General features: G+C 57.8%; 33 protein-coding genes (1 of these 33 only partly in view). 16 read left to right on the top strand and 17 right to left on the bottom strand.

Annotated elements, in window-relative coordinates:
* The 7 genes from G5533_RS04975 to G5533_RS04945 all read right to left on the bottom strand — a co-directional run.
* A partial coding sequence (locus G5533_RS04975) for a retention module-containing protein (RefSeq protein ID WP_421255798.1) occupies positions 1-931 on the bottom strand: 931 nt, incomplete at its 3' end.
* Between the two features lie 269 nt (positions 932-1,200).
* Positions 1,201-3,126: an EAL domain-containing protein gene (locus G5533_RS04970; RefSeq protein WP_216953336.1), complete on the bottom strand. Its 1,926-nt coding sequence runs from the start codon at positions 3,124-3,126 to the stop codon at positions 1,201-1,203.
* Positions 3,127-3,129: 3 nt separating this feature from the next.
* Complete coding sequence (locus tag G5533_RS04965) at positions 3,130-3,882, bottom strand: transglutaminase-like cysteine peptidase (RefSeq protein WP_227343029.1); 753 nt, start codon at positions 3,880-3,882, stop codon at positions 3,130-3,132.
* A 138-nt stretch (positions 3,883-4,020) separates the two neighbouring features.
* Positions 4,021-5,346, bottom strand: coding sequence for a TolC family outer membrane protein (locus G5533_RS04960; protein ID WP_216953335.1), 1,326 nt, complete (start codon positions 5,344-5,346; stop codon positions 4,021-4,023).
* A 37-nt stretch (positions 5,347-5,383) separates the two neighbouring features.
* Positions 5,384-6,817, bottom strand: a complete 1,434-nt coding sequence (locus G5533_RS04955) for an HlyD family type I secretion periplasmic adaptor subunit (RefSeq protein ID WP_266135587.1) — start codon at positions 6,815-6,817, stop codon at positions 5,384-5,386.
* Positions 6,810-8,954, bottom strand: coding sequence for a type I secretion system permease/ATPase (locus G5533_RS04950; RefSeq protein ID WP_421206390.1), 2,145 nt, complete (start codon positions 8,952-8,954; stop codon positions 6,810-6,812). The genes G5533_RS04955 and G5533_RS04950 overlap by 8 nt, the downstream gene beginning before the upstream one ends.
* 351 nt (positions 8,955-9,305) lie before the next feature.
* A complete protein-coding gene (locus G5533_RS04945; protein WP_407959429.1) occupies positions 9,306-10,235 on the bottom strand; it encodes a TIGR01212 family radical SAM protein in 930 nt (309 codons plus the stop codon).
* Between the two features lie 611 nt (positions 10,236-10,846).
* Here G5533_RS04945 and gltB point away from each other — a divergent pair.
* The 4 genes from gltB to G5533_RS04925 all read left to right on the top strand — a co-directional run bounded on the left by gltB (position 10,847) and on the right by G5533_RS04925 (position 19,119).
* Positions 10,847-15,304, top strand: a complete 4,458-nt coding sequence (gltB, locus tag G5533_RS04940; protein ID WP_421236201.1) for a glutamate synthase large subunit — start codon at positions 10,847-10,849, stop codon at positions 15,302-15,304.
* Between the two features lie 12 nt (positions 15,305-15,316).
* On the top strand, positions 15,317-16,732 hold the full coding sequence (locus G5533_RS04935; RefSeq protein ID WP_021229438.1) for an FAD-dependent oxidoreductase: 1,416 nt from the start codon (positions 15,317-15,319) through the stop codon (positions 16,730-16,732).
* 342 nt (positions 16,733-17,074) lie between these two features.
* Positions 17,075-18,370: a DEAD/DEAH box helicase gene (locus tag G5533_RS04930; protein ID WP_441254572.1), complete on the top strand. Its 1,296-nt coding sequence runs from the start codon at positions 17,075-17,077 to the stop codon at positions 18,368-18,370.
* A gap of 98 nt (positions 18,371-18,468) precedes the next feature.
* Positions 18,469-19,119, top strand: a complete 651-nt coding sequence (locus tag G5533_RS04925; RefSeq protein ID WP_202005516.1) for a DUF2913 family protein — start codon at positions 18,469-18,471, stop codon at positions 19,117-19,119.
* Between the two features lie 99 nt (positions 19,120-19,218).
* On the opposite strand, the gene G5533_RS04920 is transcribed toward G5533_RS04925, so the two are convergent.
* From G5533_RS04920 to G5533_RS04910, 3 genes are all read right to left on the bottom strand, one after another.
* Positions 19,219-19,458: a FeoC-like transcriptional regulator gene (locus G5533_RS04920; protein ID WP_005350974.1), complete on the bottom strand. Its 240-nt coding sequence runs from the start codon at positions 19,456-19,458 to the stop codon at positions 19,219-19,221.
* The gene (gene feoB, locus G5533_RS04915; RefSeq protein ID WP_266135580.1) at positions 19,455-21,728 is read right to left on the bottom strand and encodes a Fe(2+) transporter permease subunit FeoB; all 2,274 of its coding nucleotides are present in this window, start codon (positions 21,726-21,728) and stop codon (positions 19,455-19,457) included. The genes G5533_RS04920 and feoB overlap by 4 nt, the downstream gene beginning before the upstream one ends.
* Before the next feature lie 128 nt (positions 21,729-21,856).
* Complete coding sequence (locus G5533_RS04910) at positions 21,857-22,084, bottom strand: FeoA family protein (protein ID WP_005337384.1); 228 nt, start codon at positions 22,082-22,084, stop codon at positions 21,857-21,859.
* Between the two features lie 119 nt (positions 22,085-22,203).
* Between G5533_RS04910 and G5533_RS04905 the strand changes: the two genes are divergently transcribed.
* The 8 genes from G5533_RS04905 (at position 22,204) to G5533_RS04870 (ending at position 28,544) form a co-directional block, all read left to right on the top strand.
* On the top strand, positions 22,204-22,533 hold the full coding sequence (locus G5533_RS04905) for a translation initiation factor (protein WP_005337385.1): 330 nt from the start codon (positions 22,204-22,206) through the stop codon (positions 22,531-22,533).
* A gap of 259 nt (positions 22,534-22,792) precedes the next feature.
* Positions 22,793-23,350, top strand: coding sequence for a TMEM165/GDT1 family protein (locus G5533_RS04900; RefSeq protein WP_005337386.1), 558 nt, complete (start codon positions 22,793-22,795; stop codon positions 23,348-23,350).
* Positions 23,351-23,514: 164 nt separating this feature from the next.
* Complete coding sequence (locus G5533_RS04895) at positions 23,515-24,453, top strand: DUF2157 domain-containing protein (protein WP_421255794.1); 939 nt, start codon at positions 23,515-23,517, stop codon at positions 24,451-24,453.
* Positions 24,446-25,450: a DUF4401 domain-containing protein gene (locus tag G5533_RS04890; protein WP_421252353.1), complete on the top strand. Its 1,005-nt coding sequence runs from the start codon at positions 24,446-24,448 to the stop codon at positions 25,448-25,450. The genes G5533_RS04895 and G5533_RS04890 overlap by 8 nt, the downstream gene beginning before the upstream one ends.
* Positions 25,447-25,965 carry a GDYXXLXY domain-containing protein gene (locus G5533_RS04885; protein WP_441254571.1) on the top strand — a complete coding sequence of 173 codons (519 nt, stop codon included), beginning with the start codon at positions 25,447-25,449 and terminating at the stop codon, positions 25,963-25,965. The genes G5533_RS04890 and G5533_RS04885 overlap by 4 nt, the downstream gene beginning before the upstream one ends.
* A 71-nt stretch (positions 25,966-26,036) precedes the next feature.
* Entirely contained in the window at positions 26,037-26,783 is a 747-nt protein-coding gene (locus G5533_RS04880) for a substrate-binding periplasmic protein (protein WP_139400970.1), read from the top strand.
* Positions 26,784-26,905: 122 nt separating this feature from the next.
* Positions 26,906-27,661 carry a substrate-binding periplasmic protein gene (locus tag G5533_RS04875; RefSeq protein ID WP_421252354.1) on the top strand — a complete coding sequence of 252 codons (756 nt, stop codon included), beginning with the start codon at positions 26,906-26,908 and terminating at the stop codon, positions 27,659-27,661.
* Positions 27,662-27,788: 127 nt separating this feature from the next.
* Positions 27,789-28,544, top strand: coding sequence for a substrate-binding periplasmic protein (locus tag G5533_RS04870; RefSeq protein WP_216953321.1), 756 nt, complete (start codon positions 27,789-27,791; stop codon positions 28,542-28,544).
* Positions 28,545-28,935: 391 nt separating this feature from the next.
* Here G5533_RS04870 and G5533_RS04865 read toward each other — a convergent pair whose 3' ends face one another.
* Genes G5533_RS04865 through G5533_RS04855 form a run of 3 tightly spaced genes read right to left on the bottom strand, consistent with a single transcriptional unit; the run spans position 28,936 to position 34,047 of the window.
* Positions 28,936-30,921 carry an MtrB/PioB family decaheme-associated outer membrane protein gene (locus G5533_RS04865; RefSeq protein ID WP_421262827.1) on the bottom strand — a complete coding sequence of 662 codons (1,986 nt, stop codon included), beginning with the start codon at positions 30,919-30,921 and terminating at the stop codon, positions 28,936-28,938.
* A gap of 11 nt (positions 30,922-30,932) precedes the next feature.
* Positions 30,933-31,907, bottom strand: coding sequence for a DmsE family decaheme c-type cytochrome (locus tag G5533_RS04860; RefSeq protein WP_421251570.1), 975 nt, complete (start codon positions 31,905-31,907; stop codon positions 30,933-30,935).
* A gap of 55 nt (positions 31,908-31,962) precedes the next feature.
* A complete protein-coding gene (locus tag G5533_RS04855) occupies positions 31,963-34,047 on the bottom strand; it encodes an OmcA/MtrC family decaheme c-type cytochrome (protein WP_441254570.1) in 2,085 nt (694 codons plus the stop codon).
* Between the two features lie 246 nt (positions 34,048-34,293).
* On the opposite strand from G5533_RS04855, the gene pdsA reads away from it, so the two are divergent.
* The 4 genes from pdsA to nrfD all read left to right on the top strand — a co-directional run bounded on the left by pdsA (position 34,294) and on the right by nrfD (position 37,367).
* Positions 34,294-34,905, top strand: coding sequence for a periplasmic diheme shuttle PdsA (pdsA, locus tag G5533_RS04850; RefSeq protein WP_216953317.1), 612 nt, complete (start codon positions 34,294-34,296; stop codon positions 34,903-34,905).
* A gap of 153 nt (positions 34,906-35,058) precedes the next feature.
* A complete protein-coding gene (gene nrfB, locus G5533_RS04845) occupies positions 35,059-35,679 on the top strand; it encodes a cytochrome c nitrite reductase pentaheme subunit (RefSeq protein WP_005346804.1) in 621 nt (206 codons plus the stop codon).
* Positions 35,676-36,344: an Nrf-like electron transfer protein NetC gene (gene netC, locus G5533_RS04840; protein ID WP_216953315.1), complete on the top strand. Its 669-nt coding sequence runs from the start codon at positions 35,676-35,678 to the stop codon at positions 36,342-36,344. Before nrfB ends, netC begins: the two co-directional genes overlap by 4 nt.
* A gap of 69 nt (positions 36,345-36,413) precedes the next feature.
* The gene (gene nrfD, locus G5533_RS04835) at positions 36,414-37,367 is read left to right on the top strand and encodes a cytochrome c nitrite reductase subunit NrfD (protein ID WP_441254569.1); all 954 of its coding nucleotides are present in this window, start codon (positions 36,414-36,416) and stop codon (positions 37,365-37,367) included.
* A gap of 177 nt (positions 37,368-37,544) precedes the next feature.
* Here nrfD and G5533_RS04830 read toward each other — a convergent pair whose 3' ends face one another.
* The 4 genes from G5533_RS04830 to G5533_RS04815 form a co-directional block, all read right to left on the bottom strand.
* Positions 37,545-40,979, bottom strand: a complete 3,435-nt coding sequence (locus G5533_RS04830) for an ImpA family metalloprotease (RefSeq protein ID WP_441254568.1) — start codon at positions 40,977-40,979, stop codon at positions 37,545-37,547.
* 278 nt (positions 40,980-41,257) lie between these two features.
* Positions 41,258-42,013: a UDP-2,3-diacylglucosamine diphosphatase gene (gene lpxH / locus G5533_RS04825; protein WP_441254567.1), complete on the bottom strand. Its 756-nt coding sequence runs from the start codon at positions 42,011-42,013 to the stop codon at positions 41,258-41,260.
* Positions 42,010-42,807, bottom strand: a complete 798-nt coding sequence (locus G5533_RS04820; protein WP_441254566.1) for a DUF4269 domain-containing protein — start codon at positions 42,805-42,807, stop codon at positions 42,010-42,012. The genes lpxH and G5533_RS04820 overlap by 4 nt, the downstream gene beginning before the upstream one ends.
* Positions 42,797-42,886 carry the 3' end of a peptidylprolyl isomerase gene (locus G5533_RS04815; RefSeq protein ID WP_005337417.1) on the bottom strand. It continues 408 nt past the right edge of the window, so only the last 90 of its 498 coding nucleotides appear in the window; its start codon lies beyond the right edge, outside the window — the gene reads right to left on this strand; it ends in the stop codon at positions 42,797-42,799. Before G5533_RS04815 ends, G5533_RS04820 begins: the two co-directional genes overlap by 11 nt.

Here is a 42,886-nt window from a genome sequence, read left to right as displayed (position 1 = left end):
TGGTCAGCAGCACCTGTACCGTGCCATCCGTTTCGGTCGCACCCGCATTCAGCGCCTCGACGTTGAAGTCGATGTCACCTTGTGGCGTCACTATCAGCGTCAAGGTCGAAGTAACAACATCAGAACTATCGGTGACCAGATAACTTACTGTAGGAACTGCACCAGAATAGTCAGGAGCGGGGGTAAAGGTGAAAGAGCCATCACTGTTGATGATCAGCGTACCAATGCCAGTAAGGGTCGATGTAACACCTGCGGGAACATCAATATTACTACCCCAGCTATAGCTGATGATGGATTGAGCCAAGGGACCATCCGGGTTGGAGCTATTGGCCAAAAGATCACCACTGACAGGGTTATCTTCATCCATCGAAAATACTTCACTCTCATCCAACAAGAGATTAGTTAGTGGCTCCGGTTCTAACAGTGGTTCAGCCGCTTGCTCAGTGTTGATAATGGGTTCAGCCTGATAATTGGTATCAAAACCGGCCTCGGCAATGGTCGCATCACCGGTTCTATCAATGGTGACAAAGCCACCATTGCCGCTTGCTCCTGCTACCCCGCCAATACCACCGCCACCACCGGCAGCAGGTGCACCACCTGCTGCTGAAGCCTCAAAGTTTTGCGTCGGGTCAACGCCTTGCAAAATTGACTCTTGCAATGCAGCAATGTCAGAAGGAGTGCCCTCCGTGCTGGCACCACCTTGCGGTTGTCCCGGTTCTGCTAATTCGGAACCGGTGGGTACATTCTGCGCTGGTGTATCGTCATAGGGGGAAAGAACAAGCTTGGCATCATCCGCTATGGTCAATTTGGCACCGGGCTGGAGTATTTCCCCCTTTTGCAGGGGGCGACTGCTGCCATCAGCCAGCACAATCTCCACATTCCCTTCGATAGCTGAGACAACCACGGACTTGTCGATGATTTGGGTACGCATATCCATTGCTCCAACGTGACAGATCTTGATGTCTACACCGTAGAGGGAGATAACGTGCTTTTCCGTTGCAATAATCTATAGGTTTGACTGCCCTCAAACCGATATAGAGAATAAAATCGAAAGGTTATTTTTTCTTCATTAAAATCATAACGATATAAATGGAACCAAATAACACCCATATTAATTTGATAATAAAAAAATCAAAAAATATATTGTATTGATATAAAAAATGACCCCATTCGGGGCCATTTCTACACTGCACATATCAATCAAGACAAGGGGAAAGCAGGATGCACAAATCCCTGATAACCATCGATATGCAACTTGGAAAGCAGTTCCACTTGATGTTGATCTTCGACGCGGGTTGCAATGGTGGTCACACCGGCATTGTGTGCAGCTCGGCACACTGCAGCCAAGAATGAGGTGTCAGCACCCGGCTCCATGACCTGACTGGTATAACCGTGATCCACCTTGACATAGGCAGGCGCTAACTCCTCCAGATAGCCCAGTGACTGGAAGTGACGGCCGTAGTGGTCAACCCCCCACTGGAAACCATGGACCTGCAATGCGCCTACCAAAGCGGCCACATGATCTTTGTGCTTCATAATGGCTGCCTCGGGTATCTCGAATAACAGCCGTTCTTTCAATTCGCCATGTTCGACCAGATAGTGCGTCAGCCAGGTCAAAAACTCATCCGAACAAAGCGAACCTGCCGTTATATTAATTGCCAGCACTAGATCCGCTTGTTTGTGCAGTAAGGGAACACATGCATCAAGTATTGCCTGATCAAAATCGCCCCCCAATTTGAACTGTTCGATGGCAGGCAAAAACTGACCGGCAAAATAGTCCGTGCCATCGCGAGAGATAGATGCAAACAACTCGGCATGCAACCTGGCCCCGTTATCAAATCGGCAAGCTGGCTGAGCCTTGAATCGCCAGAGGTGATGCGAAATAGCATCCTGAACCAAATCACGCCATGCCAAGCGCCCCATCAACCCCTGCTCGGCTCCCCCTTCCATGACAACAGCACCACGGCGTTCATTACGCGCCTTGCCGAGTGCATTATCCGCTTTAGTCAACAGGACTGAGAGATCATCATTACCATCACGGCCTGCAATACCAATGACGGAGAGAGGATTACCCTCCGCCATTGGGTTCACGACCAGATCAGCAATACGAGAATTGATAATTTCTGCCAACTCCTTAAGCTGACCCAAATCATCTGTCGGGCAGAGCAGAGCATATTCGGTCGCTGATATCCGCGCCACAGCTGCACCATCCCATCCCTTAAGCTGTTCGCGTAAGATTTGTGCTATAGATTTGACCATATTATCACGGGCAGCAAAACCTTCATCACGGTAGATATCATCGAGCATATCTACCGCAACCAACATGATGCCCCCTTGGCCAGATTCTGCAATCCAGGCATTAACCTGACCAACAAAATAGGCTCGATTACCCAAGCCAGAAACGGCATCCACATAAACTCGTTCACGCAGTTTCTCCGCCTCGTCGGCCTGCTCTTTGAATTGCACCGCCAACTTTCCGGATAAGATGTTGATCGCTTGTACAACCTGCTTCAATTCATAGGTCTTGGGCTCTGGAATGGTATGCCCAAAATGATGCAATTCAATCTCGACGGCCTGCTCACAAATCTGCTTGAGCGGTTTTAACAGGAAATTAAGTGCACGCATAAGCAAGATCGTGGTTACCAAAAATCCAATCACAAACCAGGTCGCCAGTTCGCTCATCCCTGCCCACAGTTCGTGATAGGCTTGTCCTGGGTGGCCCACCACCTTGAGCTTGCCAAGTTGCAGCCAGCCAGACGTCAGAATTGACTCATTGGATACTTCCGGAAACAAGCCAAGTTCAATAAACCAGTCAGGTACACCTTGAATACGGCTGCTGTTTTCTTCTTCAATCACATCTTTCGACGCAAGCAGGTCAAGACGAACCATACGGTAATAACCACCATCAAATATGGCCTTAATCACCGACTCAGCTCCCACCTTGTCGCCATTTTCAAGATAAGGAGTTAATGCCAGTCCCAGTGACGTAGCGGTGTTTATTACCGTTGTCTCCTGCTGTTGTGCCAGATAAGTTCGTGTCGAATTGAATTGCACCCAATACGTAGCTGCAAACAACAGTCCAAACAACAGCAACATGGTGGCCAATAACTGTCTATAAAGCGTCATAGGTTAATCATCCAAATTCACCACAGGCCTAGCCAATCGCCCCGATGTCATGCGATTGCGTAAATCATTCCATAATCCCAAGCGAGATGATTGGCCAGCCAGCTCCCCTTGGCCTCGCGCCTTCATCAACCACAAGTGACTACCGTTAAAACTATAGATAGGTACCAAATCTCGCCGTTGGGTAGCAGGTCGAATAGAGCCTATCAAATTATCCAAAATAACCGGAACAGAAGAGGGGGTCTCATAATATGCCACCACCATGTGGAACTGGTTGTAATCAAGGGCCTTGACATAAACCATCCGCATTTTTTCATCCGGGATCCCCAATTCCAGTAGTGTGGAATATTTGGCAATACTGAAATCTTCGCAATCTCCTCCGGCAGCCCCCAGAAACTCGAGCGGGGTTGCCCAGTAATCTTTCTTGCGCCACAACTTGATGTCATCAACAAAGCGCATTTGATTAAAAAAGTTGTTCACTCTTTCGAGCTTTTTCGCCTCGCTCAGTGCCTTTCCCTTCGTTTCCATCACCAGCATGCGCCAACTGGTTACACGCTTGCCGGCTCTGGCACCATAGGTCTGCTCCGCCCGCTTGATCAAGTTGAGATCTTCCTGTGGCAGAGGCTGGCTGGCACAGAGCAAAAGTGAGAAGGGTAACAGCAGGATCCATAAGGAGTGGCGCAGAGTACGTAGAGATCGGTATCTCCATTTATTGAGGAGATCATACCATCTGCTTCCGGTACCACGCAGAAGTGTCACGTCATATGCCTGCTGCATGATTGCTACTGCACTCCTCAAAAACCGTGCAACCACCTGCTTTAGCCAAACATGGTGACTGCCAGCAGCAGTCACCATGTTGGCGTTCATCATCATCCCGGCGGGATCATTGGCAAACGGTTATTGCCTGGGCTGCCATTCAGCGGGTTGCTTGACGCTAAATGCATTGAGCAGACTTCCTGTCGCATTGAGGATGCGATAGTCCGCCAGCAATGCATCATACTCAGCAGTGATATAACTGCGACGCGCTTCGAACAATTCGTTTTCGGTGTTCAATACGTCCAGCAAGGTTCGCTGACCCAAGCCAAACTGCTTCTTGTATGCCTGAACGGTATCGTAGCTTGCATCCACATGCTCTTTAAGGAAGGTTTTCTGTTTGGCCAGCGACTCTTTCGCATTCCATGCCAAACGGGTTCCCTCTTCTACCTGACGAAATGCATTCAGATGAATGTCTTTCGCCTGAGAGTACAGTGCCGAAGTTGCATTGCTCTCGGCTACGTCAGAACCACCTCGGAACAGGTTGTAACGCATCCGCACCATAGCTGTCAGATCGTCATTGCGACCTTTAACGGCATCAATATCCTCATTCCAGTTTTGGTCCACTTCAAAAGTGACGTTAGGGTAGAAACCGGATTTGGCACCTTCATGCTGATACTTGGCCGCTTCAATATCTTGCAGGGATGAGAGCAGGGTCGGGTGAACTTCTGTCGCCGTTTTCAGGGCAGTATCGAGACTAGCCGGGACCAACTCGGCATTAGGTACCGGTTGAACGAGATCTTTTGGTACCTCGTTAACCACCCGAATAAACTCGCTTTCCGCATCACGGTAGTTGTTTTCAGCGGCGGCTTGGTTGGCGTAGGCCCTGGCAACACGACCATCAATCTGGGTCTGATCAGCAGTAGAACCAAGCCCTGAATCAGTCCGTTTCTGAATGTCGCTACGGATCTGTTCGTGGGTTTCCAGGTTCTGTTTGGAGAGTTCCAGGATCTCCTGCTGGCGCAGCATATTGAGGTAGACCTCAGCCACTCGCAGCGCGGTATTCTCTGCTTCGGAGATCATCGCCAGACGCTGGGCGTTGGCTTCAGCTTCAGTTCGGGAGACGTTGTTGCTGACATCAAAGCCATCAAACAACATCTGCCGCAAACTGAGCCCAGCCTCTTTGCGAGTCATGGAGTCATCAATATTGCTGTTTGAACCAGCAGCCCGGGTAGAAGGGCTGTCAGTCTTTTCATAGCCTACGCCGCCACGCAGATCGATCGTTGGATAATAGCCACCCTTGGCGCCATCATGCTGATAGAGGCGTGCCTGGTAGAGATCAAACGCTTCCTTGATCTTGGGATGCGTAGCGAGTGTCTGTGCCACCGACTCTTCCAGAGTCTGGGCCTGACCCAAACTAGGGATCAGGGTGATGCCACTGACCAGCATGGCAACAATCGTTTTTTTCATGTTATCTCCAGTCATGTTTTGTTTTTAGATTGTTGGCTTATCGTTCTCTCAGTGCCGACTGCTTAGCCCGTAAAATCGGCTTAAGTAAATAGTCTAGGACACTTTTTTTACCAGTAATGATATCAGCACTGGCTAACATACCGGGGATGATGGGAAGTGCGTTAAGCTCATCGCCCAAGTAACTCTTCTCGGTACGCACCCGAACCAGATAAAAGGAGTTCCCCTCCTCATCCTGGATCGAGTCCGCACTTATCTGTTCAACCTTGCCATGCAATCCTCCATAGATTGTAAAGTCGTAGGCAGTGATCTTGACGATGGCATCCAGCCCCGGTCGCAGGAAGGCGATATCTTTCGGCGACACCTTGGCTTCAACCAACAAGGTGTCCTCCAGCGGCACTATCTCCATCAAATCCATGCCGGGCTGCACCACGCCGCCCAGAGTGTTGATCTTGAGTTTCTTGATGGTGCCCTTGAGCGGAGCAATCACGCTGGTCCGGTCTACCCTGTCTCGCAAGCCAACCTGCCCTTCTGACAACTGGCCAAGTCGCCCCTGCTTCTCATTCAGTTCCGTCTGGGAGTCAGCACGGAATTTCAGCGCTATGTCATTGCGCTTGGAAATAGTCTCACGCAACACCGAATTGAGTTTTGGGATCAGCAGACGGTTGCTCTCCAGCTCCCCCTGCATCTCGTTGACCTGCCGCTCCAGCTTGATTAGCTCCACTTGAGGCACTATACCCTCTTTTGCCAGTGGACGGCTAATATTGAGCTCTTGTCTGGCCAGATCCACACTGCGATTCACGGTGCGAATTTTGGCATTCAGTTCAATCAGTTCCTGCTCTTTCTGCTCGATCTGTTGACCAAGAATATAGAGCTGGTTCTTCAGGTTATTAAGGCGATCCCGTTGTACCGAGCGTTCACGGTTGGCATATTCGGGAAAGACGGTTTCATAGCCATCCGGAAACTGAATTGGCGCTTCTCCCACCACTACCTGTTCACGCCACCCCAGTGCAGGGTCATTTTTAACCTCAACACTGGCCATTTCGGCCCGTAACCGGGCAATATCTCCTTTCAGAGTGACCAGCTCCTGCTCACGCTCTCGAAAATCGGAGCGGAAACGGGTGTCATCGATACGCAGCAGCGGCTGTCCCTTCTCGACGATATCTCCCTCTTTGACGAAGATCTCTTTGACTATCCCCCCTTCCAGATTCTGGATCACCTGTAGTTGGCGGGATGGGATCACCTTGCCCTGACCCACGGTGACTTCATCCAGCTCGGCCCAGGCAGCCCAGACGATGGCACTCATGAAAAAGAGGAAACAGCACCATAACAGGATGCGGGCACCGGTTGGGGTAGTAAGCAACACAGCTGCCGCGCCGTCATCGACAAACTCCAGATGCTCGGGTGCCGGCAATACATCACCGGAAGGCGCATTTTTGCTGCGTTTTAACCAGTTCATGAGCCCCTTAACCATGGGACACCTCCTGCACGCGCACCTTGCCTTCCTTCAACTGCTGCAACACCACCTCTTTGGGACCATCTGCCACAATCTGTCCCTGCTCGATGACGATAACTCGCGAGGCCACATCCAGCATTGAGGTCTTGTGGGTGATGAGGATCAAGGTGGTTTCCGGGCCCAGTCTGGCGAGCTCCTGTTTGACCTGCATCTCGGACTGGTTGTCCATGTTGGAGGTAGGCTCATCCATCACCAGAATGGGGGGATCATTGAGCAGGGCGCGTGCCAGCAGGATCGACTGACGCTGGCCACCGGAAAGCTGACGGCCACCCTCACCTATCTGCCGATCCAATCCGTTGGGATCACGGTTGGTAAAATTGGTGACGCCCGCCCGCTTGGCAGCACGCAAGACTCTCACGTCATCCACCAGCGGATTACCCAGCATGATGTTGTCTCGCACCGAACCAAAAAAGAGAATGACATCTTGGGGAACACAACCGATATTGCGACGAATCACCGAGGGAGGCAACTGGTCTATTTCGAAACCATCGATCCGGACCGAACCGTCAGTCGGCCGATACAGCCCCATCAACAACTTCTCGAGGGTCGTTTTACCCGCCCCAATCCGGCCGATAATTGCCACCTTTTCACCCGGCTGAATACGCAAATTGATATGGTGCAGGGTGCTGGTTTCCATTCCTGGATATTTGAACGAAACATTTTCGAATTCAATTCGACCGGCAATCACCGGATGATGGATATATTGCTTGCCTTCCTCCTGCTCACCCGGGGTTTGCATGATTTTTTCCAGAATATCCAGTGCAGACTTGGCCTGGTTATAACGGGTCGACAACACTGAGAGTTGCACCATGGGCGCAATGGCACGGCTGGAGAGCATCACGGCAGCAATCATCCCCCCCATGGTGACTAAGCCTTCGGAGATCTGGTAAACACCGACAATCACCAGACCGACCGTCACCACCTGCTGGATATAACTGGCCAGTGACGACATGGAGTTGGTAATTCGCCGTGTTTGTACACCCCAGGTGGAAATATGGGAAACAGCCTGCTCCCAACGGTGCTGGAACAGACTCTCGGCGCCAAAAATTTTGACCGTTTCCAGCCCGGAAATACTTTCGATCAGGTTGGCATTTTTCTGAGAGGCCAGCCGGGAACCCTCTTCGATGGACTTTTTGAGCGGCTCTTGAATATAGAAGCTGTAGGCGATCAGGATCAGCATGGCGACGATGGGGACCACCACCATCACACCGGCAAACATCCAGATAATAAAAAGGAAGAAGACGGCAAAAGGCAGATCGATAAGAGTAGAAACCGTCGCGGAAGTGAAAAACTCCCGCACCGATTCAAATTCCTGCAGATGTTTGGCGAAAGCGCCGGTGGAAGCGGGACGAGACTCCATCCGCATGCCCATCACCTTGGCGAAAATCTTGGCGGACAGCAGCACATCAGACTTTTTGCCAGCGATATCGATAAAGTAACTGCGCAACTGCCGCATCACAAAATCGAAGGTAAAGACCACCATGGCCCCGACCGCCAGCACCCAGAGCGAATCAAATGCCAGATTGGGCACAATCTTGTCATAGACGTTCATGGTAAAGAGGGGGCTGGCGATGGCAAACAGGTTGATCAGAATGGAGGCGATCAGCACATCGCGATAGATTCCGCGAGATTCAAACAAAGTGCTCCAGAACCAGTGGCCATCACGGGTCTCCAGCACCTTGGGAGAGCGCTCGTCAAATTTGAACTGCTTCTTAACGTAAAAGAGACGCCCCAAATACTCATCACCCAGCTGGGCAGCAGTCAGCCATTGGGCGGCATCACCTGCCTGCGGGAAAATCACTTTCCCCTGGCTGCGCTCTTCGTTCCACTCCAGCAAAATACAGGCGCCACCGTTACGCATCTGCAATACGCAGGGCAGCAGCAAGGGAGAGATCTGATCAAGCGGCTGGATCACTTCACGGGCAGATAGCCCGCCCCGCTCGGCAGCACGACAAAAGAGTGCTGTAGTCAGTCGTCCGGAGACCAGTGGCAACCCGGTCGTCAGGGCATCCTGGCTGTTGGGCACACCATAAAAGCGGGTCAAGAAGACCAGACACTCCAATAACTCATCGATACGACTTGTTTCTGCTTGCATAGCATCCCGTCACTGCATTAATAAGGTCGATACGAGAGGGGTATCACTCATATTTTCCTGCTATAGCGACTCTAAAAACGAGCCCCCTCCCACAGATGAGCCTGATCAGGGAATAAACCTATCCGGATACATCGTGACACTCACCACCAATTTTCCTTGCATGATGATTGGTAAAACCAGCCTGTGAGCATCATGCCGACGCCTCCCTCAGGTAAATGGAGGTGTTAATTGATAATGGCATTTATTGTGGCGCATCACTATATCAACCTGCAGGTACCAAAACTATAGTTTATGGTATGAACTTTTTATATAACCCTATGTTTTACGTGAAAATAATAATTACGAACTCAATTATAGGTCAGGAAGTATGAAGGGTCTTCCCAGTGCATGACCCTGAGGGCCACTCAAGGAGAGTGCTCGTGCAATGTCCGCCATCGCAGTCCAGCGATTCTCGCACCAGGCGGGAGCAAGCAGGGTTGGGCGGCGCGCCGATGCCGAAATCCGGTGATACACCACCTCGGGTGGTGTGTGCTGGATCATGGCGACAGCGGCTTCCACATACTGCTCCAGCGTCAATACCTCAAGGCGCCCCGCCTGCCACGCTTTGCCAAGAGTACTGCCCTCTACCACATGAAGCGGATGCAGCTTGATCCCCTCAACACCGGTCTCAACGATACGATGCAGGGTATCGAGGCTGTCTATTGGCACTTCGCCCGGCAGGCCGACGATCAGATGAGCACATACCTTGATGCCGCGCTGATGGGCACGTCTTACCGCATCCTCATAGGCGGCATAACCGTGGCCGCGGTTGATCCGTTGCAGGGTCTTGTCATTGGCGCTTTGCAGCCCGAGCTCCAGCCACACCTCGTAACCCCGGGCCTGATAGCCCGCCAACAGATCGAGCACCGCATCCGGCACGCAATCGGGGCGAGTGCCCACACAGAGCCCCACCATATCGCTCACCGACAGCGCCTCTTCATACATCCGCTGCAGATATTCGACCTCGGCATAGGTACTGGTATAGGCCTGAAAGTAGGCAAGATAGCGCTTGGCACGGGTGACTTCGTCCCGGCGAGCCAGCAGTTGTTGCACCACGGAGAGTTGCTGAGCCGACTCGTCGGCAAAAGAGGATACGTTGCAGAAGGTGCAGCCACCGCGGCCCAGGGTGCCGTCACGGTTCGGGCAGGTGAAGGCCCCATGGATGGAGAGTTTGTGGATCTTCTGACCATGACGCTGCTTGAGATCCTGACCGAATGTATTGACGAGTTCGTGTAACTGCATGACACCTCCGCTAAAGGAGCGCCATTGTACGAGCTTGCGCAAAACAGGGACTGAGCTGGATCAAGCTAGCGGAGAGGGTAAAACATATAAATACCCGACCAATTTTGAATAAATATAGAGAAAAAGCGCAAAAAAAGGATTTTTACAGTTCTTTGACGATTCAAACAGTAAACATCCATATGAAAATGAGACCTGATAACCCACTGTTGAACAATGAAAAATTCAAAGAGACCCGACAGCACACAATTGCAAGCATGGGATATTGAAAATGTGATCCCTTCCGCTGTCGGCCACATCGGGTTGGTAAAATTACTACATTCGCCCACCGTCGCCGAGCGCACCATTGAGCCCGCCAATGACGATATATTTAACCAACAAAATAAAAATACACAGAATAAACACTCCATAACTGCGAGCGAATCCCCCTAACCCGACATTTTGTTATGCGAATGTAATCATGAAGACAAACCTGACCTGCGATTGACCTCGCCAGAAAATCCCATTAGTTTGGAGATTCGCCACGTCAGGCAGACGGAACCACAAGAGCCAATCGCAATTTATGCAGTCAGGTGATGACTGTGCGATACAAGGCCGAGCAAGGGAGAAATGCAATGTCACTATATGATCCAAAGCTGGAGAGGGATAACTGTGGCTTCGGCCTGTTGGCCCACATGGAAGGGGAAGCCAGCCACAAGCTTGTCCGTCTCGCGATGTCAGCATTGGCTCGCATGCAGCACCGCGGCGGGATCTCCGCCGATGGCAAGACCGGCGATGGTTGCGGTCTGCTGCTGCAAAAACCGGACAGCTTCTTCAGAGCTGTCGCCGAGGAGAAGGGATGGCACCTTGGCCGCAACTATGCGGTCGGCATGCTGTTTCTCAACCCTGACCCCGTATTGGCCCAGCAGACCCGCGACATCATAGACGAAGAGCTGGAAAAAGAGACCCTGAGTCTGGTCGGCTGGCGCAAGGTGCCCGTCGATACCAACGTACTGGGTACCATCGCCAAAGCCTCCCTGCCCAGCATTGAACAGGTCTTTGTCAACGCCCCGCCCGGCTGGGTCGACAAGGATCTCGAGCGCCGTCTCTATATCGTGCGTCGCCGCATCGAAAAGCGCGTCAACGACGACTACTTCTATGTGGTCAGCCTCTCCAACCTGGTCACCGTCTATAAAGGGCTGTGCATGCCGGTGGACTTGCCGCGCTTCTATCTGGATCTCGCCGACATACGTATGCAGGCGGCCATCTGCGTCTTCCACCAGCGTTTCTCCACCAACACCAGCCCGCGCTGGCCGCTGGCGCAGCCGTTTCGCTATCTGGCCCACAACGGCGAGATCAACACCATCGCCGGCAACCGCCAGTGGGCCAAGGCACGCAGCTACAAGTTTGCCACGCCGCTCATTCCCGATTTGCAGGAAGCGGCCCCCTTCGTCAACACCACCGGCTCTGACTCCTCCAGCCTCGACAACATGCTGGATCTCTTCCTCGCCGGTGGCATGGACCTGTTCCGCGCCATGCGCCTGTTGATCCCGCCTGCATGGCAAAAACACCCGAACATGGATGATGACCTGCGCGCCTTCTACGACTTCAACTCCATGCACATGGAGCCATGGGATGGCCCCGCCGGTATCGTCATGACCGATGGTCGCTACGCCACCTGCGCACTTGATCGCAACGGTCTGCGTCCGGCCCGCTACGTCATCACCAAGGACAAGTTCATCACCCTCGCCTCAGAAGTCGGTACCTGGGACTACACCCCGGACGAAGTGCTGGAGAAGGGCCGGGTCGGCCCGGGCGAGCTGTTCGTGGTGGATACCAGCAACGGCAAGGTGTGGACCAGCTTCGAGATCGATGACGACCTCAAGAACCGTCACACCTACAAGCAGTGGATGGATAAACATTGCCGCCGACTGGTCCCCTTCGAGCAGATGGACGACAGCCAGACCGGTAGCCGCGAGTTCTCTGATGACCAGCTGAAAACCTATCAGAAGTTGTTTGGCTACTCCTTCGAGGAGCTGGATCAGATCATCCGGGTGCTCGGTGAAAATGGTCAGGAGGCGGTGGGCTCCATGGGGGATGATACCCCGATGGCGGTGCTCTCCTCCGGCCCGCGCACCCTCTATGACTACTTCCGCCAGATGTTTGCCCAGGTGACCAACCCGCCCATCGACCCGCTGCGGGAAAACCACGTGATGTCGCTGGCCACCTGTATCGGTCGCGAGCAGAACGTCTTCAACGAGACCTTCGGCCACGCCCACCGGGTGCTGTTCCAGTCGCCGATCCTGCTCTACTCCGACTTCCACCAGCTGCTGGCACTGGAAGGTGAGTACTACCGTCATCAGGTGATCAGCCTCAACTTCAAGCCAGAAGAGGGGCTGGAAGCGGCCATCGTGCGCATCTGCGATGAGGCCAAAACCGCCGCCAGGAGTGGCACCGTACTGCTGGTGCTGTCGGATCGCGATATCAGCGCCGATACCCTGCCGATCCCGGCCGCCATGGCGGTGGGCGCGGTACAGCGCACCCTGGTGGACAACAACCTGCGCTGTGACGCCAACATTCTGGTGGAAACTGCAAGCTGCCGTGACCCGCACCACTTCTCGGTGCTGCTGGGCTTTGGCGCGACCGCCATCTACCCCTATCTCGCTTACGAAACCCTGGCCAAACAGGTTGAAGAGGGCGTGCTCACCATGTCCCTGCGCCAGGCGATGGTCAACTACCGCAACGGCATCAACAAGGGGCTCTACAAGGTGATGTCCAAGATGGGCATCAGCACGGTCGCCAGCTACCGCTGCTCCCAGCTGTTTGAAGCTGTGGGCTTGGCCAGAGCCGTGGTCGATACCTGCTTCCGTGGCGTATCGAGCCGTATTCAGGGTGCCGATTTTGCCGACATCCAGCAGGATCAGCACAATCTAGCCCGTCAGGCCTGGCTGGTGCGCAAGCCCCTCCCCCACGGCGGCCTGCTCAAGTTCGTCCACGGCGGCGAGTACCACACCTACAACCCGGATGTGGTGCAGACCCTGCAAACCGCGGTGCGCTCCGGCAACTATGCCGATTACAAGGAGTACGCCCGTCTGGTGAACGAGCGCCCGGTTGCCACTCTGCGCGATCTGCTTGCCCTGAAGAAGGTCGACAATCCGGTCGCGCTGGATCAGGTTGAGCCGGCCGACAAGCTGTTCCCCCGCTTCGACTCCGCCGCCATGTCCATCGGTGCCCTCGGCCCAGAGGCTCACGAGGCGCTGGCTGTCGCCATGAACCGCCTCGGCGGTCAGAGCAACTCCGGCGAAGGTGGCGAAGATCCCAAGCGTTTCGGTACCGAGAAGAACTCCCGCATCAAGCAGGTCGCTTCCGGCCGCTTTGGCGTCACCCCCCACTACCTGATGAACGCCGATGTGGTGCAGATCAAGGTGGCGCAGGGCGCCAAGCCCGGCGAAGGGGGCCAGCTGCCCGGTGACAAGGTGACTGCCCAGATCGCCCAGCTGCGTTATTCCGTGCCCGGCGTGACCCTGATTTCACCGCCGCCGCACCACGATATCTACTCCATCGAGGATCTGGCCCAGCTCATCTTCGACATCAAGCAGATCAACCCGAGCTGTCTGGTGTCGGTGAAACTGGTCTCCGAGCCCGGCGTGGGCACCATCGCCTGCGGCGTGGCCAAGGCCTATGCCGACTTCATCACCATCTCCGGTTATGACGGCGGCACTGGCGCGAGCCCCCTCACCTCGGTCAAATATGCCGGCTCCCCGTGGGAGCTGGGTCTGGCTGAAACCCAGCAGGCGCTGGTCGCCAACGGCCTGCGCCACAAGGTGCGGCTGCAGGTGGATGGCGGCCTCAAGACCGGTCTCGACATCATCAAGGCGGCCATCCTCGGCGCCGAGAGCTTCGGTTTTGGCACCGGCCCCATGGTGGCGCTCGGTTGCAAATACCTGCGTATTTGCCACCTGAACAACTGCGCCACCGGCGTTGCCACTCAGGATGAGAAGCTGCGTCGCGAGCACTTCACCGGCCTGCCGGAGATGGTGATGAACTACTTCAAGTTCATCGCCGAAGAGACCCGCGAGCTGATGGCCCAGCTCGGCGTCACCCAGTTGACCGACCTGATTGGCCGCACCGATCTGCTGGAGGCCCTGCCCGGCCTCACCGCCCGGCAGGCCAAGCTGGATCTCTCCGGCATTCTGGCCCTTCCGGTGGCACCGGCAGGTTCCAGCCTGTTCAGCCAGCAGCACAACCCCACCTTCGACAAGGGGCCGCTCAACCTGAAAATGGTGGAGGATCTGCTGGAGGCGGTGGAAACCTCAAGCGGCGGCGAGTTCCGCTACGACATTCGCAACACCGACCGCTCGGTGGGTGCGCGCCTCTCGGGCGAGATCGTCAAACGTCACGGCAACCAGGGGATGGCGGCCGATCCGGTCAAAGTGCACTTCAACGGCACCGCAGGCCAGAGCTTCGGCGTCTGGAACGCAGGTGGCCTTGAGATGATCCTCACCGGTGATGCCAACGACTACGTGGGCAAGGGGATGACCGGCGGCAAGCTGGTGATCAAGCCCCATGTCGGCGTGGCGTTCAAATCCCATGAAGCAGCCATCATCGGCAACACCTGCCTCTACGGCGCCACCGGCGGCAAACTCTACGCCGCAGGCACTGCTGGCGAGCGTTTCGCGGTGCGCAACTCAGGTGCCCTGGCGGTAGTCGAGGGGATTGGCGACAACGGTTGTGAATATATGACCGGCGGCATCGTCACCGTGCTCGGTCAGACTGGCGTCAACTTCGCGGCAGGCATGACCGGCGGCTTTGCCTACGTGCTCGACGAGTGCGGCAACTTTGCCAAGCGCACCAACCCCGAGCTGGTGGAACTGCTGGATGTGGCGGATCTCGCCATCCATCAGGAGCACCTGCGCGGCATCATCACGGCGCACCTCAATGAGACCGGCAGCTCGCGCGCCGAGGAGATCCTGGCCAACTTCGACTCCTATGTGCCCAAGTTCAGGCTGATCAAACCCAAGTCCAGCGACGTGAAATCGCTACTGGGTCACACCAGCCGTTCCAGTGCAGAACTCAGAATCCAGGCGCAATAAGGAGGGAACCCTATGAGCCAGAACGTATTTCAGTTTATCGATGTCCAGCGGGTCGACCCGCCCAAGAAGCCGCTCAAGATCCGCAAAATCCAGTTTGTGGAGATCTACGAGTCCTTCAATCAGCCGCAGGTACAGATGCAGGCGGATCGCTGCCTCGAGTGCGGCAACCCCTACTGCGAGTGGAAGTGCCCGGTCCACAACTACATCCCCAACTGGCTGAAACTGGCCAAAGAGGGGCGCATTCTGGAGGCGGTGGAGCTCTCCCACCAGACAAACAGCCTGCCGGAAGTGTGCGGTCGGGTCTGCCCGCAGGATCGCCTCTGCGAGGGCTCCTGCACCCTCAACGATCGCTTCGGCGCGGTGACCATCGGCAATATCGAAAAGTACATCACCGACAAGGCGTTCGAGATGGGCTGGAAGCCCGATCTCTCGAACGTGGTCAAAACCGGCAAGCGGGTCGCCGTCATCGGTGCCGGCCCTGCGGGTCTCGCCTGTGCCGACGTGCTGGCACGCAACGGCGTCACCCCTGTGGTGTTTGACAAGTATCCGGAGATCGGCGGCCTGCTCACCTTCGGCATCCCCTCCTTCAAGCTGGAAAAAGAGGTGATGCAGCGTCGCCGCGAGATCTTCCAGGGGATGGGTGTAGAGTTTCGTCTCGAGACCGAAGTGGGCAAGGACATCACCTTCGCCGACCTGCTCGGCGAGTTCGATGCGGTCTTCCTCGGGGTCGGCACCTACAAGTACATGAAGGGCGGCTTTGCCAACGAAGAGGCGCCGGGCGTCTATGACGCCCTGCCCTACCTCATCGCCAACGCCAACCGGCTGCTGGGCTTCGAGAAGGCGCAAGCCGACTACATCGACTTCGCCGGCAAGCAGGTGGTGGTGCTGGGCGGTGGCGATACCGCCATGGACTGCGTGCGTACCGCCATCCGTCAGGGGGCCGCCAAGGTGATCTGCGCCTATCGCCGCGACGAGGAGAACATGCCGGGCTCCAAGCGGGAGGTGAAAAACGCCCGCGAGGAGGGGGTTGAATTCATGTTCAACCTGCAACCGGTGGCGGTCGAGCTGGATGCCAACGGTCGCACCGTCGGCATCAAGGTGGTGAGCACCGAGCTGGGTGAACCCGATGCCAATGGCCGCCGCAATCCGGTGGTTATCGAGGGCTCAGAGCAGGTGTTGGCCGCCGATGCGGTGGTGATGGCGTTTGGCTTCCAGCCCAACCCCCAGCCCTGGATGGCGGAGTTCGGCATCGAGCTCGACAACCGGGATCGCATCAAGGCCCGCGAGCAGGCGGAATACGCCTTCCAGACCAGCAATCCCAAGGTGTTTGCCGGTGGCGACGCGGTGCGTGGCTCCGATCTGGTGGTGACCGCCATCTACGAAGGGCGCAAAGCGGCCGAAGGGATCATGGACTATCTGGCGGTCTGATCTGACCGGCCACAGCCGTGATGTTCCCTAACAGTCAGCCCCGCCAATGCGGGGCTGATTTTCTATGCGCGCTCACCAACCGCTCATACGCTCCTGGCAGCCGTGAAGATAACTAGATGCAGTGCCTTGCGATGGCTCCTACACTGGGCAACTGCCACGGGAAAAACTCCAACCATTTGAGGCAGAATTTGTGACGTCTATCTGTTACACTTCGCGCCCGCCATTTTCCGGCTCACTCTCTGACTTGATGTCAGGCGCAGCCGTCGGTGGTTACAACCTCCGTCTCGCTCATGCCGAGCTAACCAAGCCAAACACAGCCCAGCTGGAACACAGGAACCCATTATGAGATTTGAATCGTTCGATTTTGCCCCCGAGATTTTGCGTGCTGTCTCAGATTGCGGTTATCAGGAGATGACCCCTGTGCAGCAACAGGCGATCCCGGCCATTCGCCGTGGCCGCGATGTGCTGGCCAGCGCCCAGACCGGTACCGGCAAGACCGCCGCCTTCGCCCTGCCCATCTTGCAGCGTCTGGTAGACAATCCGGCTCCGGTCCAGCCTTCCAACGCCCGTGTGCTGATCCTGACCCCGACCCGCGAGCTGGCGGCTCAGGTGGCGAGCAACATCAATGACTTCGCCAAGTATCTCGATATCACCACCATCACCCTCGTCGGCGGTGGCAAGCAGGACGTGCAGGCCAAGAAGCTCAAAGCGGGCGCTCACATCATTGTGGCCACCCCGGGCCGTCTACTGGAGCACCTCACCGCCTGCAACCTCAGCCTCTCCGGCGTCGAGTGTCTGGTGATGGATGAAGCAGATCGCATCCTCGACATGGGCTTCAGTGCCGATGTGCAGAAGATCCTGCAAGCGGTCAACAAGGCCCGTCAAAACCTGCTCTTCTCCGCCACCTTCTCCGACGCGGTGAAGAAGCTGGCCAACCTGATGCTGGACAGACCGCAGATCGTCAGCGTCAACAAGCAGAACTCCACCGCCGACACCGTCAGCCACACCGTCTATCCGGTCGAGCAGAAGCGCAAGCGCGAGCTGCTCTCAGAGCTGATTGGCAAGCAGAACTGGCAGCAGGTGCTGGTGTTCGCCAGTACCCGCGAGAGCTGTGATGTGCTGGTCGAGGAGCTGAACCTCGACGGCATCAAGTCCGCCGTGGTTCATGGCGAGAAGGCCCAGGGCAACCGTCGCCGCGCCCTGCGCGAATTCATGGAAGGCAAGGTACGGGTACTGGTCGCCACCGAAGTGGCCGCCCGTGGTCTGGACATTCCGGATCTGGAATACGTGGTCAACTATGATCTGCCGTTCCTGGCGGAAGATTACGTGCACCGCATCGGCCGTACCGGTCGTGCCGGCAAGCGCGGCATGGCCATCTCCTTCGTCAGCCGTGAAGAGGAGCGTACCCTGCTGGAGATCGAGGCCCTGATCGGCCAGAAGATCCGCCGCATCATGGTGCCGGGCTACGAGGTGAGCAGCCGTGACGAGCTGATCAAACAGCTGCAGGAGCGTCGCCGCTTCGGCAAGCGCCCGCAGCGTGAAGATAACGCCGTGGCCCAGGTGATAGCCGAAGCCAAGCTGCAGGGTCAGCGCCTCAAGCGTCTGGCTGCAGCCAAGAAGCCCCGTCAGCCGAAATAAGGCGGGCAGTTGCTCTATTGAACCGCAAAGGCGCCACTGGCGCCTTTGCCATCTCTGTCATCGGTGTTGACCCCTGGTGGTCAACTGAAGGATTGCTTATGACCTCTCCGACCTACAATCAGGCCCTGCTCGAGATGGCCACCCAGAGCCTGGCCGAACTGGCCCGCACCGCCGAACAAAAGGCGGGCAAGCGCACTCCAGCCCAAGAGAGCCACTTTCTCTGCACCTGGATGGCCGACTCCCTCAAGGAGAAGCGCTTCTCCCGTCTGGTGATGGAAGATTTGAAAGCTTGGGTGCAGCTTGGCCGCACCCTGGGCGCGGGTGCCGATCTCAAGGGATTGCTTGCGCGCATCGCCTTCCAATACCAGTGCGCCATGACCAACCCGCAACAACTGGGGGCCAAGCTGGCTGCCCTGCTGGAGGAGCTCTCAGCGGCAGGCTGGCTGGTGCTGACCGAGAGCGAGGTGGACGCCAAGCTGCGCCTGCAATCGGGCGGTCAGGCGAGTCTGGTGGTAAGCCATAGCGAATATGAAGGCCATATCGAGGACGGTGAGCTTGTCAAACCCCTCACCCTCTATGTGCGCGGTGACGAGAAGGTGCTGGCCGAGGCGGCCTTCAAGCACGGCCTGCTGCTGAGCCAGGGCAACAAGAAAGCCACCCTGGTCAAACACCACAAGGCCTACCGGCTGATGCCGGACAACGCCCAACCGGCGCTGGCACTGCTGAGCGAGGCTCGCCAGAGCGCCTGATCCCGCCAGTGTGCAGCAATAAAAACGGCAGACCCTCATTTAAAGCAGGGCCTGCCGTTTTTTATTGTTCGATGTTTGGTGATGAGGTTGGGTAGTCGTTTAGCGGATCTTGATGCCAATCTGGCCCGCGTCACACCACTCGAACATCACCTCCTCGCTCTTGCCGCAGCAACTGCCACCACAGACCCGACTCTCGCGCTTGATGACCCGCCCCTTGCGCATCCAGACGCCGAGCATGGCCTCCACCGCATCTTCCGAGGTGTGGAAGTGGCGAGCCAGATCACGCCGGCTCACCTTCTGCTGCGCGGCGAGGTAATCCCCCAGCTCGCGCAGGATCATAAAGTCACCACCTTGCGGGCGACGATGTCACCGTGACGGCGACCGGCCCACCAGAGCAGTACCAGAGAGAGGCCATAGCTGACGATCCAGAACAGGCTCTGCTCCGGATGAGCGGCGAAGGTGGCCACCTGATAGAAGAGGGTCGCGCACATAAAGGCCATATAGTTGCACCAGGCCGCGGTAAAGAGGGCCCACTGGCGACCGGTTTCCCGCACCAGGGCACCCATGGCGGCGGCGCAAGGCATGTAGAGCAGCACGAACAAGAGGTAGGCAAAGGCACCAGCCGCCCCATCGAAGTGGGTCTGCATGTTGCCGTAGGTGGAGACATCCACTTCCTGCGCCTCGGCGGCAGCTTTCTGGTCGTCGAGGTTGCCAACATCAAGCCCCATAGGGTCGCTCGGGTTGATCTCCGCCAGATTGGCTGCCACGGCATCGATCGCCTCATGGAAGCTGGCCACCAGCGAGAACTCGCTCGCCTCCTCTTCATCTGCGCCACCACCGGCGTAGAGGCTGTTGAGGGTACCGACCACCGCCTCTTTGGCGAAGATACCGGTGACGATACCGACCGTAGCCTGCCAGTTGTCATCGCGCACACCGATGGGGTGCAGCACCGGGGTCACCGCCTGGCTGATCTTGCTCAGGACCGAGCTCTCCTGCTCCTGATGGCCAAAGCTGCCATCGGTACCCAGGGAGTTAAGCACGCTCAGCACGGCAACCACCAGCACGATGGTTTTACCGGCGCCAAAGACGAAGGATTTGAGCTTCTGCCAGGTCTTGATGGCAACGTTGACAGGACGCGGCCACTCGTAATCCGGCATCTCCATCACCATGGAGTCGCTCTTGCCCGGCAGCAGGGTATTGCGCAGCAGCAGGCCAGTGAGCACCGCCACCAGAATACCGATGAGGTAGAGACCGAACACCAGGTTCTGGCCTGATTCAGGGAAGAAGGCCACCGCAAACAGGGCGTAAACCGGCAGACGGGCACCGCACGACATGAAGGGGGCCATGGCGGAGGTCATCAGCCGCTCCCGCTCGGAGTTGAGGGTACGGGTCGCCATCACCGAGGGGACGGTACAGCCAAAGCCCATCAGCATCGGCACGAACGCCTTGCCCGGCAGGCCGAGGCGGCGCATCAGGGCATCCACCACGAAGGCGGCGCGGGCCAGATAGCCGGAGCTCTCCAGTACCGCGAGGAACAGATAGAGGCAACCAATCACCGGAATAAAGGTGGCCACGGTCTGCAAACCAACCCCGAAGCCGTCAGCCAGAATGGCGCCCAACCATTCGGGGGCATTGATCAGCCCCAGCAGGTGGTGCACCCCATCGACAAACAGGGCGCCGCCCATGATGTCGAAGAAGTCGATAAAGGCGCTGCCCACCTTGATGGCGAACATGAACATCAGGTACATGACAAACAGGAAGAAGGGGATGCCAATCCAGCGATTGAGCAGCACCCGATCCAGCCACTCACTCTGGGCCTCGGTGAGCTTGCCCTTCTGCTGGCGAGCCTGTTGTACCCACTGGTGGATATGGCCGTAGCGGATATCTGCCAGTTGCAGGTCGATATCCTGCCCTTGATGAGCGCGAGCTACCACATTGGCGGCGGCCGCCTGCTGACCGGGCAGCAGGGTCTCCTGCATCACCGCATCCTCTTCCAGCAGGCGCAGGGCGCGGCCACGGGTAGTGAGGTGATGCGGGGCGAGCAGGGTCTCCAGCTCCGCCAGATCGGTTTCAAGCTCTTGGCCGTAATCGAGTTGCAAGGCTGCTTGCGGCTGACCGATAAACTGCCGGATCTGCTGCTTGAAGGCGGCAACCTGCTTGCTGTTGTGGGCAGAGAGGGCCACTACAGGGCAACCGAGGGATTTGCCGAGCTTGCTATCGTCGATGACGATGCGGCGCTTTTGCAGGATATCCAGCTTGTTGAGCACCACCACCATGGGCAGGCCCAGTTCGCGCAGTTGCAGCGTGAGGTAGAGGGAGCGCTCCAGATTGGCGGCGTCGATGACGTTGAGCAGCAGGTCGGGTTGTTGGCCCTGGGCAAAGCGGCTGGCGATCTGCTCGTCCAGACTGCCATCCTGACCCGCCAGGCTATAGATGCCGGGCAGATCCATCAGCTTGAAGTGATGCTCACCCGCGCTGAACTCACCCATCTTCTTGTCTACGGTGACGCCACTCCAGTTGCCTACCTGCTGGCGGGCGCCGGTCAGGGCGTTGAACAGGGAGGTCTTACCGCTATTGGGGTTACCTACCGTTACCAGGGAATAATTCATACCAGCTCTACCTCTATTTTCTTCTGAACCCACCGCGTGCGAGTGGCAAGCTGCTTTGCAGGTTCGACTTCTTGTCTCTGAACCGCTCCCGGTGACTTTCTTGACCGAAGCGGTAGCCGAACAGGGGGTTATACCGGCTCGACTTCTATTTGCTGGGCCAGACTCTTTTGCATGGAGAGACAGATCCCCTGGCACTGGATCTGGAGCGGGTCCCCCAGGGGGGCGGAGCGCAGATAAATGACTTCAGTCTGGGGCAACAGGCCCATCACCATCAGTTTGCGGCGCAGCGGCCGGGCGAGCTGATTCATATTCTTGATGCGAGCACTCTGTCCCGGTGATAACTGCGTGAGTACCATGACTGACTCCTGAAGTTAAACAATAATAATTCTCTTTTACTTGGGGCATTATAAGCTGTGTCTTCAACTTTTATTTGAGTAAAATCAAACTCCGCTTAGCTAACCCATAAAGTAATGCCATGAGTCACGACAACAACAGCCGCCTCGTTTACAGCACAGATGGCGGCATGATCAAGGAGCAGAGCGCTCCCCAATCCGCCTCCCCCTTCCCCACTGACGGCACCGTGCGCATTCGCCGCGAGACCAAAGGGCGCAAGGGCGCCGGGGTGATCACCATTCATGGCGTACCCGCCGATCAGCAAAAATCCCTGGCCACCCTGCTCAAGAAAAAGTGCGGCACCGGAGGCGGTATCAAGGAGGGAGTGATCGAGATCCAGGGGGATAAACGGGACCTGATCAAAACCGAGCTGGAGAAAGCCGGTTTCAGCGTCAAGCTGGTGGGTGGCTGATCCCCTTGTCACTCATGCGGTTTTTCCCTAGAATGCCCGCTCCCATCGAGGGGGAGTAGTCTCGCACGCCGGTGCCATCCATTGCATGAATACCGGTTTGCGACCCTGATCAACATACTTGGTGCCAAATCACCATGGTCAGGGTGATCCATGCCAGCCATGGATTTGACAAGACCTTTGACGGGCCAGTGCCAATACCGGGGACGGATGGCGCAGGCTTGTCTTTGGTTTATAACAATTCCGTCCCCCGGTCATTTTTATGGAAGCCTTGTTAACCTCAACCCTCAGCGTCGCTATTGCCGAGATCGGCGATAAAACCCAGCTGTTGGCGTTGCTGCTCATCTGCCGTTTTCGCAAGCCCTGGCCCATCATCGCCGGCATGCTGGCGGCTACCTTGCTCAACCATGCGGGCGCTGCCTGGATTGGTGAGTTCATCAGCCGCTGGCTCGATCCCAAGATAATGACCTGGCTGGTCGCCATCGCCTTTATCGCCATGGCTATCTGGATTTTGGTGCCGGACAAGATGGATGACGAGGAGAGCTCGCTGGATAAATACGGCCCCTTTATGGCCACCTTCGTGCTCTTCTTCATCGCCGAGATTGGCGACAAGACCCAGATCGCCACCGTGCTGCTGGCCGCCAAATATGATTCGCTGGTACAGGTCATTACCGGCACCACCCTCGGCATGATGCTGGCCAACGTGCCGGTGGTGCTGATCGGCAAGCTGGGGGCAGACAAGCTGCCGCTCAAGGGGATCCGCATCGCCTGCGCCATCCTCTTCGTCGGCCTCGGGGTGAGCACCCTGATCTTTGCCTGATCGCCTTTTCCGCTGACCAAGCCCTCCACCTCGGAGGGCTTTTTTGTTTGCTGCTTTGTCTAGTGCGTAACCCGCTGTCGCAACCACCTGCCCTACAGCCAAGAGGCAGTGCACGGTTGCGGGGACCTCATGCCATAATGGGGCAAACCTCGTGGAGTCCCCCCATGCACAACGTATCAAGAGAGACGCTTCTCGAATGGGTCAAACAGGGACGGCTGGCGCCAGAGAAGCTGGCGGACGCCCTGACCCTCGCCGATCTTCCCCCCCATCCGGCGCGCTGGCAGTGGCTGTTTGACCGGCTGCTGCTCTGGCTCGGCGCCCTCTGCATCGGGGCTGGCCTCATCTTCTTCGTTGCCTTCAACTGGCAGGAGTTGGGCCGGGTCTCCCGCCTCGCCCTGCTGGAGGCGCCGCTGCTCGCCATGCTGCTTCTGCTGTGGCGCAAACCCCTTGGGGATACCCCCCGTCAGGCGCTGCTGCTCGCCATCGCCCTCAATATCGGTGCCCTGCTGGCGCTGGTGGGTCAGACCTACCAGACCGGCGCCGATCCCTGGCAACTGTTCGCCACCTGGGCGCTGATGCTGGTGCCGCTAGCGGCATTTGGCCAAAGTCCCCTGCTCTGGACCTTAAGCTGGCTGCTCGGCCAGCTGGCGCTGGTGCTCTACTGGCGGCTCGGTTTGTTCACGTTCTTCTTTACCTTCGATGAAGAGGGATTGGGCTGGTGCCTTACCCTGCTCAACGCCGCCCTCTGGGGTCTGCTTCTGCTGGCGCCAAACCGCTGGCGCCTGATGCCAAGCTGGCTGGCGGGCCTTGCTGCCGGTCTGGGGGCCACCCTGCTCACCCTGCTGGCGCTGTTTGATGTCGCCTCCCTGCTGGTGTGGCCGCTCTGGCTTGGCTGGCTCGCTGCGGCCTATGCCCTGTGGCACCACAGATTTATCGCCGGACTCGCCATGGGGTGCCTCAGCCTGATTGCCGTCATCCTCGCGGCGCTGGGCAAGTGGATGGAGCCCGACATCAACGGCTTCTTGCTGCTGAGCCTGATTGCCATCGGCCTTTCTGTCACCGCCGCCCGCTGGCTGCAACAACAACGGAGGTCTCATGAGTGATCTGACCCTTTGGCAAGCACTGCAACAGGCCAATCTGGTGGAAGGGGATCAGCCCAGTGATACCCAGCCCCACTGGTCGAGCCGCTTTATGCTGGGGCTGGTGGGGTGGATTGCCGCCCTGTTCCTGCTCTTTTTCCTGTTTCTCACCTTCGAACAGCTGACCCGCGAGGCCAACAGCGCCCTGCTGCTCGGGGCCGTGCTGCTGGCGGGGGCCTACGCCCTCAATCGCAGCCAAAGCGGCGATCTCTGGGATCAGTTCGTGCTGGCCCTCACCCTAGCGGCCGATGCCTGGCTGCTCTATGGCCTGCTCGATCAGCTTGATCTCCATCATGCCCTGCTCTGGTTTGGGTTGTGCCTGCTGTCCCTTGCCATCGCCGTGCTGTTCGATCACTGGCTGGTGCGGCTGTTTCACAGCGTGGCGGCGGCCCTGCTGCTCACCCTTGGCCTCGCTTGCCTCGGGCTGCAACTGCTGGCGCTGCCGCTGGTGATGGCGGCCATCACCTTCTGCTGGCTGCGGGCAGATAGGGATCCCGCCCGTCACCAACTCTACCACTCCATCACGCTGGGGCTGGCCCTCTCCCTGCTGGTGCTGGGCCGCCTGCACCATCCGCTCTGGGATGGCGGCAGCAGCGTGCTGGACGAACTGGGGCTGTCCCGCCTGCCGCTCTGGCTCAATCCCCTGATCTGCGCCGCCCTGCTGCTGGCGGTGATGGTGAAACTCAAGCTCCCCCTGCTGTTTGGCCTGCCACTGGTGCTGATCAGTGCCATCATCCCCGGCATGGGGGCAGGCGCACTGGTGCTGATCCTCGGGTTTTATGCCGGCAGTCTGGGGCTGATGACCCTCTCGGCCCTGCTGCTGCTCGGTTATGGCTCCCTCTATTACTACGATCTGGGGCTCACCCTGATGACCAAATCCTGGCTGCTGCTGGGCTCCGGCATCCTGCTGCTGAGTGCCCGCCAGCTGCTCACCACCTTCGCGGCAAGGAGCGACTCATGAAACCTGTGACCCGACAACTCGCCCTGTTGCTGAGCGGCCTCGCCATCCTGGCAGGCATCAATGCCACCGTCTGGCGCTATGAGCACGCCATGAGCAGCGGCGAAGTGGTGCTGCTGCGACTCGCCCCAGTCGATCCCCGCTCTCTGATGCAGGGGGATTACATGCGGCTCAACTACGAAATTGCCCGCGAGCTGACCAGCCGCGACGCCCGTGCGACTCAAGACAAGGGCAGCGACACCCTGGTGATCCGCCTCGATGCCCATCAGGTGGCCACTCTGGTGGTCGATGGCAAACCGGATCGGCTCGCCAGCGATGAGCGGCTATTGCAAGTGCACCAGAGCGAGCGGCAGTGGCAGATCGGCCCCGATGCCTACTTCTTTGAAGAGGGCTTGGGGGAGCAGTACGAAGCGGCCCGCTACGGCGAGTTCCGGCTACAAGCGGATGGCAAGACCCTGCTGGTGGGGCTACGGGATGAGGCCTACCAACCCATCGGGCAGACACGCGCCCGCTGGTAACAGCAGTGAGTGGCTATTTACTCTGTTCATGGTCACACTCAAGAGAAGGTTGATCGCTAAGGATGTTCCCAATGAGGATATGGCTGATCTGTCATCTGTTGCTGCTCTGCTGGGCCTCGGCTGCCCGGGCTGATCTGGGCAAGCTCGAGTACCTCACCGAAGAGTACCCCCCCTACAACTTCAGCGATCCGCAAGGCCAGCCCACCGGCCTTGCGGTCGATCTGCTGCAGATGATCTGGCAACACAGCGGCGTGACACCCCAGCCGGTGCGTATCCTGCCCTGGGCGCGAGGTTATTACTTGCTAACCCAGAAGCCCAACGTGGTGCTCTTCTCCACCGCCCGCACCCAGGCGCGGGAGGATCTCTTCAAGTGGGTCTGCCCCATCGGCTACTCGGAGTACATACTGCTCGGCCGCAAAGCGCAGAACATCACCCTGACCGCCTTCGATCAGATGAGCCAATACAAGATCAGCGCGGTGCGCTCGGATGCCGCCGAACAGCTGCTGCTCAACAACGGCATGGATGACAACAACATCATCCCGGCCAACCGCCTGTCGCAGGGGTTGAAGATGCTGCTCTCCGGCCGCGCCGACCTGCTCGCCACCAGCAAGCTGGCGGGATATGACGCCATTCGCGAACTGAAGCTGAGCAGCGACGACTTCAACGTGGCCATGGTGCTGAGCGCCGAGCAGCTCTGCTACGCCTTCAGCCGTCAAGTACCAGACAGCGAGATCACCCTCTTTCAGCAGGGCCTGACCCGCGCCCTCGCCTCGGAGGAGTTTCGCAAATTGCAGGCCAAATACCTGCCGGTGCGCTGACTCTCGGCTGCGGCTGGAATGGCCCCCTCAGTCGCACTATGGTTGCCCGTCAAGGAGCTGGCTATTGCGAACTCGAGCCGTCACACTGTTTGGCATCGTCGATATAGTGAAGGATCTCTTCCATGCGGACATGGCATCTCTCCCACATCCTACTCCTTCTGTGGGCCAGCTTTGCCCGTGCAGATCTGGACAAGCTCGAATACTGCACCGAAATCTCCCCGCCTTTTAACTTCAGTGACGCAGAGGGTCAGCCCACCGGCCTTGCCGTCGAACTGCTGCAGATGATCTGGCAATATAGTGACCTTTCCCCCCAACCAATACGCATTCTGCCGTGGGCCCGCGGCTACAAAGAACTAAGCAGCAAGCACAATGTGGTGCTGTTTGCCACCGCACGGACACCCGAACGGGAAGCGCTTTTCAAGTGGGCCTGCCCCATCGACAACTCGGACTTTGTGCTGCTTGGCCGCGCAGCTGACAAGCTGACCCTTGTCTCTGCCGAACAAATGAAACAATACAAGATTGCGGTGGTGCGCTCGACCGTATCGAGTCAGCTGTTGCAGGAGCGGGGTCTGGATGAAAGCAACCTTGTCGAGGCAAACCGTCTCAGCCAGGCGGCAAAAATGCTCGCCTCGGGCCGTACCCATCTCTTTGCTACCAACAAGCTGGTCGGCTATCAAACCCTCAAGGACCTCAACATGGATCTGAATGACTTCAATGTGGCCTTTGTGCTCGACAGCAAGCCACTCTGCTATGCCTTTAGCCGTCAGGTGCCAGACAGGGATATAAGCCGCTTTCAACAAGCTCTGGATCGTGCCCGGGCCTCCCCTCAATTTTCGCAACTGCAAGCCAAATACCTGCCACTGCGCCAGTCTCTCTGACCCTCGCAACACAGCACAACATGCCGGCGGCCTCCTGCACTTTTTGCCAAACTGCAAACCCGCCTTGGCGAAATCATCCGGCTTGGTCACAATTGAGCATAGGTATTCCCTTGAGCAGGATAGAGAAATGAAACCATGGATCGGGTTGGCCACACTGCTTGTTACCTCCTTTGCCAACGCCAGCCCCGAGCTGGCAAAGCTTCACTACATTACCGAAGAGTACAAACCCTACAACTACGCCGATGCCAGTGGCGCCCCCACCGGCCTCGCGGTCGAACTGCTGCAACTGGTATGGAAAAAGACCAATACCCCGGCGCAGCCCATCACCATCATGCCTTGGGCGCGCGGTTACTACCTGCTGACCCAAAAGCCCAATGCGGTACTCTTCTCCACCGCCCGCACCCAGGCGCGGGATCCTCTGTTCAAATGGGCCTGTCCCATCGGTTACGCCGAAATCGTGCTGGTAGGGTTGGCCGAGCGCAATATCACCATCACCAAGCTCGATGATGCCAAAGCATTCAATATCGGGGCGGTACGGGCTGATGTGGGAGAACAGTTGCTACTCAACAACGGCTTTGACGAGACAAAGCTGATGGCAGCCAATCGGCTGGCACAAGCGCTGAAGATGCTCACCTCAGGTCGAATCGATCTGGTCTCCACCAACAAAACCACCATGGAACAGCTGATCGTCGAGCAAAAACTCGACCCCGCCCGCTTCAAGGAGCAGTGGGTACTTAGCTCGGAGCAGTTCTGCTTCGCCTTCAGCCATCCGGTAAGCGACGAACTGGTCAAAGAGTTCCAGACCGGCTTGACCCAGGTGCTGGCGAGCAGTGAATACCCGCTGCTGCACAGCAAATACTTCCCTGCCCCCGCCGCCAAATAGCGGCGCAGCGAAAAGCGCCAACAACAAGGGGTCCGCTGCGGGCCCCTTCGCTTTTTACCGTTTGCTCTCACCTGGCCACGTACCAGCACAGCAGCAGCCACCTTGTGAAGGGCGATAAGCTGTTCGATATCGAGCCCCACGACGGCGCCATTCACACCCGCCACTTGTCGCCCACCATCAACCGATCGGCCCGTTCGGCGCCACACAAGATCAGCGGCCTAACGTCGCAGTGCCGCCACGCAACCCAGCTGCTGGGAAGATCTGAAATATAGAAAATCAATTAGATAGCAACATGCCTCGCGGCATCCAGGCATCAATTGCTATCCGCATTCGGGTGTCTGTGCCGGGCATGAAAAAGGGGAGCCAGGCTCCCCTTGTGGCACTTGCGGCGTTAGAACTTGTAGAGCCAGGAGATAGCGGTGAAGTAACCGTTATAGTTCTGGTTAACATGACCCATGCTGTACTCCTCACCGGTGTAGAGGTAGTCCACATCGTGGTAGAACTCGTAGCGCATATCCCAGCGCAGTGACTGCTTCTCGTCGAGCTGATAGAGGGCATAGCCTTCCAGACGGTGTTGCTTGCTGGTCAGGTCGGGGTAGTCATAACCCTTGCTGGCATCTGTCTGGCCACGGCCATAGGAGAAGCTGTAATCCACCCCCAGTTCCAGCGCCAAATCAAACGCCTTCTTCTGGCTTAGACCCACTCCCAGAGTAGTGATTTGGTCACGAACCCGGGTCGAATAGGGATCCCAGTCCGGGGCACCTGTGTAGGCATGGTTCTGGCTTGAGGTGATCCACTGTACGTTGCTGAAGAGATGGCCACTGAGGTTCTCATCAAACTGCTGGTTAAGGGTCAGATCGATACCGTAATCCTCCCCTTCACTGAGTCCGATGTCGGGCTCCGGGTAGTTGGCCCGTGCCCACCACCCTTCCAGCGAGGAGCTTAACTGCTCGCTGAAGGCATACTGCAGATCGCCGCGCAGTTCGAACCTGTCACGATTGGCCAGATAGAACTGGCGCAAGGTCGGGCTGACATTGGGGTTGTTATTTTTCCACTCAGAGCCATCCCGGGTGCTCCAGGAGAGTTTGCCCCCCAGTTGCAGATCGCCCACCGGGCGATAGCGACTCTTGAGGAACAATGTCTGCTCATCCGTCTTGCGACGATCCGCGTACTCCCGTTCATCGGCACGATACTGGTAACCCCCGGTTACCTTGACCGATCGACTCAGGCGGTAATCCGCTTCCAGATTGGCTTTACTGTGAGAACGATCCCCCGGCTGCCGTTGTTTGCCAATAACAACCTGCTTGTCCGAGTTGTCCTGCCGATCCCGGTATTCGCCCCCGGCCCGCAGAGTCAAATCCCGGCCAAAACGCCCCACCCATTTGGCATTGGTCTGGATGGTATCGATCTCACCGTGGAAATCGCTCTGGGTGATCGGCACCTGCCGGAAGGCGGCTAGATTGCCATCCGACGTTGTTCGGCTGCTGAGAATGCGACCGCTCAGACTCTGCCTGTCCCAGTTGTACTGGCCGGACAAACTGACCTGATGGAAGCTGTTGTCGGGTTCGTAAGCCCGCTCATTGGCATAGGGGTCGCTGGCCGAACCGAAATAGAATGCGGTCTCCTCGTTGCGATAGAGTGAGCCGTTGTAGGCCAGATCAACCAGCCAGCCTTCACCCAGGTAGCTGATGCCACTCTTGACCAGGGTGGTACTGCTGCCATCGACCAGCTTGGGTACAAAGCCCGGCATGCTGCCTATCCCCGGGATGCTGGACTGATAAGTGGCCAGCGTTGCCTCTTTTTTCTCATAAGAGAAATCGGCATAAGGGCGCCATGGGCTCTTGGGGGTATAGGCAAGCCCCATGGTCAGCTTCTTGCGGACCACCTCCTTGTCAAATTCGGCCAGAGCGCCAGCCGTCATCGGTGTATCGTCAGGGCGATAGACGCTCTTGCCATGGCTGTTCCAGTAGAAGGGGGTTTCGGAGTAGCCAATTTTGGCGCGCGCGCCATCATAGTACCCTTGCTCCAGTGCCATGCTGAAACGGCGCATTCCGAGATCCCTGGCCTCGAGTGCCCCATAACGGGATCCCTCCCCCCGATACTGCAGGTCAGCGTTGAAGATCCCCAGCATGCCGGTATCGTTGACGGCGGGCACCCAGTTGCGAAAACGGGTCGCGCCATCATCGTTGATGTAGCCTGTGCCCAGCCCCACCTCACCAAACCAGCCACTCTCGCTTTCACAGGATGCACAGCGCCAGCGTGCGGTTTTGGCCTCCTTGGCCGATTGCAGAGAGTAATCCTCGACAGCCAGCGACTCCTCGGCGGCATGGGCCGAGAAGATGGTCAGCAAGGAGAGCCAAAGTGTTGATTGTTTCATGACTTCTCTCCTCAACGTCGCAGGGACTGCCCATTCGGATGGTTGGTCCCGTGGATCTGGTTATGACAATTCAGGCAACTGCCGCCACGTACCTTGAGATCCCCCTCTGGGATGGACACGTTGGCATGGGGGGCGCTGTGACACTCCTGACACAGCTGGGGAACGCGCTTGTTGAGCAGCGCCTGATTGATGGAGCCGTGGGGGCTGTGGCACAGGGAGCAATCCTCGGTCACCGGCTCGTGCTCCCACAGGAAGGGGCCCCGCTTCTCGGCATGGCACTCGTAGCAGCTCTCGTTGACGGTCGGCTGTTTCAGACTGGCCTCATTTTGTGACTGGTGCGGGTTGTGGCAACTGGAGCAGGGCATTTCGCCATTCAGGATGGGATGACTGGTGCGCTTGTGCAGATCCGATTTCTCTGCGGCATGGCAGCTGGTGCAGGTCTCGACCTGTTTCTTGCTGTCCATCACCGGATCCTTGGCCTGGTGCAATGTGTGGCAGCTGGTACAGGAGAGATCCTCGACCGCATGAACACTGGCATGCCAGCCCATCCGGTTGGTATCGGTATGACAGGAGAGACAGACACTGTTCTGCTTCTCGACCGGCACAGGTGAATCGGGACCAAAGGTGATCATCGGCTCCCGTTTCTCTCCTTTGCGAGGATTGCGCGTGTGGTTGCCTGCCGGACCATGACAAGCTTCACACTGCCGGTCGGCCATGGGGCCATTCTGGTTGCCCAGATTGCCGTGCACACTGTGGAATATGCCGGTCGCGGGTTTGCGTGAATCTGAATCGTGGCACTTGAGGCAGGTATCAGCTCCCTTCGGGGAGTATTTTCCCTGGTCAAATTTCTTGTCCAGAGCCGATTCAATCTGGAGTCGCGGATCTGCATCGCCAGCGGGTTGCGCGGCATCGATCTTGGCCCAGGCTGACAGGCAGCTCAGGGCCAGCATGCCAGCCAATAACCACTGCGTGATGGTCTTTTTCATCTTGTTTCCTTCAACGGCGAAGGGCCAGGGGTTACCCCCTGACCGCAGGATTTCATCAACGGAAGTCGTAGACCTTGTGAACCTTGTCGACACCCTGCTCCTGCCCGACGGCATGGCAAGAGGCACACTGTTCAACACCGGTTGCGGCTTCGATCGTCTCTGCACCAAAGACGGCGCCGTTATTCTTCATGTGGGTAACCCACTCATCCCCTGCCACCGGGCTATCCGGCTTGACCAACCCCAGCGGTGATTTGAGGTGGCAGCTGGAGCAGACCACCAGCACCGGGCTGAAGTATTTGGGCTGTTTGTTGTCAGCCGTGGTGGCGACCAGAGAGGGGCGCGCGTTCTGCTGGTTGGGCAGGTTGTATTGCCCCTGGGTATGACAGGACTCGCAGTTGCTGATATAGCCCGGGAAGGTAGCACTTCCCCCATGTTTGGCGCCCAGCGCGTGGAAGGAGTGGACGTGATATTTCAGGTCCCCCGGCACCCCCGCATAGAACGAGGTACGGGTCGCGTTGTGGCAACTGGTGCACTGGCTCATATCCTTGGCCGCATGATTGCTCATGTGGACTGCCAGATCCTTGTGACAACTGTTGCAGGAAGCGAGATCCGCACCGGCCTTGAGCAGATAGCTGCTGTCGATGCCCCCTTCGGCACGGAAGTAGGCGCTGACCGGATTGATGGCGATCAGGGAGAGTGCGCTGGCAGTACTGCTGCAAGGCAGCAGATCCCCTGCGGCAAACGCCCCGTTGCGATCGGCTTTACGCGCCACACAGACTCTCAAGTCAGCGATGGTCGCAGCCAGGGTGCCGTTGACCTCGTTGCCCGTCTCTTTGCTGCACAGGAAGCGGCCTGTGCCCTGGCTGACACACTTGCTGAACTCGATCTTGTTGCCAGAGACGAAGGTCTGCGGATTGGTGGTGGCCAGCTCGAATCCCTGGCCCTGATCCCAATTGACCAGAATGGCCGGATTGCCATCTTTGACATATTTCAGCACGTCATTAACGCTCTCGGCCGGCGTACCGTCGACGGTGACGGTCAGTTCGATCTCGATATTGGGAGCGGCATAGCGAACGTCATCGAACGTGAACTGCAGCTTGTCGCGTCCAATCGCCTCGTTGGCCATGTAACCCAGGTGGACCATGTAGGGGGACTTGCTGCTGGCCGGATCAGCGCCATGGCACTGGGTGCAGACTGCGCCACTGTTTATCTTGCCAGTGATGTGAGCATCAAAACCTGTGGAGCTGGTTGAATCGGCATGACAGGCACCACACGCTTTTTCCTGGGCATGTTGCCAGTTACCGGCATTGAGGGTGGCTGGCGTGGCGTCCTTGTGACAGGTATCGCAGTTGCGCGAGTCTTGCGGGAAGTGGCTGACCGTCTTGGTATCCGTACTATCCAGATTGCCATGGTACTTGTGCACTATGGTCGTCAGAGAGCGGCGGGTAGCAATGGCCGGATTGCTCTCGTTGTGACAGGTGACACAGAGTTTGGGGTCAGCGCGATCCGCGTGTTTGATCGCTTGCTTCATGTGACAACTGTTACAACTGCTCTGATCCACGATATCCCGGGTCAAAGCGGCGCGCGTCCCAGCCGGCACCCAGTCCAGCACATAGTTGGTGACGGGGACATTGTTACTGCCACCAAAAAAGATACCCACACGATGAGTCGCCGTTTCATCCCAACTAATCACGCCATTGTTGCTCTGTGAATCAGCAGGATAGGGATCCGGCACTGTGGTGGGGTTAATAGCAAAGGTGTAGCGATATTGCCCATTGCCCAGTGACTCCAGCTTGCCGCTGTTTTCACTGGTGGCTTTGCCGGAACGGTAGATAAAACTCTTCCAGATGGCCGGGTCTTCACGTGTGGCATCGCGGCCGGGGATCACCTTGTTGAGGGTGAATGAGGGGATCGTAGCGCCCAGGTCGTAACCCGAGCCCTGTTTGTCCGTCACGTTGAACTGTACCGAGAGCTGACCATCCGGGGTGAGAACCGGTGTCGACGCCGAGATAATCAGAGATCCAGGGGTTCCTGGAGGAGGGGTGGGTGGCTCACTCTTATCACTGCCATCCCCCCCGCCACCACAGGCCGAGAGGGTGAGCACCATTGCAGCTGCCACCAGCGCTTTCCAGTATTTCATCTTGTTTATCCTTTTTTATCGGATTTTTTATTTCATGTATGAGCTGTCTCAGAAAAGTCCCAAAAACATGCAACATTGAAGCCTTTTGAGCCCCACCTTGGTCAAAAACCATTTCCACCCAAATTATAAGGTTTATGTGGCTCTCGACGTTGACAGAAGTCTCAAAAGCGGGACTGAGCCCACTTTTTCGAATAAAAAAACGGTATAAGCTGTCTTTTTCGATTTTTATGTCAAAGGGAGTGCAAAATGAAGCGAAGCATGAAATGGGAAGTGGTGGGGTTATCTCTGTTGATTGGTTCAATTGGGCCAGCCTTTGCCGGGGTCGACGAGATGGCCAAAACATGTAACGCATGTCACGGTAATCAGGGGATCAGCTCACATACAGATATTCCGACAATCGCCGGAATAGCAGAATCTAATCTTGCGGAGCAGATGCGAAGCTACCTAGATGGCCGCCCTGCTAAGACCGTTAATCATGTCACCGGTGACACCAGCAAACAGGGAAACATGACCGACATTGTTAAGGGTCTTAGCGACGATCAGATCGACGAATTGGCAGCTTACTATGCCGAACTGCCCTACCAGCCGATGAAGCAGCCGTTCGATGCCGCACTGGCCAAAGCAGGACAAAAACTGCATGAGGAGTCAGGTTGCAAGAAGTGTCACTCCGAAGGTGGCTCCGTTGCCGACGATGAAGCCTCCATCCTCTCCGGTCAGCCAAAAGGTTACATACTGATGGCCCTGCAAGAGTTCAAGGCCGGCAAGCGCAGCAATGACGAGAAGATGAATAACGCCATCATTGCCATGAGTGATGCCGATCTCCAGGCGTTGGCCGAGTACTACGCCAGCCAGCAATAACCAAAGCGGTCAGGTTTATCCATTGATCAAGCCCCCACTCTGTCGTGGGTGGGGGACTCTTGCCCGTTTCTGGCATTTTGGGAGGTATTTGTCGCTCTTTTTCTTGTCAGGGGGTGGATAACGCCGCTGAACCTCTTTGATCCGGAGTCCAGTATGAAAAAAATAATGCAGTGGGCCTTGCTTGCCACGATCTGTCTGGGTGCAAGCGAGTTTGCCCTCGCAGCGACCGCCGTCGAACCAGCGTCTGCTGCCGTCAGCACTGTGGCCGATAGCAGTGCCGCCGATGCACTGGCCGCACGCCAGGCCAAAGCCGCGAAGAAAGCCGCAGCCGAGAAAAAAGCGGCCGCCCGTTTCGCCAAGTGTGACAAGTGCCACGACGGAAACGAGGGGATGCATGGCAAGCATGCCAGCGTCACCAACCCCAATACCAATGAAGCGGTGACCTGTACCAACTGTCACGGCAACCCGTCAGCCCAGCACCGCAAACAGCGTGGTGGCATTGTCGACGTGATGCGCTTTGGCGACGATGCCTTCCCGCTCAGCCAGCAAAACGGCGTCTGCATGAGCTGCCATGAGCCCGACGATCTGCGCAAGGCGCTGTGGGCTCACGACGTGCATGCGACTCGCGTGACCTGCACCAGCTGCCATCAGTTGCACCCGGCCAAAGAGCCCATGGTCGGCATCCCCGAGAAGGCCCGCATCAAGCTGTGCGTCGACTGCCACAGCAAGCAGCATGAGGCCAGGCAGCAAGCCGCGGCCAAGGAGGGCGCATGAGCACGACCCGTCGCGAGTTTATGGTGGGGATGAGTGCCAGCGCCTTGATCCTGATGACGGGGTCGCCCCGCGCCCTGGCCAACAGCATGACCATCGGGGGGGTACGCTACGGCATGATCCACGATGAGACCGCCTGCATCGGTTGTACCGCCTGCATGGATGCCTGCCGGGAAGTCAATCAGGTGCCACAAGGGGTAGCCCGCCTGCAGATCCTGCGCTCCGGCCCTGTGGGTGAATATCCGGATCAGGAGTACCGGTTTTTCCGCAAGTCCTGCCAGCACTGTGATAACGCCCCCTGTGTGCATGTCTGCCCGACGGGTGCATCCCATATCCGGGCCGAGGATGGCATCGTCGACATCAACCCCGATCTCTGTGTCGGCTGCCGCTACTGTCTGGCGGCCTGCCCTTATCAGGTACGCTTTATCAACCCGGTCACCCGCATTGCCGACAAGTGCGACTTTTGCCGCAAAACCAATCTGGCCAACGGCAAGCAACCCGCCTGTGTCGAAGCCTGCCCTACCAAGGCGCTGGTGTTCGGCAATCTGGATGATCCTCACAGCCCGATCGCCAGACGGCTGGTGCATGAAACCACCTATCGCTACAAACAGTTCCTCGGCACCTCGCCCAAGATGTATCGGGTACCGAAAGGGGAGGTAAAATCATGAGTCCTCATAACCCGCATCATGACGGTATCCCTCTGCAGATGGTGAGTAGCGAAACGGGAGGTATGTACCATGTGGCATAACGCATTTCACTTCGACTCACTGGTCTGGGATGGTCCCATCGCCATCTACCTCTTTCTGCTGGGGATCTCCGCCGGTTCAGTCACCCTCTCGGTGCTGTTGCGCCAGCGCGGGGCCGGCAGCGAGAGCGGCATCATCAGGGCGACCGCCATTCTGGCCCCGCTCAGCGTGATACTGGGGCTGCTGATCCTCATCTTCCACCTGGCTCGTCCCTGGACCTTCTGGAAGCTGATGTTCCACTATCAGTTCGATTCCGTGATGTCGATGGGGGTCATGCTGTTTCAGGTCTATATGACGGTGTTGTTTGCCTGGCTGGCGGTGGTCTTCAGAGCCGAGATCGAGGGGTTGCGGCGGCACCTGCTGGCGGACAGGTTCGCCTTCATCGATACCCTGATAGGCAAGATGGCACAGATCGAGCGACTGCTTACTCCCCTGTTGTTGTTGCTGGCCGTACTGCTGGGGGCCTATACCGGCTTCCTGCTCTCGGCGCTCAAGACCTACCCCATGCTCAATAACCCGATCCTGCCGGCGCTGTTTCTGGTATCCGGTATCAGCTCAGGGGTCGCCTCCACCATCTTGCTGGCGGTGACTCTGTTCAAGGAGAGCAGCCATAGCAAGGGGGTGAGCTTTGTGCACCGCTTCGAGCGTCCCATGGTGGCTATCGAGATCTTCTTGCTGGTCTGCTTCTTCACCGGCCTCTACTTCGGTGGCGGCCAGCGGGAGGCAGCGATGTGGGCGGCCATAGGCGGCGGCTTCTGGTCGCAGATCTTCTGGTTTGGCGTGATTGGCATCGGCATCCTGCTTCCCCAACTGTTGGGGCTGTTCAGCTCGCCAGCTCGCCAGCACCAGCGCTCCCACCTGGTGCTGGTCTGCAGCCTGAGCCTGGTGGGGATCTTGCTGCTGCGCTACTTCATCCTCTATGCCGGTCAGATGACGGTGCTGTAACATTGCTGCGTGGATGGGCCAGAGATGTGTTTAGTCCTTACACAGGCTTACACATTTTCGGCTCGTTCTTCTCCACGCAGACTCCCCAACCTTCTCGGCATCCACCATGGGGCCAAAGGCCGGATAAACAACAAGCGCCCAGCCGGGCGCTTGTCGTAGTTATCGTGATGACCGGATTCAGGGTGTTGGGCAGGCGCTTGGCGAGCCGCTGTTGCGGGGCCAGAGGGTGGATCCGTCGCTTTCAGAGAGCGGCAGGAATGTGACGCCTTCGCTCATGTTGGCAGGGGGCAGGTCATCCTCCAGCACATACATCCCCATCGGCAGGCTGCCATAACGCTGGTTGGCCTGCACCTGAGCGACCGCGAGGCTTGAGTAACGCAGGCCGAGCAGATCGAAATGATTGCGCCAGTCCCAACCGGTGAGCCGACTGAGTGCAACCAGCATAAAGTCATTGCCCGGTATGTCGCGCACCCGTTTGCCGCCATAGACCGCATGCCCCGAGTAGGGGAACAGGCTAAAGCCGAGCCTATCCTTGTTGGCATTCCACTGCGCTTCACTGTCGGCTGCCGCGCCGAAGATCCGTGAATGCTGATAGAGCAGGGTGAAGATAGTGAAGCCATCGTTCAGCCGGGTGCCATCAGTCAGGAGCATACGGTGGGCGCGTAATGCCATCTGGATATAAAACGCCATGCGATAGCCGTTGTGGACGGCGTAGGCATTGCTCTTCCAGGGGGCTTCGTAGCGACTCTCGCCGGTATCGAGCACCTTGCAGTTGGCCCCGAGCACGAGGCGGTTGCCACTCCTGTCCCTTACCTGCGCCGCATCAGACATGAACACATAGAAGAGATCCTTGTGATTCATGTGTCCATCCTTGATGGGCGCCGTGTTGCCATCTCTCAGATAATGGGCGCGCCACTTCACCACATAAGGGAAGATGTTGTTGGAGTTTTCCCCCGCCCGGCTGCCGTAGCCACTCCAGTTGTCGGCATCGCCTGCCGCAGCGTACTGCACGTTCAACCGGTTGGTCTGCAGGTTGTGGCCCAGTTCGTGATTGTCGAGCCAGCCGGTCGGGCTGATGCTGCCGGAAGAGTCCCACGGGTTGCCGCTGCAACCGCTGCCGCAATGGGCATTCTGGTCATAGTTGGCATGCTGGATGATGGTGCGGGTATGGAGCGATTCATCGAGACACCCCTCCCCCAACAGTGCCACGCAGGCGTTTTTAACATCCGCAGGCAGCGACTCATCGAGCCCCTTGCCCTGAATTTTCAGGCCCGCCAGGGTGTAGACACCATTGATGTGATCCCGGGCGATGCTGTCGAGCAGGGCATTGGTGTCGGGGATGACGCCCCCCACCGCCTTGGTGAAGCGATCCCGGCGCAGATGCTGTTCTGCGCCATCGGCCCGCAGATCGATATGGGGCAGCTCGGTTTGTTCCAGCCGCTCGTTGAACTCGCGGATCTGCTGCTCATCACTGAAATCCATGATGGCCGGATGACGGGTGACGCCCGTGGCGCTCACCTGGACGGCCAGCGATGCAGCCGCCCCTTCCAGATAGAGGTAGATAGGGCCGCCATAGGGCGAGGTGAAGGTGACGCGGCCCCCCTTGGCCAAGATCAGTCGTCCGGTGGTCAGCTCCAGCGGGGCTCGATAGATCTTCTGCTCATAGGCGCGATTGGTGTTGGGCCTGTGGTAGTTGAGTCGGACGGTAGCGGACACATCGGCGTTATCGGTGCGTCTCAGGGTGATGGTTTGTCCCGGCAGGGCATACCAGCCGGTGGTGGTCCACTGCCCGCTGTAGGGAACCGCAATGCGCCGACTGTCGGTGAGCGTTGCGGGATAGGCATAGTGAGCCGCTTGTCCCTTCACTACCTTGCTGCGATCGGTGACGTACTCCCCCAGATCGGGTTGGGCCGGGGTACGAGTGCGGGCATAGCTCACCAGCCAGTCGGCAAACATCGCCTGCTGCCAGGATTGATGCTCATCCCAGGCGATGGGGTAGTCGATGGCGGCACGGTATTTGTCGGCCAGCAGCAGGGTGGCGGGCAGCAGTGTCGCGCCCTCACGGGCAAAGGGGCTGATCCCGGCCTTGTCGAGGGTGATGGCCCCATTTCTTAGCCAGTCGGCCCCCTGCTTGAACTGCTGGTTGAAGCTCTCCGAGCCACCGCAATTGATAAAGTTGCCGCCGCAGCTATCGAGCCACTGGGTCGTGAAGTTGCGATCCTGAAGGTTGCCAAGCAGGGTATCGACCGCCATCAGCTGGGGGTCGGGTGCCATGATGGAGGTCACTGCCAGATCACTTGCTCTGAGTTTTGACCAGTAGTTGCCCCAGGTGACCAGCCCCATATCGAGATAGAGGGGGCTTAGCAGCGGGCTGGCATCGCGCCGATAGTTGGAGAGCAGCAGCGGGATCCCGGCCGCTTTGGCCTTGGCAATCCCCTGTGCGATCCCCTGATACCCCAGCCCCTGGCGGTCGATATCGCTGATCACGATAAGCTCCGGCGCCATGGTGTCGATACAGTCGCTCAGCGCCTGATAATCGCAGGTATTGGCCGGGTTGATGCTGTGCTTGTCGGGATAGATCGCCTTGAGCCAGTCCCGCATGCCTTCGTTATGGGGAAAATAGACGCTATCGGCGCGACTAGGCATCTGGGTGGTGAGGATGCGCAGGCCATCGCTATCCTTGCCCCGGGTCAGCCAGCCAATCAGCCCCTTGAGCAGCGCCTCGCTCTGTGGGGTGCGGTCAACGGAAAACAGGTTAGCCCCCATGGCAGCCTGACGGTAATCGGCTTGCTCGGAGACCATCACCAGCCCCCGGATCTCGCTCTCCCCTTTGCCATTGATGTTGGAGGGGAGCAGGGTCACCGTGCTCTCAGGCTGGAAGCTGGAAAAGGTGATGGAGTCGTGGCTCGGGTTCCAGCTGATCTGTGCCATTCCCTGATAGAGGCTGCGAACCAGTTCGGTGCGGTGCGCCTCACTGTCGGCAATCGTCGCACGGGCATGGGCGTTCAGGGATTGCTCGCTGGCAAGGGTATGATCTTCCCGGGCAATCGCATTGGCGGCATCGCTGATAAAGCGGGCCGAGATCTGACAATCGGCGCGCATGGGTGCTGTGGTGTAGGTGTTGCCCGTCAGGGTGCCTTCACACCCTGTGATGTTTGCCAACACGAAGCCACTCTCGGGCTGCACGGTGAAACGCCCCTGTTCACCCGCATTCAGGCGCAGGTAGTCGGGACTGACCGCGCCTCCCAGAGAAGCTTGGGTGGTGACGTTGAAATAGACGGCTGCACTCTCCTGCGTGAAGCTGGCCGAGATCTGGCAATCGCTGCGCATGGGGCCAGTGGTATAGGTGAGGCCGTCCAGGGTGCCATCACAGCCGCTTATCTCGGTCAGGAGGTAACCGCTGTCAGCCTGTACCGAGAAGCGCCCCTGTTCACCCGCCGCCAACCGCAGGCTGGTGGGGTTCAACTGTCCGCCCGCGCTGCTCTGGCTGGATGCCTCGAAATAATTGGGGGTGACAGGGGGGCGGATAGGGGTCTCTTCCTGTTCGCCATCACCGCCGCCACAGCCTGTGATCAACAGCGCCAGTAAGGGGGTGAGAACCGTCTTTTTCATTGTTTGATACGTTCCTTGTGTTACGACGGGTGGGAGGAGTCGGTAGTCTAATGAGCGGTTTCGTTTATTTCAACGCTGATTGAATGGTTAATTATCTTTATTTTCAGCACCTTGCATGCTTTTTGGTCGATTGCTGCCCTTGCTGGCGCAGCAGAACCGGTACAGATGGGCCGAACAGCCCATAGGCATACCCGAACTCGCCGTTCTACGTCGGTTCACCGGGTTTACAGGGGGGCGCCGGGCCGCAGGTTTTACCTGCAACCCGCACAGGGGGGATGTCAGACGGATGGATGAGCGGCGGGGTCGATCGTTGCCAGCGCCCGCATCTCCAGCTGCTGCTCGCCGGGGCGACAGACCAGCACCGAGCCTTGCTCGAACCAGTCCCCCAGCACGATGCGCCGCGCGGGCTGGCCATCGAGGATGAAGTCGTGGATGGAGGGTCTGTGGGTGTGGCCGTGGATCATCATCCGGCAGTCTTGCTGGCGCAGCATCTCGTCCACCGCCGCGGGCGTTACATCCATGATGATCTGGCTCTTGTGGGCATTTTCCATCTGGCTTTGGCCGCGCATCTTGCAGGCGATGGCCTGACGGCGGGCGAGCGGCAGCCGCAAAAAGAGCCAGCGCAGCCACTTGAGCTGGGTGATGCGACGAAACTTCTGATACCCCTCATCCAGGGTGCAGAGCAGATCGCCGTGGCTCAGCACTACCCGCTCCCCATAGAGGTCGATCACGCAAGGGTCACCCAGCAGGGTCATCCCCGCGCACTTGGCAAACTGCTGGCCCAGCAGAAAGTCGCGGTTGCCGTGGATAAAGTAGATGGGCACGTTCTGCTGGCTCAGGGCCAAAAAGGCATCGGCCATCTGTTGATGGAGCGGATTGGGGTCATCATCGCCAATCCAGAATTCGAAGAGATCCCCCAGCACATAGAGGGCATCGGCGCCGGGGGCGTCGTGCTCGAGAAAGCGCACCAGTGCCGCGGTCATATCGGGCCGCTGGGCAGAGAGGTGAATGTCACTGATAAAGAGGGTGCTCATGATGTGGGGATCGGGCTCTCGGTCGAAACAGGGCAAACAGGGGTGGCAGAGGTAGTAGATACAACTGGGGACGAATAGTGCGCTGCGGGCGCCATCGCGCTAGTTGAGGTATGGATATCGTCACGGGATGGCGGCTGCCATGACAGCTCGGCCAGATTGCATCCCTCCAGCGTCAGCAGCGCTTCATAAGGATCGCCCTCCAGCCCCAGCAACCGGCACATGGCCGCCTCCCCTTTTAGTCCCTCTTCAAGGCGCAGACGTAGCACGTCACGGTAGAAGGCATCACCAAAACGCTCTAGCAGGGCCGCCATCAAGGTGAGGTGGCGCCAGCCGTTCTGCATCTCGATGGGAGCTGGGGTGACATAGAGCTCCAGTAGCCAGCAGGCATCGCTCTTGTAGCAATCGCTATCGATACTCTTCTGCTCGAGGCAGGAAAAGGTGCGCTCCAGCAGCCAGACATTGTCGCCTTTGTCGCTCGCCTGCCAGCCTTGCTCTGCAAAAGTAGCGGCAAACTCGGCGGGATCTGGATGCTGGCAGAGGATATCGAGATCGCTGCCCGGCCGATCCAGGCCGATGGCGAGCGTGCTCACCAGTGCCATATCGGCGCACTGCGCGGCCAGCTCATCCCACACACCGGCGGTGAGCAGGGCATGGGCCGAGCGCTGGCGCGGGTTGCCGTGGGCCAGATAGTCGAGGCGGCGCCAGTTTGGGCTGGCAGTTGGGGAGGCAGATGGAAAAACTGCGGCCGGGGCCGCAGTTTTGTCAGTGCCGAGTCGGCAGAGATCAGTCAGCAAGGGTCACCTTGGTGATCACCACGTCTTCTACCGGCACGTCCTGGTGGATGCGGCCGTAGTTACCGGTCTTGACGCCCTT

The sequence above is a fragment of the Aeromonas sp. A600620 genome, assembly GCF_029479985.1.
In the GTDB taxonomy this organism is placed as follows: domain Bacteria; phylum Pseudomonadota; class Gammaproteobacteria; order Enterobacterales; family Aeromonadaceae; genus Aeromonas; species Aeromonas veronii_A.
Note: the sequence above shows the minus strand (reverse complement) of the source record. Positions and strands in the feature narration are given on the sequence as shown.

What these genes read in the sequence shown, in the direction of transcription:
- G5533_RS04970 (WP_216953336.1), bottom strand. Translation starts at nt 3,126, where the DNA reads ATGACGCTTTATAGACAGTTATTGGCCACCATGTTGCTGTTGTTTGGA.
- G5533_RS04960 (WP_216953335.1), bottom strand. Translation starts at nt 5,346, where the DNA reads ATGAAAAAAACGATTGTTGCCATGCTGGTCAGTGGCATCACCCTGATC.
- G5533_RS04955 (WP_266135587.1), bottom strand. Translation starts at nt 6,817, where the DNA reads ATGGTTAAGGGGCTCATGAACTGGTTAAAACGCAGCAAAAATGCGCCT.
- G5533_RS04950 (WP_421206390.1), bottom strand. Translation starts at nt 8,954, where the DNA reads ATGCAAGCAGAAACAAGTCGTATCGATGAGTTATTGGAGTGTCTGGTC.
- G5533_RS04945 (WP_407959429.1), bottom strand. Translation starts at nt 10,235, where the DNA reads ATGCAGTTACACGAACTCGTCAATACATTCGGTCAGGATCTCAAGCAG.
- gltB (WP_421236201.1), top strand. Translation starts at nt 10,847, where the DNA reads ATGTCACTATATGATCCAAAGCTGGAGAGGGATAACTGTGGCTTCGGC.
- G5533_RS04935 (WP_021229438.1), top strand. Translation starts at nt 15,317, where the DNA reads ATGAGCCAGAACGTATTTCAGTTTATCGATGTCCAGCGGGTCGACCCG.
- G5533_RS04930 (WP_441254572.1), top strand. Translation starts at nt 17,075, where the DNA reads ATGAGATTTGAATCGTTCGATTTTGCCCCCGAGATTTTGCGTGCTGTC.
- G5533_RS04925 (WP_202005516.1), top strand. Translation starts at nt 18,469, where the DNA reads ATGACCTCTCCGACCTACAATCAGGCCCTGCTCGAGATGGCCACCCAG.
- G5533_RS04920 (WP_005350974.1), bottom strand. Translation starts at nt 19,458, where the DNA reads ATGATCCTGCGCGAGCTGGGGGATTACCTCGCCGCGCAGCAGAAGGTG.
- feoB (WP_266135580.1), bottom strand. Translation starts at nt 21,728, where the DNA reads ATGAATTATTCCCTGGTAACGGTAGGTAACCCCAATAGCGGTAAGACC.
- G5533_RS04910 (WP_005337384.1), bottom strand. Translation starts at nt 22,084, where the DNA reads ATGGTACTCACGCAGTTATCACCGGGACAGAGTGCTCGCATCAAGAAT.
- G5533_RS04905 (WP_005337385.1), top strand. Translation starts at nt 22,204, where the DNA reads ATGAGTCACGACAACAACAGCCGCCTCGTTTACAGCACAGATGGCGGC.
- G5533_RS04900 (WP_005337386.1), top strand. Translation starts at nt 22,793, where the DNA reads ATGGAAGCCTTGTTAACCTCAACCCTCAGCGTCGCTATTGCCGAGATC.
- G5533_RS04895 (WP_421255794.1), top strand. Translation starts at nt 23,515, where the DNA reads ATGCACAACGTATCAAGAGAGACGCTTCTCGAATGGGTCAAACAGGGA.
- G5533_RS04890 (WP_421252353.1), top strand. Translation starts at nt 24,446, where the DNA reads ATGAGTGATCTGACCCTTTGGCAAGCACTGCAACAGGCCAATCTGGTG.
- G5533_RS04885 (WP_441254571.1), top strand. Translation starts at nt 25,447, where the DNA reads ATGAAACCTGTGACCCGACAACTCGCCCTGTTGCTGAGCGGCCTCGCC.
- G5533_RS04880 (WP_139400970.1), top strand. Translation starts at nt 26,037, where the DNA reads ATGAGGATATGGCTGATCTGTCATCTGTTGCTGCTCTGCTGGGCCTCG.
- G5533_RS04875 (WP_421252354.1), top strand. Translation starts at nt 26,906, where the DNA reads ATGCGGACATGGCATCTCTCCCACATCCTACTCCTTCTGTGGGCCAGC.
- G5533_RS04870 (WP_216953321.1), top strand. Translation starts at nt 27,789, where the DNA reads ATGAAACCATGGATCGGGTTGGCCACACTGCTTGTTACCTCCTTTGCC.
- G5533_RS04865 (WP_421262827.1), bottom strand. Translation starts at nt 30,921, where the DNA reads ATGAAACAATCAACACTTTGGCTCTCCTTGCTGACCATCTTCTCGGCC.
- G5533_RS04860 (WP_421251570.1), bottom strand. Translation starts at nt 31,907, where the DNA reads ATGAAAAAGACCATCACGCAGTGGTTATTGGCTGGCATGCTGGCCCTG.
- G5533_RS04855 (WP_441254570.1), bottom strand. Translation starts at nt 34,047, where the DNA reads ATGAAATACTGGAAAGCGCTGGTGGCAGCTGCAATGGTGCTCACCCTC.
- pdsA (WP_216953317.1), top strand. Translation starts at nt 34,294, where the DNA reads ATGAAGCGAAGCATGAAATGGGAAGTGGTGGGGTTATCTCTGTTGATT.
- nrfB (WP_005346804.1), top strand. Translation starts at nt 35,059, where the DNA reads ATGAAAAAAATAATGCAGTGGGCCTTGCTTGCCACGATCTGTCTGGGT.
- netC (WP_216953315.1), top strand. Translation starts at nt 35,676, where the DNA reads ATGAGCACGACCCGTCGCGAGTTTATGGTGGGGATGAGTGCCAGCGCC.
- nrfD (WP_441254569.1), top strand. Translation starts at nt 36,414, where the DNA reads ATGTGGCATAACGCATTTCACTTCGACTCACTGGTCTGGGATGGTCCC.
- G5533_RS04830 (WP_441254568.1), bottom strand. Translation starts at nt 40,979, where the DNA reads ATGAAAAAGACGGTTCTCACCCCCTTACTGGCGCTGTTGATCACAGGC.
- lpxH (WP_441254567.1), bottom strand. Translation starts at nt 42,013, where the DNA reads ATGAGCACCCTCTTTATCAGTGACATTCACCTCTCTGCCCAGCGGCCC.